Source organism: Bradyrhizobium huanghuaihaiense (assembly GCF_007830635.1).
Classification (GTDB): Bacteria; Pseudomonadota; Alphaproteobacteria; order Rhizobiales; family Xanthobacteraceae; genus Bradyrhizobium; species Bradyrhizobium huanghuaihaiense.
In genome coordinates, this window is record NZ_VLLA01000036.1 from 13,431 (window position 1) to 55,568 (window position 42,138).

Consider the following 42,138-nt stretch of genomic DNA (forward strand, 5'->3'; position numbering starts at 1 on the left):
TATAAAAACACCGGAACGGCGACCGGCTCGTTCACCGACGATGCAGGCCACAAGGCCACGCCGTCGGCGCAAGACGCTTCGAACTATTTCGGTGCTGATCCCGAGATATCAATCAATAAAATTACCATCGCCGGCAATCAATCGGGAGACGGGATCAACGTCATCGCCGGGACTTCCCTGACGTGGAAATACACGGTGACTAATACGGGGAATGTCGCCCTTTCAAATGTTACGGTGACCGATGACAAGGGTGTAACGCCGACATATGTGAGCGGTGACACTAATGGCGACCACAAGCTGGATCTCAACGAAACCTGGATCTACCAGGCTACCGGCAAGGCCATCGAAGGTGGATACTCGAACACGGGTACGGCAACCGGTTCGTTCACCGACACTGCGGGTCATACGGGTACGGATACGGCATCCGATCCGAGCAGCTACAACGGGTATGAGAACTCCGCAAGGACGCAGGGGTACTGGGGAAGCCATGCCTCCGCGTGGAATACCCATCGCACCGACAAGTACCTGTTGCTCGGTGATGCCAATGGCAACGGCATTCAGGACGATGGCGCCAACGCTCACTACCTCAAGATTGACGTAGCTACGGCACTCTCGATCGAGTCGTCCGCCAAGAACGGTGACGCCATCTCGATCATGCTTGCCCAGGTGATCGCAACGCAGCTCAACATCGATGCAGGGGTCGTGCAACCCAACAACCTCATCGACGAAGCTGTCATGTGGCTGACCGGAAAGGGCGCTTGGGCTGGCCTTGGCGTGAATGTCGATACAAACAATGATCTCATTATCGACAAGACCACAGGCGTCGCGACGAATTCGAATGCATGGAACAAGACCTACGTTGATGTTACGGACGCAAGCACCGGCATCACCGACTGGGGGACCCCGCTTGGGAAGGAAGCCGATGGCGAAGGACTGAAGAATGCTCTAATGGCGTTCAATCAGAATCAACTCGTCACCAGTTCCGGCTCGCCGGGTTGGGTTGGATGGACCAACGATGGCGTAAACGTCATCAATCAGCACGAGAACACGCTCGATCAGTTCTGGCTGACCCTGCATCAGACGGGGGGAATCCAGGGCATCGCCTGAGACCGTCTCAGCGTGCGTACGCTTAGATCGAGGCCTCGTGCTCGTCACGAGGCCTTCGTTTTTATGGGTCGATTGCAGGAGGCCTGCCCACCTTTCTCAGACGATCAGGCTCCACGTCGTCGTACTCTCGTGAAGCAGCGTGGGGGCAATGCCCACGATGTCTACCACGGATTGTGGCGCGGCGCCGTTATGCGCGTCGACCACTATGTTGGTCCCGCCCTTCGCGTCCGAGATGAAGCTCAACCATCCGTCGGTGATTGGATTGCTTCCGGAATACCCGAGAGAGCTGAGCAGTTGTCCCACATTGATGCTGTTGTTGCCTGATACCCAATTCCGGATGGTATCTGTCGTGCCCGAAAGCGCATTGAAGACGAAGGTGTCGATACTGCCCGCTTGCGCCGCATAAAGGACATCGGCGCCCTTGCCGGTGACAATCGTATTGTTGCCGCGGCCCGCCTGGATCGTGTCGCCGAAGTCGTTCGCGATGATGGTGTCGTTGCCGTCGCCGGCCCAGACGTTCTTGATGATGGTCGTCGCTGCGATCTGGAGAGTCTTTCCGGCGATGGTGTCGAGTGCGCCGGCGTGAAGATCGAGGTACGAGCCCGAGGTGACCGCCGCCGTGTTCAGCGTCGCATTGCCGCTGCTATCCGTGAGGATCAGATTGGCCGGATTGGTCACGGACGCAAACTCGTCGGTATAGACGTAGGTAATCGGGGTCGACGCGGAATCGCCGAGTGCCGTCAGAGTCCAGCTGTTCAGGGTGCCGGAATTTCCTGCAACGCTGTCCGTAACGGTGAGCGTCCAGGTTCCCTTCGCATCCTCGCCCCAGAAGCTGTTCGCCGTCGTCTGGAACACGATCCCCGTGCCGGTCCCGTTTGCCGGGTGCGACGCAAGTGTTGCTGTCGTTCCGCTGGGAGAGGTCAGCGTCACCAAGAGGTCGCTCGGGCTCGCGTGAGCGATATTGAGGTCGATCACCATTCTCTCCACGTCGAGTGAAGAGGCGAACGTCATCTGACTGGTCAGGCCGCCGACGCCATCCGGAATCGCCGCGTTGTCCGTATGCGATGCAGATTCGCTCGACATGTTGGCGTAGGTCGACTGATATTGCCAGCTCTCGGCAAGCCTCACCGCTGCCGTCGCATCGACCATGCCGAAGCCGTAGCTTTCGCTGAAGTGGAGGCCGCCGCCGTTCCAATCGTGGGCGCCGTTGGTGTGCCAGCTCGCATTGGTGGGATCCGTGTTCTTGGCCGAATAGGCCAGAATATCCTGGACGTCGCGGAAGCCGAGGTTCGGGTTTGCCTGCAGCATCAGAGCGACGACACCGGAAACGTAGGGCGCCGCATAGGATGTGCCGGAGATGTTGATGTAGTCGTTCGTCGAATATCCATCGGTTCCGACGCGATCGTCGGTCTTGGCAGTGCCTGGCGCCGAGATGAGAATTGCAGCTCCTGGCGAACTGTAGCTCGTAATGTGGCCAGACGTGTCGGTCGCCGCAACCGTGATGACGAACGGGTCGTTTTGGAAGTTGTGATAGTTTACGTTGTCGGTCGGGCCTCCATTGCCGGCCGCAAACACGATGTCGATTCCGAGGCCGCCGCGACCGCTGCTGACGTCGTTCTGGATCGCGACCTTTGTTGCGGAGAATGCCGACGAGAGGAAATTGTCGGAGTAGGCCGCGGTATAGCCCCAGCTCGCATTGACCACGTCCATGCCATTTGTGAGGACGTGATTGAAGGCGTCCGTCGCCTGACCCGTTGTGCCGGTTGCGCCATATCCGATGCGAAACCCGGCGATGCCGGCATTATACGCGACACCGACGACGCCCGTGCCGTTGGCTGCGGCGCCGATGACACCCATGACGGTCGTCCCATGCTTGTCGGTCGTCGAGCTGCCAAAGGCGTCGGCGCCGCCGGTCACGGTGTCGTAGTCGAGATTGAGCAGATAATGCGGGTTGATGTCGCCGTGATTGTAGTCGAAGCCATCATCAATGACGCCGATCTTGACACCAAGTCCCGTGTAGTTTTGCCAGGCCTTGGCGACGTCGATCCCGGCGGTGCTGTTGGTGAGTCCCCATTGCTGGCTGAAATAGCTGTCAGTGGGCAGCGTGGAGTTGCCCGTGGGAGCGTTCAATGTCTGCCAGTGAGTGGGAACGTCATGAAGGACGAGCGTAGTGCTTCCTTGACCGGTGGTGCCGCTCGAGGTGGTCGTACCTGTGCCCGATGTGCTCGTGCCAGAACCTGAGGTGCTTGTTCCCGTGCCGCCGGTCGATGTGTTGCCTCCACCTGTGCCGCTGCCGCCCTTCTTGGCGGCGAACCCCTCGGGGCCGCCGTCTGCGGCACTTCCATCATTCACCTCGGAGTCGCTCCGCGCCGTCGAGGCGGCGAAAGAGTCGGCATGCGCCGAGGCGATGTTCAGTCCGATGAATTCCCATTCGAGAGCATTTGCATTCGCTTCAGAGAAATTCCCGTACTGATCATTCACGCCCCGCTTGGCCATCGAATCTCCTTGCCTGTGCGACGGAAGAAAAAGCGCGCCATGTCGCGCGGTGTGCGGAGATCGGATGACGGGGCGAATTAAAGGCGGGTAAATTGAGCGGTTAAACTGGGATCAGCGGTTCCAGAGCGCTGACGATGGCGGTCCAAGTTTCGCAATCTCTTTAACGGCGCATAAATCGGGTTTTATGTTCGTTACGCCGGGATGTTACGAAACGGCAGTGTCCGAGACCGGACCGGATGATGACGACTTGCATCCGTGTTCGTGACGGAGCCTCGTTTCAGCGCGCGATGATGAGGCCCCATGGGGAGGCGTGCAGTTCGCAGATAAATTCGTATCTGGCCCTGCAGGCGCGAAGGAAACCGTTAGAACCATTCGCGCAGGGAAGTCCGGGGGGCCGGTTTCACCTGTGATCCACCCCTGCGCCCTTTCGCACACGGGGGACGGGTCCGGCCGGCGCCCGGTCTTCCCTGCGCCTTTTTCCTCCGGGAATGGCAATTTCCAGCCCCGGCTCGCGCATGTTGCGCCGCGGGAATGCCAACCCATGTCCGTTGTTTGGGTTCTGGTCGAAATTCCGCTGGTTTTCGCCTCCGCCCGTCGCATTTAGGCCTTGCGTTCAACCGGTATAAATATCGTAAACGCGCGGAAGCCCGTAGCTCTACGGGCGCCTTTACCTTTCCGGCGAGGATTATTTCGCGGGCCCGGCGGCTGTGCTAAACATTCCACTTGATTAGACAAGAATTGTAACGGCTGCCAATAAGTCTTTAATTCGGCCGGGCGTTGTCGTTCCGGCGGTCATTTTTGATTAGGGGGGCGGGGGCATCCGCCGGATTGTGTGAGTGCGCCTTTCAAGAGGCCGGACGAGCTCCGGCGCCTGCTGCAGACATGCCAGGGCTATTTCGCGACGGCGGGCATCTTCAGCCTTGCCATTAACCTGCTTTACCTCGCCGGCCCGCTCTACATGCTGCAGGTTTATGACCGGGTGATCTCGAGCGCGAGCGAGATCACGTTGCTGATGCTCACAATCGCGCTGCTGCTGGCGTTCATGGCGCTGGCGGGGCTGGACGCAGTTCGCGCAAGGGTGCTGACCCGCGCCAGCATCCGCCTTGACCGCGAGATCGCCTCGCGGGTGATGACGGCGATCATCGATCGGTCGGCCAACGCGGGCGGCGCTCGCAGCCAGGCGATCCGCGATTTCGATACGTTTCGCCAGTTCGTCACCGGGACCGGCATCCACGCCATTTTCGATCTGCCCTGGGCCCCCATCTACATCGTGGTGATCTTCGCCCTACATCCGTTCCTGGGGGCCTTTGCGCTGGGGTGTTCGGTCATCCTGGTGCTGATGGCGCTGCTGAGCGAGTGGCTGGTGAAGCTGCCGCTCACGGAATCGAACGAAGCCGCCGCGCGCAGCTACAGCTTCACCGAAATGAGCCTGCGCAACACCGAGGTCGTGCGTGCCATGGGCATGACCGGCGGTCTGCTGCGGCGCTGGAGTCGCGATCGCGACCGGATGCTCGAGCGCCAGGTCGCTGCAAGCGACCGGGCCGCCGCGATCCAGAGCCTGATCCGTTTCCTGCGCCTCGCCATGCAATCGCTGATCCTGGGTTTGGGGGCATATCTCGTGATCGAGCGGGTCACGACGGTCGGTTCGATGTTCGCGGCCAGCATCCTGCTCGGCCGCGCGCTGCAGCCTGTTGAGCAGATCGTGGGGTCGTGGCGTGGTCTGGTGTCGGCGCGTGCTGCGTTCCTGCGCATTCGCGAGCTGCTGACGGCGCATCCTGTTCTCGAGGCCGGCCTGACGCTGCCCAGGCCCAAGGGACACGTTTCGGTCGAGGCCCTCACCTTCGTTCCCCAGGGGGGCGCCAGGCCCATTCTGCGCGGCGTCACCTTCGCCGTAGAGGCAGGAGAGGTGCTCGGGGTCATCGGGCCGTCCGGGGCCGGGAAATCGACCCTGTCGCGCCAGCTTGTCGGCGTGCTGACGCCCTCGGCGGGCGCGGTGCGGTTGGACGGCGCCGATGTCGCGACCTGGGTCAAGCGGGCGATCGGCGACCATGTCGGCTACCTGCCTCAGGATATCGAGCTGTTCTCGGACACGATCGCCGCCAATATCGGTCGCTTCGATGAGGGAAGCGACAAGGACGTCATCCTGGCCGCCCAACTCGCCGGCGTGCACGAAATGATCCTGAGGCTTCCGCACGGTTACGACACCCAGGTCGGAGAAGGCGGCGCTATTCTGTCCGGCGGCTTCCGCCAGCGGATTGGTCTGGCCCGCGCCGTCTATGGCGGCCCAAGCCTCGTCGTGCTCGATGAGCCGAGCTCGAACCTCGATGCCGAAGGTGATGTCGCTCTGGCAGATTGTATCGTGCAGCTGAAAAAAGGCGGGACGACGGTTGTCATCGTCTCGCATCGGCCGGCGACCATCGGAGTCGTCGACAAGATTCTCGTTCTCAGAGAAGGCGTCGCCGAAATGTTCGGGGCTCGTGCCGAGATCATGGCACGGCTGACCCGTCCAGTCCCCGTGCACGCCGTGCAAGGCTCCAGCAGCTAGGCTCGCCCAATGGCCATTTTGGACGGAACACCCAAGAATCTCGCCGCCGTTGGCAGCCGGGCCGGTCTTTCCGCCGGGCCGCCCAGCGACTCGATCAGGCGCATCTCGCTCGCCGGCTGGGCCATTGTTGCCGTATTCTTCGGCGGGCTTGGTGCGTGGGCGCTGACCGCGCCGCTCAACGGCGCGGTCGTGGCAAACGCGGTCGTCAAGGTTGAGGGTAATCGCAAGAGCGTCCAGCACCTTGACGGCGGCATCGTGAAGGAGCTGCGGGTCAGGGAGGGCGACAAGGTTCGCTCCGGCGACCTCCTGATCGTGCTGGATGAGACCCAGGCGCGCGCCGAATACGAAGTTCTGACGCAGCAATGGGCCGTGCTTCGTGCCACGGAGGTTCGGCTCTTGACCGAGCTCGATCACGGCTCCGGGCTCGTGATGCCGTCGGATCTGAGGGCGCGTTCCGAAGATCCCTATCTCAAGAGCGTCTGGAACGGGCAGGTCAGCCAGTTCGAGAGCCGCCGGGCCGCGCTGGAGGGACAGCGCAGCGTCATCCGCGAGAAGATCAACCAGCTCGGCTCGCAGATCGTCGGCGCCCAGGCGCAAGTGAAGTCATTTACCGACCAGATCAATTCCGTTCACAGCGAGGCGAAGGATATCGCGCCTCTCGTCGAGCGGGGCCTGATCGCGCGCCCGCGCATTCTGCAACTGGAGCGTACCGCCTACGGCCTCGAGGGGCAGATCGCGGATTCCAACGCCAACATTGCCAAAGCCCGCCAGGCAATTGCCGAGCAAGAGCAGCAAATGGCGCAGCTCGATAATGATCGAATGACCGACGTGACCAAGGACCTTCGGGACACGCAAGCCAAGATTCTGGAGGTCATCCCGAAAGCCATGAACGCCAGGGCGGTCCTGGGGCGCATGGAGATCCGCGCGCCCTATAGCGGCCAGGTGGTCGGCCTCAACGTCTTTTCAGTCGGCGGCGTCATCCAGCGCGGCGACAAGATCCTGGACATCGTCCCCGAGCAGGATGGGCTGACAATCGAAGCGCAGGTGGCGGTCGAGGACATCAGCGACGTGCATCCCAACACGCGTGCGGAAGTTCACCTCACGGCCTACAAGCAGCGGATCGTGCCAATCATTCATGGTGACGTCATCCAGGTCTCGGCAGATCGTCTGACCGACCCCAAGAGCAACAACCCATACTACACGGCCTTCGTGCGAATTGATCAGGACGAGCTTGCGGCCATGCCGAACATCAAGCTCTATCCGGGCATGCCGGCAACCGTCATGATCCCGACCGTCCAGCGCACGGCGTTTGAATATCTGGTTGGGCCGCTGATCATGTCCTTCAATCACTCCTTCCGCCAGAAATAGGAAGCATGGGCCCGGTCGAGCGTGCGCGCGCGGCCGGCGGTCGGGCTGCCATCAACCCGCGGTGCCGACGCGTTAAAGCCCCTTTTAAGATGCGCCATGCGGTTGTTGTGTTGCTGTTTAGCCTGCTTGCTGGTTGTGGAGGCACGCGACTGGCGCTTCAGAACGAGGGCGAAGAATCTTCCGTAAATCTGGCCGAGGCCCTTGCAGATTGCCGCAACGCATTTCCCGATCAGATCGCGCAGGCCGTGCCGCGTGCCGATTGCATCGTGAAGGCAACAGAGCTCTCGGTGCGGCCCAGCTTGCAATTTCCGGATCTGCTCGACCGCGAAAATGCATTGCGCAAAGCGCTTGCCGTCCAGGTCTCGGCCGGCAAGGTCTCGCTGCTTGAACGTAATGACCAGATTGCCAAGGCGCACAGAGCCATCGTGGCGGAAGAGGCGGAAAGGCTACGAGGAGCGCCGTTGGAAGGGCAGGGACGCAGCCCGTTAGCCGTGATTCAGTGGCGGGCTTCCAATTCGGATGCGTGTGCCCGGCTCGGGGGCAATTCTCCGAATTGCTATTGAACGCGCCTGGCGTGGCGACGGCCAAATCTAGGGCGCGCAAGGGCCGCGCAGAAAACCTGCCTGCGTCGCTCCAGGACCATTTAGCTGCTATTTAAACGGGTCGTCGATCGACGCGGCTGACTGCCTCACGCGGCGAACGCCGATGGGAGAGCCGTCCGAAACGAACAGCAGTTCATAGCTCTGTCCCCGCGAGTCCGTTGCAGTGCAGGTGACGCTCGAGACCCGCCGCGCGGCAAAATTGCCGAACTGGCGGCAGATGCCGGTCGATGCCTCCTCCGCGGGCACCGGCAGCCCATGGACCTTCGGCCGGTGCTTGGAATTCAGGAGCATCCGATCGATAGGAAGCTCGTAGGAATTGTCGTCGAACCGCTTTCCCTTCTCGCCGGAGAAAGACACGACGTGGCCGTCGTCCGCCGGGTCCTCGATAGCCACCGCGAAGCTCACACGTCCGGCTTCGTTATGGGCATAGGCAACGGCCTTGCAGGCATAGCTGCGACCCGCGACCTTCAGCGTCGTGCACTTGCCGGACATGTGTGCGAGGATGTCGATCAGAGGCTGACGATGCTCGATGCGTTTGGGAGCCTCCGGAGCTTGCTCTGCTGCCGGACGGGGCCCGGCCGTCTGCGCGACGCCAGGGGCCGCAAGAGCAAAAAGCCCCCCGGTCGACAGCAACAGCCCGGGCCGCAGCCAACATAAAAGACGCCGCCAGATGGTCACGCGATCCCCTCTGCCGGGCTGTGACCGGGACGAAGAAAAGCCCGTCCGGCCAAACCCTTATCCCGCTAAATCCGGCGCATAGTGACATTGGAGCGATCACTGATCAATCGCGCGAAGGAGCGGCAGGGGCAGCCTTGGCTGTTTACTTAACGCCGCCGAGGCATTACAGGGCCGTAACCGGCTGCCCTTTCCCTTCGGCGGAGCGGCCGTTCGCAGCCGGAGTCGCGTGTCACGCCAGCGGCGAGCGATGGAGTTAGGAACGCGTAACGCTGAGTGAGATTGTCTTTCCAGTTGTGGCTCGGGCCTTGCATGCCTGGCCGGCCGAACGAGACCGAAGAGGGCAGTTGGGCTGACCGATTGCACAGGATTGCTGCGAACCGCACGGGTTTCCGAAGGCGAAAACCTACGGATCGACGATTGACTTGAAAACGAACGAGACCGTAATCTTACCTAATTGTGGTCGTTAACGCTGATTCTCACACATGCAAATGGAATTTACAGGTGCCTAAATTCAAGAACAAAACGATTGCCAACTTCGGTTCGCGCTTGAAACAGCTGCGGGAAGAGCGGTCGATGACCATCACCGAGCTGGCCAGGCGGATTGACGTAACTCCCCCCGCGATTTGGCATTGGGAGAAGCGGGGCAGGGTGCCCAAGCCTGCTACGATAAAAGCCGTGGCAAAGGTGCTTAACGTCAGCTCTGAGTTTCTCGAGGACGGTGTTCACCTTGTGAATACTCAGGATCAAGGCCCTTCGGACCAGCTCTCGCTGCGGCCGGACGAGATGAGCCTCGAACAGCTGATCCGCGCCATTGAGGCAAAAGGCTTCCACGTCCGAATCACTTCGGCTGGCGATCGGTAAATCCAGGAGGCGGGGCGCGCCGTATCTCCGCCTGGAATATTGGCGAACCGCGCCAAGCGCCCTTACCTGTGTTCGTGTCGAGCCCCCCGAAATCGGCCGGGCTGCAATTCACGCGGGTGACTCGCTTCCGCCAAGCGGCTCCGTGCAGTGGCATCCGCGGTGCCGCGCTAACCACCACGAGATCTCGAGTCTCCACGCTGAATGTAAGAAGCGCAGAGGGCAGCACGCGCTCGAAGCTAGGCTGTCGTAGCGCATGGCATTCGTTTCGTGGCATCGGCAGCTTTTGCGACGTCCGGCTACACAGCCGAGTCGCGTATGCGAGCGCCTTTCAGCCGGGTCTGCGCTTTCCTATTATTGAGGAGGCACGCACCTGGCGAGCGGAGCCAATCATCGTCGGCTCGGGCTTGCAACTGGAGTCGCGTTTCAACCTGAATCGACTTCACTAGTAGCCAATGAGCCATGATTGCCAACGGCGCTTGTGGCCAAGTTACGCCCGTGACATACTTTCGAAGTTAAGGCGAATTTAAGCCGCACGTAAATTTCGTTTCAGCCGCCAACTCGTCATTCGAGGCGATGCAATGAACAGAAATTTCAGAACTCTAAGCATTTGGAATTTAGCTCGCCCTCTGTCGCGTGCTGTCGACGATACCGGCGCTCGAGTTCTCTCCGGCATGTGCGCGGGTAGCTGAACAGGATGTCGAGGAAGCGACGGTCAATCTTGCCCTCGCGGGGCTGGAAGTGGCTCGCGCCAACGAAGTCCTGAAGCTACGCACCATCCTCGCCAATGCCCATGGCGCGTCCGTCCTGACGCTTGTCGGATCACCACGTCTGCCGCGCCAGCCGTTTTTTGCCAGGACATCCGGGTCCTCATGCGCTCCATCATATTGCGAGGGACATCATGCTCGGTCGGCTTCGTAAGCTTGTCTTCCACATTCGGCACCGTACGCCCGCAGCCCGCTTTTCCGACAGCGTTCGCCGCGTGAGCCGCCTGGCGCGCCTCATGTCCTTGATGCAACGACGAGCCTCTCGCAAGGCCGGGCAAGAGTGACGATGCACGCCGATTCTGACAGAAGCAGCATTGTCGAGCGGGAAACGATTGTTCGTCGACTGTTGCGGCGCGCAGCCGGACGAGCGGGGCGCCCGCAACGGCCGGCACCGGAGGTCCCGTTCGGCCGCGAGAACGACCCCAACCTTGAATTCGATGAGCGCCAGATGGGCACCGAATTGGGGTGGCTGCTGGGGGCGTTGTCCGTTTTCCTCGTTGTCCATGCGGTCTGGACGAGGCTCGGCGCCTCATAGGCGGGCCGCGAGGAGAACAGTACCGCTACGGGGTTTCACGACGCAGGAGAATCGGCTTAGCTCCGTTCCAAGCGTGTATCCGGAGAGAATCGACGGAGCAGCGTTTGGACGAGCTGGAGCGCAAGATTGAGCTGCTCAAGAAGTCGCTCGCGGCGACGTGGAGCAGCCTCGCCAAATCCTCCAGCTCCGCCGATGACAAGTGCCAGATGCGCGCCCAGGCAAAGCGCTGCAGCGAGGAGCTGAGGCGCTGCCTCCTGATCGCCGAGGCCAAGCACACACGCGAGCACGTCAAGGCTGTGTCCGATCAAGACGGCCGTACATTGCCAAAACCAAACTTCCGTTTTCTCTCGACCGGGGCCGCAACAGAGGCGGCCGACCCGGCATAAATAACCCTTAAAGGGACGGAAGCTTTCCGAGCCCGTTAAAATGGCATAAATCCTGACCCAATTGACGGGCTGTGAAACCGTCCGGAAACTCGTTTTCGTGATTGCCGACATCGCGTTGAAACGTTGCTGGACCAGTTTATCCCGGGTTTCGAGCGATGGGGACTTATCATGTGGGCAATTCTCAACGACCTGTACCGCGAATACTGCCTGGCACGCATGAACGAAATGCGGAAGCTCGAGCTGACGCACTGAGGGCGACAGCTTGTAACGATTCCCCTACAACCGCTGCTTTGCTAGCCGGCCAATGCGGACGATGCTGATCGATCCTCTTAGTCAACCTTTTCAGTTTGCCCCCAAATTGGGGGTGAGCGTGGCGCCATCCGTCGATCGCCCTCAGGAATTCCATCGAGAGGCGCATTTGGAAGGGATTACTGGTTCTTTCCCGGTGGTCGCCCCACAAATGTATTGACCTTTGCTGGCGATGCGCGTCGAGGACGGCGCGGTGTGTGCGTCGGCCTGTTGCTGGTATCGGTACTTACGCCCTCGCAGCGAGATCGGCCGGCTTTCCTTGGAGCGATCTGACCGCGTCGCGTGCGGGTCTTTCGATGGCAAAATAGCTGAGGACTGAGATACCAAAGGTCGCGATAATCAGTGCTGCGTATACCCAAATCGACCACGTACTAGACACACCGAAAGCAAGTCGGAACAAGAGGAAGACGATGAAGTGCATCAAATAGATTGAATAGGAAATGACGCCGAGAAAATGCAGTGCCTTTAATCCCAGTAAGCGCGATGTCGCTGAGGTCTGATCCGTCGCGGCGAGCACCACGAACGGAAACAGAAAGACAAGCGCGTGCGAATTTGCCAGGCCGAAATACAACAAGACCAGAATGGCCCAGAAGCAGAGCCAAATGACGGCTGAGAACTTGGTGCAGAGCGTGTGGATCTCGTCCTGCTGCTCAAAGCTCGAGAACGCGATCCATCCCGTGGTGAAGCCGGCAATTCCTCGCACGAGATTCACCCAGTAGCTCCAAGGGCTCTCGGCGGCATAGAGCTCGGGGTTCGTCAACCGTTCATCGAAAAACCTGACGAAAAGAGCATAGGAAACGGCAGTGAGCGCGATGACGCAGAGCAGTTTGACGTTTTCCGAACGCGGCGCCTTCAGACGCAGCAGCAGGGGAAACAGCAGGATGTAGCAAAACCATTCGATCCATATCGACCAGGACTGCATGTTCCAATGCACTCCGGTACCGATGATCGGCCAGGCGTTCAGCATCAACACCTGCAGCACAAAGTCGGTTAGGGACGTACTGGCAGGATAGGTCGTTGGGTTGACGAGAACGGGCCAGGTATAGGTCGCCCCGACAATGATTAGCGTAACAAGGTAAAGGGGATAAATGCGAGCAATGCGCGCGATCAGGTAGGGCGAGAACTGAAAGTTCGTCCCGGTGTAGACGTAAGAAAGCGTGAAGCCGCTCAGGCAAAAAAACAGATCGACGGCGGCATCATGCCAGAGGAAGAATTCCTGGAGGTCATAGGGCAGTGTGGGATGGAAGTGCGCCAGGGCGACGACCGTGGCCGCAACTCCGCGGAGCCCTGTCAGTGCCCTCAGCTCTTGGCGCAGATGGTGCGCAGGACCGTCTTGCACGATGTGACGAGACTCCAAGCTTGCGCTCTCCCTTCGCGCCGCACGGACTCGTAGCATCAAGACGGTCGCCGAACAATGTGAGCGGGTGTGGAAGTCGTGTTGATGGTTAGCCGCCGCGCGGAACCGTCCTGCCCGAATTCCGGCGCCGTCCCCCGTGTGACCACTTTTTGGAGTTGGATCGCCCCCTCCAAATGCCAGAACTTGTCAGGCTCCTCTACTGACTTCGCTTCCGTTCACTCATGGCGGAGACGGGTCGAGTGCCGTCTCGCGTCATCTTTTCAATAACTTAGCCCACATTTCCGATTTCGCGACGATGACATTATTGGATGTTCTTCGTTAGCCTTTTTCTTTGCCTCGATGACGTGACAATCGCGTCATCGAAGCGCCGGACGCCTGCCACGCTGATTGGGCTGTTAGCCATGCGCGCAGCTGCTTGTTGCGGCCGACCCGCGTTTGCCGTTTTGTTGGATCGATTCTTGATCGAGGCGTTGCCGGCGCTGACCTAGACCGTGCTTGTTCTGCAACTGCCGAACTTCGCTCTTGCCCCCGGATGGTGCAGCGCCAAGCAGGGCCGCGCTTGCGGTCACGCAGTGGCGGAAATCCAAGCCGGAGAGGTAGGACGCCTCTGCGGCTGCTGTGGAGACGGGCAATTTGGCAGCCATCGGGTTGCGCCTATTTATCGAAGTTGACTTTGATTGACGTCCAGGACGGAAAGCATGGTTTCAAATAGTCATTCAGTTCAGATGGATTCAGAAGCGAAGATGAGCGCGGTCACTGCGCGCAACGATCACCTTCGGCCTTGGTTACCGCTCATATTCGCGGCCACAACGTACCTGACGCTCATCACCAAGAGGTTCGGCCTATTAATGGATGCCGACATCTATTGGCACATTGTGGTCGGGGAGTGGATCATGGATCATCGTGCTGTACCTCACGTTGATCTGTTCTCTTTCACGATGCCCGGCGCGCCCTGGATAACCAGCGCGTGGTTGGCAGAAGTCATTTATTTCGTTGCGTTCAAATTGGCCGGATGGTCCGGACCTGCAATTCTTGCGGCGCTATCTGCGTCTGTAGCGATTTTCCTGCTTACCCGCTTGCTACTGAAAAGATTGCCGAACGTGCCGGCCACGATCATCGTGGCGGCTGCGATCGCCATGGCGGCGATGCACACAATGGCCAGGCCGCATGTCCTGACCTTCCCGTTGATGGTGCTGTGGGCGAACGCCCTGGTCGAGGCGAGTGAACAACGACGAGCGCCTTCGCTCTGGTACGTCCCGCTCATTACGCTCTGGGCGAACCTTCACGGCAGTTTTACGATGGGGCTGGCGTTGATCGTGCCGTTCGCCCTGGAGGCGGTTTGGACCGCAGACAAATCCGTGCGCGCGAAGATCGCGTTGCAATGGCTTCGATTTGGGGGGCTTGCGCTCGGGGCCGCCTGCGTCACCCCGTATGGGCCGGAATTGATCCTGGTTACTCTACGCCTTTTTCAACTGGGACCGATTCTTTCAAAGATCAACGAGTGGCAACCGCTGGACTTCAGCGAAACAAATTCCGTGACGGTATGCTTGATTGCTGGCGCTGGCTACGTCCTGTACAGCGGGCTCAAGCTGCCTCCGATCAGGATTGCCGCGCTGCTCGCGGTCATTTGGCAGACCCTTGCACATGTACGCTATGTCGACGTTTTCGCGCTGGTTGCGCCGCTCTTCATTGCCGGTCCGCTAGGCCAACAACTTTCGTGGCCCCGGTCGCAACACAGCAGGAAAGTCGTACAACCAGCAAGGACAGCGTTTGTCGCAGCTATCGCCGCCCTAGTTGTCGCGACTGGCGTGATCGTAGCGACGGTGCACCACACGCCACCTAATGTTCCGCGCGCTGCGGTGGAGAAGCTCAAGGAGTTGAAGGCAAATCGCGTTTTGAATGAGTATTATTTCTGCGGATATCTGATTTTTCAGGGCTTTCCGACGTTCATCGATTCACGTGCCGAATTTTATGGAGCGGCCTTTCTTACCCGCTATTACCGAGATCTTTCGCTTGAGGATATGGCGGACTTCGTCAGATTGCTTGACGAATACAAGATCGGCGCAACGCTGCTGTTCCCGTCGACTCGAGCTGTAGGTCTGCTCGATCGACTGCCAGAATGGGAGCGAGCCTATGCGGATGAGGTGGCCGTCATCCACGTTCGGCGCGCGCGTCCGGAAAATGCGGATGCCCGAAGGTAGGGCCTGCCTTGCATTCCCTGAAATGCCGTCCGGCTGATTGCCCAGAAATCAGGATGCGACAATGTTGCTGTCTTTAAATCAGGAGTAACCCTAAATTCCCAGCGAGCCGCCGGGCGCGTCCTCCGGTGTAAATACGGAAACGGCTGCCACAGTAAGGTTAAAGAAAAATTTACGGTGACAACTTTAGGCAAGATATTATAAATCTTAACGGTGGCGCGGGATTGCGCGCCATCGGTTTGTAAATTCGTCTGAGTAAAAAGGATTTCCCTATGTCGAAGTTTTACATCAAGACCACGGAAGCTTTGAAGCAGCTGCGCGTGGACAAGGACGGCGTGGTGTCCTTCGAGTACATCATCGTTGCGGCTTGCATCGTCGCCGTGGTGATTGCTGTGTTCAAGACTGACAACAGCGTCTCGACTGCTCTGGCCGCGGGAATCACCAAGATCTCGACCGCTATGAATGGCCTGTGAACTGACTACTCGATGAGGGCAGGCCAGGTCCTGATCCTTTCGGGCGATGCTTTCAAATATCAGGGAGTAGAGGCCGCTGGACTTAGGCACGCCAGATTCCCGTTAAAGCTGTATTCTGGCTGGCGTTGCCTACGTCCTGCGGCGCGCGCAAGCTGCCTCCGCTCAGGGTTGCAGCGCTGCTGGTGGTCATTTGGCAGACGCTTGCTCCATGCGCGCTATGTCGACGCTTTCGCACTGGCTGCGCTGTTCTCATTGCCGGTCCGGTAGTCAGCCCTTTCATCGCATCGGTTGCAGCATGGCCGGAAATTGTTTCCGCAGCACGGACAGTATGCGTCGTGGTATCGTCGCGCTCGTTGGTCGCGACCGCGATGATCGTGGCTGCTGTGGACCACGCGCCACCACGCATTCCGCGCGTTGCAGTGGACAGGCTCGAGGAGCTGAAGGCAAAGCCGCATCTTGAATTACAAACAGCTATTCTAGGATATCTGATCTTCCAGCGCATCCCGACGTTCATCGATTCACTGCCGGGCTTTGGGCCGGCCGTTCTCACCCGCTATTCGCGACTTTTGCTTCACGATCTGGCGGACTCGCCCACGTTCGGTACGCGCATCCAGAAGATGCGAATATTTTGTAGTAGGTCTACCCGCTCGATGTTTCTCTGAACGCTGGCCGGGCATGCGCGTGGTCGACGGGATGTCGGCAACGGCACGGCTGCCAAATCGGTTTCGACGTTGCTTCCCCGGTGCCGTCCGAGCCAGGTGTATCCTGCGCATGAGCTGACAGGAATTTGCGCGGAAAGCCCTTGCTACATTGCGCATGCGCTGTGAGGCCACGGTAACCCTTCGGGCGTTTTGTCGCGGTATTTCCTTTACGTTTGCACCCCAAGAGAACCCTGCACCGTATTCACACGGAACGGCTCCAGTGAGGTTGCCGGGCGTTGGAAATTCCCAGTCATCTCAAGGGATTCCTGTCATTATCTGCGACAACCCATACGGGTGAGGGGCTCGCGAGCTACCTCGGTAGGGTTAACGAACGATTAACGGATGACAGTCAACTGTCGAGACATTATAAATAAATTCCAGTTGGCACCGGATTTACTGGCCAACGGAATGCGTAAATTCATCGTAAAAGGGATTTTTTCCTATGCTTAAATACTACATCAAGACCACGGAAGCTCTGAAGAATCTGGCCGCCGACAAGAAGGGCGTGGTGTCGTTCGAGTACATTATCGTCGCGGCCTGCATCGTCGCCGTCGTGATCGCGGTGTTCAAGACCGACACCAGCGTCTCGACCGCCCTGCACAGCGGAATCACCAAGATCTCCACCGCTATGAACGGCCTCTGATTTTTTTGACTGCTGGCAGGGGGGAGGCCGGAGCCTTCCCCCGTACCCGCCACCACTACTCCTCGGGATTTGAGTTTTCAGGTCGGATTGAACGCACGTTTCCTTCTTAAAAATACTTTCTCAAGCCAACGAAGGATTTTTCCGGTGTTGGGGTATCGCGAAAAGATCATTGATGCTTTGAGGCCTCTCCGTACGGACAGGTGCGGTGTGGCGTCCTTCGAATACGTGATCCTCGCTGCTTGCGTTGTCGTCGTAGGGATCGCCGTGTTCGGTCCCGGCAACGATGTCTCGGCAGCGCTGACGGGCACGTTGACCGCGATCAGCGCTGCCATCGCCACCGCAGCTGGAGTTTAATATTGCCGTCGGAAGGAGACATTTGAATCGATCGCTACTCTTTTTGAAGCCGCGCATTTTTTTCTGTTGTGAGGCGTGTTTTTGATGAGTTGGATTGTTGCCATAGTCTCGGTTCTGCAAATCCTGTTGTTGCTGTATGTGGCAACGATTGATGTCGCGACGCGGCTCATCCGAAACGAGATCTGTCTGGCTCTGGCGCTGCTCGGAATAGCCAGCCAATTGGGCAGCTCGATGCAAATCGCGGAGTCGTTGATCGCCGCTGCGATCCTGTTTCTGCTGATGTTGGTTGTCTACATACGGGGAGCGATTGGCGGCGGTGACGTCAAGTTGCTGGTTGCCTTGGCGGTTGGCCTCCCGCTGACGGGTGTGATCAAGTTGTTGACTATCACCGCGCTGGCTGGCGGCGTTCTTGCCCTCGCCCATCTGGTGATGCGCAACCTGCCATATCCGAAATTGGCTCCCGCCGGATCATCGCTCGCGCGGCGGGTCTACGCGGTAGAGCGCTGGCGCCATTTGCGGCACGCACCGCTGCCGTACGGCGTTGCGATAGCCTGCGGTGGCATCTGGACCATTTTGAGCAAAGGATTTTGAGATGTCATCTGCATTGCGTCTTTCGATCATCGTAGTGCTGTTGCTCGCAACCACCGCGTTCGGGCTCATTGCCTACAACATGAACCAGCCGAAGCAAGTCCCCGTGGCGGTCGCGGAGGGCGCGGCGCCGGCGCCGGCTGCTGGGCCCGCGACTGTCGGCTATTTCGTTGCGGCGCGTGCGCTGCCGAAGGGCACACTGGCCCGTGACGAAGACTTCGCGGTCCGAACGGCAGCGCCGGAACATGTTCCAGCCGGGGCGATCCTTGAGACGCCCGACTCCAAGGCCGGACTTCCTGGCTCTCTGGTTCGCAAATTCGTCGACGCCGGCAGTCCCGTGACGCTGCAAGACATTTTGCGTCCGAAGGATCGCGGCTTTCTCGCCAGCGTGCTGGCTCCGGACAGCCGTGCCATCAGCATCAAGGTTGACGAGGAGTCTGGCGTCTCGGGCCTGATCAGGCCGGGTGATTACGTGGATGTCTTGTTGACCCAGGTGTTCGAGAAGGCAACTCCGGCGCGCCGTGCACTGAGCGAAACCGTACTGCGGAATGTTCGAGTCATCGCTATTGACCAGGAGATCGTGCAGGGCGGGCGAGGCATCAGCGCCGTGACAGGCAAACAAGCGCAAACTGTGTCGCTGGAGCTTGGTCCGGACCAGGTCAAGAAGATCACAGTCGCAAAGCAACTCGGGACGCTCTCGCTGTCCGTGCGCGCGGCTGTCGATCAATGGGATAAGGCAGACGGCGGCGCCATGTCGAGCTGCGATGTATCGCCTGAGCTTGCCCGCCAGAATGCAATTGCCGGCCAGACGACCGCGGTGGTGGTTCATTCCGGCGGCGAGCGTAAGGAGTTCTCGGTCAGGAAGGAAGACACAGGCAACAGCATCACCAGCGTGAGCTGCGATGGGTCGCCCGAGGTTGCCCGCCAGACTACAGCGGCGGCGGCGGCAGGTTACGCCGCCAAGTTGCAGGAGAAAAGATAATGAACATGGCAATGGTAAGCCCGCGTGAAGCCGTATCCGTCGTCGAGCGCGACCGGGTCGTCTGCTTCGTCGATGACGAGCTTAGTGCCGCAGCTCTGCGCAAAGGCCTCGAAGGCAGCAACCTGGCGATCAGACGAGGCACGATCCGCAATGCCATACGGATGCTCGAAACCGACACTGAGCTGTTCGCGTTGGTGGTCGACATCAGTGGTATCGATGATTCGTTTACCGAACTCGAAAGGTTGGCAAGCGTCTGCCCGCCCGATGTCCGGGTGGCTCTGATCGGTGAGAGCAGGGAGATCACTTTCTACCGGGAGCTCATGGAAGTCGGTGTGACCGAGTACCTTCCGAAGCCGCTCACGCGGGACATGGTGATGGACCTGCTGCGCCCGAAGCTGCTCGGCGACGTGCCGACGGGGCAGGCCGATCGCGGCGGGCATGTGATCTCGATCTGCGGGGCACAGGGTGGCGCCGGAGCAACCAGCATCGCCATCAATCTCGCACTGCAGCTTGCCGAGACCACCAAGGCCAAGGTCGCATTGCTCGACCTTCATCTGCAGAATGGTGAAACGGCAGTCATGTTGGGCGTTCAGCCCGGGCCGGGGCTCCGGATCGCCCTGGAAAACCCGATGCGGGCGGACACTTTGTTTCTCGAGCGCGCGGCTATTGATGTCAACGAGCGGGTTTGCCTGATTTCTGCCGATGAGGATCTGGATGCACAGCTCGACATCACCGAAGCGGGCGTGCGACACGTGCTGGGTCTGCTCCGTCAACGCTTCAACTACATTGTCGTCGACGTGCCGGTCCCGTTTGGGCCGTCGATCCATCCGGTCATCACGCTTTCGCGTCACGTGCTTGTGCTGCTGGAAGCCGAAGTGACCGGACTTCGCAATGCCCACGCCCTCCGTACCGCCGTCACCAACATCGCCGGCAAGGATCGGGTCTTTACCTTGCTCAATCGTGCCAATCGGGCCGGGGGCCTTCCCAGGGCAACGATCGTCAAGGCCCTGGGCGCGGAACCGGACATGGTGATCCCCGATCTCGGAAAGGGGATGACCCAGGCCGTCAATCTCGGAATTCCGGCACTCAAGCACGTCAGGGGATTGCGACGTTACCTTGCCCCGATCGTGCGGGAGATCGCCGGTGTCGGCGGGCAGCGGAAGGGACGCTTGCGGAGGCTGCTTGGGCTATGAAAAAATTCGGAAGGCGCGAAGACGACCTGGCGGCTCGCTTGCCTTCATTGGCGCCGGACCTGCCTGAATCGCCGCCAAGCTTCACTCCATCGACGGCAAGCGCGCCGCCGTCGGCCCCAAGCTTGCCTGCATCGGCACCAAGCTCGACACCAAAGCGCGACGAACCGGCTATTCACCATCCAGTGATGTCGGCATCGCTGCGCGAACGCGTCATCGAGCAGATTGAGCCATCAGCCGCTGCGACGGTTCCGCGCGACGTTCTGCGGCGTCAGATCGAGGAAATCATCCACGGCATCGCCAATCAGGAGCGGCTCGAACTGTCGGGTCGCGAACAGCTCCTGCTGGCGAACGAGATTGCCGACGACATGACCGGCTACGGACCGCTCCGTCCGCTCCTGCTGGATGAGTCGATCAACGATGTGATGGTCAACGGACCGAGCAGCATCTATGTCGAGCGAAGCGGCAAGCTGGAGCGGGTCGCGGTCCGCTTCCGCGACAATGACCACATCGCGTCGGTGGCGCAGAAGATCGCTGCGCAGGTCGGCCGCCGCGTCGACGAATCCAGTCCGATGGTCGACTGCCGCCTGCCGGACGGCAGCCGCGTCAACATCATTCTTCCGCCGCTGGCAATTCACAGCCCCTGCATCTCGATCCGCAAATTCCCGGCCCGGCGGCTGAACATCGCTGGATTGATCGAGAATGGCTCGATGAGCCCGGGCATCGGCCAGCTGCTCGAGGTCGCTTCCCGCTGCCGACTCAATGTCTTGGTCTCCGGCGGCACCGGCTCCGGCAAGACGACGCTGCTCAACGCCATGAGCCAGTTCATCGATCACGGCGAGCGCGTTGTCACCATCGAGGATGCGGCGGAGTTGCAGCTGCAACAGCCGCACGTAATCAGCCTGGAGACGCGGCCTCCCAGCCTCGAAGGCACCGGGCAGGTGACGCAGCGAGATCTGCTCTGGAACGCGCTGCGCATGCGTCCGGACCGGATCGTCGTGGGCGAGGTGCGCGGCGCGGAGGCATTCGACATGCTGCAGGCGATGAACACCGGCCATGACGGTTCGATTTCCACCGTGCATGCCAATAGCACCCGCGACGCCCTGACACGCGTCGAAAACATGGTGCAGATGGGGCAGGTCAATCTGCCATCGCGGGCGATCAGGACCCAGATCGTCGCTGCATTGGACATCATCGTTCAAGTCGAGCGCATGCGGGATGGACAGCGCCGGATTGTCCAGATCAGCGAAGTGGTCGGCCTGGAAGGTGAGGTGATCACCACCAACGACATCGCTCTGTTCGAATACCGGGAGGAAGACGTTCACGGCAGGATCCAGGGCACCTACAAGTCGACCAACGCGGTCCCGAAATTCAAGAGCCGTCTTGTCTATTATGGGCTCGAGCGAGCCTGGGCCGACGCGATGGGGCGAATATGATACCGATTTATGTGATCGTCATTGTCCTTGGGCTGCTGGTGTGCGCGTCGTGCACGACGTTGGTGCTCGATGCCCAACAGCGACGCATCGATCGTCAGCTCGCGATAGCTCTGCCCGCCTCGCATACGGCCGGCCTGCCGTCAATTCGTCGTGCGCAGACCGGATCCCGCTCGCAGTTTCTGCACCGCCTGGTCAATTACCGGCCCGAGGTCCCTTACGCCTTGCGCCCGGCCTATGTGCTGCTTGCCGGTTTCATCGCAGCTGCAGCATTCTGGTTTGCCGTTAGCCCGTTGCAATTTTCCACGCTCAAGGTGTCCATCGTGGCTGCATTTATCGCCATCATGGTGGTGCGCGGTCTGTTCGGATGGCAGCAGCGTAGTTTTACCGACGGACTGTTCCGGCAACTGCCTGACACGGTCCAGCTCGTCACGAGTACCGTTCGGTCGGGGTTGCCCGTCCACGAAGCATTCCGAACCATCGCCCGCGATATGCCGCAACCGACCGCCGGGCAGTTTGCGATCGCATGCAGCGAATTGAATATGGGCAGGCCACCGGAGGACGTCATTGAAGGCATCTATCGGCGAACGCAAGTGGCGGAATACGGCATCTTCGCAGTGACGCTTGCGGTTCAGTTGAAGTCGGGCGGCAGTTTGGCCGAGACCCTGCAGATCCTCGGAGATACCGTGCGGCAGCGTGTTGCGCTGGCTGCTCGCGCGAAGGCTCTCGCCGCAGAGGTGATCTTTTCGTCACGCGCACTTTCACTCGCGCCGTTCATCGTCGGTGGCGTGATTTACTCGCTCAATCCGGAGACCATCGATATCCTGTTCCGTGATCCGGCCGGAAACGTGATGCTGGCCTACGCGGTCACCTCGGTGGTTATCGGGCACTTCGTGATCCGTTGGATGATCAGAAGGGATACAGCGCTATGACCGCAAGTCTCGGCCTGGTCGCTCTCGCCATCGCAGCTGCGACTGCGACCTTCCTGTTGCTCATCCGCGAAATGCACTTTCGTGCATTGGACACACGTGTGTCGAACGCGGTGCTGGGTATCCCTGACCAGACGGCGCGCTCCAAGGACATTGTCGGTTGGTTTTCATCGCTGGGCGCGCGGTATCGGCGCTTCTATGCCGAGGAAAATATCGAGGAACTGCGAACGATCCTTCAGTCGGCTGGTTTCAATCATCATCGAACCCTCTCGATCTGGATCGGCGTCAAGATCTTCTGCATGTTCGCGGTCCCGATTGCTGCCTTCCTCTTTGCGCAGCTATCGGGGGCGAACTTGCTGGTCTTCACGCTTGTTGGCGTTGTGATCGGAATCATGGGGCCGCGACTGATCATGTTGACGCTGAAGCGGCGTTTTGACGCTGCCATTCGGCTCGGCATGCCGGATGCCATCGATTTGCTGGTTGTGTGCAGCGAAGCGGGAATGGGCCTCGAAAGCGCGCTGCAGCGTGTGGCGGCTGAGATCCACCAGACCAATCCGCCCATGGCCGCCGTCCTGACCGATCTGCTCGATGATCTCAGGATCCTGCCAAATCGCTTCGACGCGTTCGAGAAGCTGGGAGCGAGGTCGGAGGGACTTCGCCGCTTCGGCACCATGATCAGCCAGAGCCTGCAATACGGAACGCCGTTGAGCCAGGCCCTGCGCGCCATTGCTGCCGACCTGCGCCGGGAACGCATCACCAAGCTGGAAGAACGAGCCCACAAGCTGGGCGCCAAGCTGACTCTTCCGATGGTGCTGTTCCTGCTTCCGGCCATGTTCGTCATCCTGGGCGGCGGGCCGATGCTGAACCTCATTCATGCTTTGAGGTGAATTCGCATGCGGGCGGGAGCCAAGAGCGTGGTTGCGTTTGGAGCACCGGTCTTGAGGAGCCTTTCGGCCGCGTCGAGGTCTGTCATGCGCCGGAAAGCCTCTTTCCTGGCGGATCAACGCGGCGCCGTCGCACTTGAGGTCCCGGCCGTCTGGCTCTTTCTGATGTTGATCGTGCTTCTGCCGCTTGCCGACATTACGGTCGCCGGGTTCAAGTTTATATCCGCGCGGCAGGCATTGCGTAACTTCGGGCAATCCATTCTGTATTCCCCGCCACCGGACGTTACGAATGCGTCCAGTTGGTCGTCGGCCGCGCTGGCCAAGGCCGACACTCGTTATCCGATTCCCAGCATTCAGCTCATCTGTGGGGAGAGCAATTCCGTCTGCAGTTCAGCTAACTCTGACCCCACCCAGCCGAAGTATTTTGTGTACACGACAACGGTCACGTTGTCGCCGATCGTGTTGAAGTCGCTGTTGTGCACGGGCGGCACGACCAGTGGCTGTAAGTTCACACTGTCTTACACAGAGCGGTTTCAATAGGTGTCCCATGCGCAAGCTGCTCCGTAGCCGTCGAGGTTCAGTCGCATTCGCAACCTCCATCGCCCTGGTGCCCGCGGTCGGATTTATGGCACTTGGTGGCGAGGCCGCGTCCTGGTACGTCACCAAGCAACGCGTCCAAGGGGCGGCTGATGCGGCCGCCTATGCGGGCGCCTTGCGGCTAGCGTGCGAAGCTTCTGGACAGGCGGGCACAAGCTGCAATAACTCACAGCCATTCGACTACCGCGGCAAGCAGGGTGCAGCCCAGAACGCGTTCTGCAATTCGGGCGACACGTCCTATCCTGGTTCCAAATGTTCGACGAGCCTTCCGAGCGGAATCTCACAGAGCGTGCAGGTCGCTTCGCTGGCGTCGTGGAACGGGACCCCGGGCACATTCGTCCAGGCCACCGTTAGTCAGCAGCAGCCGGCATACCTCGCCAAGGTGCTTGGTTTCTCGACGATCAACGTGGCCGCGACGGCGGTCGCCAGTGTCGCTAATGGATTAGAGAAACCTCCATGTGTGTTGGCTCTGAAAGACCCCGTCACGTTCCAGGGTAGCGCTACAGTATCGTCGCCAACCTGCGGCATTTCGTCGAACAGCACAGCGGCAAATGCGATCGGCTTCATCGGGAATTCGGGGATTTCGGTGAATGCACCGAGCTACACGGTCGGCGGCTGCTCCCAGACGGGAGGAAGCCAATGCACCGGCGTGCAAACCTATCAGCAACCGATCCCTGATCCATTGAGTGCAGTGAACACGGCGCTGTCCGCGTTGAAGACGTCAGATTTTCCGAACAAGAACAGCGGCTCAACACCTCTGCCATATGAGACATGCACCTGTTACAATTCCACCAATAATCCGACGTTCAGCGCCCCATTGAACGGCACGTACTATTTTTCGGGGAACGTCAAAATCAATAACAATCCAACGATAACAGGTACGGCGACCCTGATATTTCTCGCAGGAGCATCACTCACCATCACCGGCACCCCGACGATCCAGCTTACGGCGATGAGCGCGCCTACCGGACCGTCCAAATTGTCAGCATCGGTGTTGGCTAAGATGGCCAAGCTCCTCATCTATGATGGTGAGGCCTATACGAAGCAAGGCGTCAACATCAGTGGCACTTCGAATAGCTATTTCAATGGCACGGTTTATATACCGAATACTCCCGTCACGTACGGAGGCAACAGCACGTCAAGTGCCCCCGGTACCGGTTGCTACCAGGTCATAGCTTACGCTGTGTCATTCACCGGTAATACGACGCTGGACAACTCTAAATGTCCTAACTCTTCAGGTAGTCCCGGTTCGGGAGCAGAGCCTGGCGTCCAAACCGTGCTTTTGGTGCAGTGATGAGAAAGCTCGATCAGCGCGGCGTCGCGGCGTTTGAGTTTTGCATCGTCGCCGTCGCGATTTTCACGTTGATCTACGCCATTTTCGATCTCGGGCGGTACGCAATCGCGATGCAGTCATTGCGCTCGCTGGCGGGCGCTGGTGCGCGGGCCGCCATGATCAACGCCTGCTACACAGACGCCGCAGTCAAGAAAACAACAACCGTCACCTGCAGCGGTGACTACACGACCGACGCGCAGAAGCGGGCTCTTGTCCCATTCCTGTATGCTGGCGGTCTCACGCCTACAGTGACTACGGTGACGGGAGCCTCTGCAGTTACAGTTACGGCATCGCTGCAAGGTTTCAGCATGATGTTTCCAACGATATGGGGCTCATCATTCAATAACCCGAGTGCCTCCACCCTGATTCCGTTACCAAACTGAGCGTGCTTCTGCTGGGGTTCTGCGGGGGTGCCGTGAAGCAAGAATCACGGGAGCCAGTTCCCGCTCAGACTTGATCTGATTGCCAGCTTGGGCTGCTAAACGTCTGCAATCCGTGCCCAGTGACGGTCGGCGGGCGGCCAAAGTGGTGCGCACTGGCAACATCGGAGAGTTTTCTTTGGCGTTGCCACAGCCCGGTGACTGTCTTTCCTTGCAAACGGCGCGTGCGGCGGGGGATTATCTCCACGTCGCGTTTCGCGGCTGGCGGGTGGCCGGGCCGGGTCCCGGGCAGGCGGTGGCTCCACGCGCCAGGAATGAGAGTTTGCAAGTAACTATTTGTAATCGGACCCATTGTAAGCTCCGCGGCGTGATGTGCGAAGGAGAGTGGCCAGAACGCCGGGGGTCGTAAATTTACGGGATGTAGCCGCGATCTCCGCGGCGGAGGGATTCGGAATGAGTGGCGGTCGCGTGTGGGGTAACGCGGAACGTGGTCTTTTCGCCGTAAGCCTGGTGGCTCTTGGCGCTGCGCTCGCCTTTCTCCCGTCGGCGGATAGCGCGCGGGCGGCTGAGCGTCGGGACTCTTCCAGCGGCGTCTTTGTCAGCGAGATGAACGACGTCCAGCGGGTCAGGGTGACGGTCAACAAGTCGCGCACCTTCAGGGTCGATACGGCATTTGCGTCGATCGTCGCGGGCTCGCCTGACATCGTGGACGTGAAGTCGCTGACCGACCACCTCATCTATGTCCAGGGCAAGAAGACCGGCACCACCAACGTCATCCTGTTCGACAGCTCGATGAAGCAGATCGGCATTCTCGACGTCGAGGTGACCGTCGACATCGGTAACCTGCAGCAGAACATCCAGAACGGCACGGGCACGCGCGGCATTCGCGTTTCGGCATCCCAGGGCCAGGTGGTGCTGAGCGGAATGGCCGCCGATGCGGTCGCCGCGGAGCGGGCGCTGACGATTGCCAAGGGCATCGTTCCCGAGGGCGGCATCGTCGTCAACGCCATGAGCGTTGCGGCACCGCAGCAGGTGATGCTCGAGGTGCGCTTCCTCGAGGTCAACCGGCAGGCCGGCCGTGATCTCGGTGTCAACCTTTATGCGGCGAACGCCAACGGCACCAACGTTGCGAATACGGGACGGGGATCGTTGAACACGGCAGCGGGGCGGGATCCTATTGGTGGTATCAATACCGCAAATGGCCCCCTAGGCACGGGAGGGGGGGCCGTGGGCGCTCCTCCCACAGGCAGCCTTCCCCTGCTTGCTACGGCAGGCACGCTCATAGGTTCCGCCGGCGGCATAGCCCCAGCCCCGTTCGGAAGCCTGCTGACCAGCATCTTGAGGACCAGCAACGGCGGATCGGTGGACCTGCTGATTACGGCCCTGGAAACCAAGGGATTGGCTCGCCGGCTGGCAGAGCCGAATTTGACCACGCTTTCCGGAGATGCCGCGCGCTTCCTGGCCGGCGGCGAGTTTCCGGTCCCGATTCCGAGCAACACGACGAGCGGCTTCCCCACTGTCACGATCGAGTACAAGAAGTTCGGTGTCGAGCTGGCCTTCGTGCCCACCGTGCTCTCGCGCGGCGTGATCAACCTCCGTGTCGAGCCCTCGGTCAGCGAGCTTGATTTCGCCAATGCGATCTCGATCCAGGGCACCACTGTTCCGTCACTGACCCGCCGCGACGCGCGCACCACCGTCGAACTGCGCGACGGCCAGAGCTTTGCGATCGCCGGCCTCTTGCAGACCCGCAACCGGCAGGACGTCTCGCAACTACCCTGGATCGGCTCGGTGCCCGTGATTGGAACCCTGTTCAGCAGCAAGTCGTACCAGCAGGAAGAAACCGATCTCGTCATCATCGTGACGCCGCGGTTGGTCGCGCCTGCGGCGCCCGGCCAGCAACTGGCATCGCCGCTCGACTCGCGCCTGCCGGCCAACGACGTCGACTTCTTCCTCAATGGCCAGATGGAAGTCCGCAAGCGTTACGACGACTACGTCAATTCCGGCGGCGAAGTGAAAGGGCCTTACGGCCACATCATCGCGCCCAATGCGATCGTGCCTGTTCCGCCACCGGCCGTTGGTGCAAACCAGCCGGTCGTGAAGACCCTGAACTAGAGGAGGCGAGGGATGACCATCAGGTATCTGGCACTGCTCGCGCCCTTGCTGCTCGGCGGCTGCTACGGCGTGTATGGGCATGACGAGATGGACCGTTACTTCCAGCGGTCCGACACCATCACGATGAGCGCCGGCAACGCCAAGGAAGTCAATGCTGCCACCCACACGATCCATCCATGGCCCCGATACGTCGGCGATCGCAGGATCGCGTACGACGCCCGGCGCACGGGCGGAGCCATAACCCGCTACGGCAATCAGCAGCGTCCGCTTGATCAGCTTCCGGACATGGGTGAACCGACAAGGGCGATGGGCCAGCCGCCGCCCGTCACCACGATTCAGAATGTCAACGCAACCGGATTGGGAGCGGGGACCGGAGGATCGGTGGCCGTCGGGGTCGGAGGGGGCAGGTAAGGAGCCGAAGATCTCGATCCCTCGAGCGCAACCGATCCCATTGGATCGGGCTGATCGAGGCAGGGGCGGGACTTCGGAGCCGGGGATGTGAAGGTCTGTTCGTGGCGTAGCCGTTTCGGTCGCGCCGCCTGTTACTCGTAGGTTGTTTCGCGATGATCTTTGGAACGATGCAGGGAGTTCGCCGGGGCTGGAGCACGGGACGCGCATTGCGTCGTCTCGTTCCGGCGCTCGCCTGTTGCTGGCTGGCGGTGGGCCTTGCCGCCTGCGACTACACGACGCGGGAGGCCGCGATCGTCGCCCCCGTGGATCCGCCGGGCGGCGACCCCGTACAAGAGCCGACCGACGTCAAATACTATCCCTCCGACGAGCCCGTGCGGGTCGGGCTGGAGCATTTCAACCGCGGCAACTACGGAATGGCCCAGCGCTACTTCAGGGACGCGGTCGAGAAGTCGCCGAAGGACGTGACCGCTTGGGTTGGGCTCGCGGCAAGCTATGACAGGATACGCAGGTTCGATCTTGCCGATCAGGCCTATGCGCAGGCGATCCGGCTTGGCGGCGAGACCGTGCAGATCCTGAATGACCAGGGATATTCCCTCATGCTGCGCGGCAATCTGAATGGCGCGCGGCGCAAGTTCGAGAAGGCGTATTCGCTCGATCCGGGCAACCCGGTCATCGCCAACAACCTTGAGCTTCTCAACGGTAGCCGGAAGTTCATCGAACGGCCGCCGAACAATCAGCCATGAGCTGAGAATCTTGCCGCAGTAGCCTGTTTTTAATGATGTTTTTGTACTTGGTGGCTCCGGTGCAGGGACGCGTTAAGACAAGTTAAATGCTTTGGAACTAAGAAAAGCCAAACGTTTTCATACGTATGGCTTGTTTCATGAATCGCCTTTTCAAGCTGCAATTCATCGGTCCGTGCGTGCTGTTCGCGGCCACCCTTGGCGCCGAGCTGGCGGTGCAGGCCCTGCAATATGCGCCGAGCTCCGAACTGCTCTGGTTCGTCAATCTCCGGATCTTCGGCATCTTCCAACGCAGCCACGCATTGCTCAGCGGGATTGTTGGGATCGACGGTTTCCAGCTCTTCGGCGTCGCGCTGCCGCTGTTCCTGCTGGCCTGCCTCGGGCTCGCAGCCAACGCCAGGCCCGCGTTCACCATCGCAACGCACCTGAGCGCAGGTTATGCGGGATTTCTGCTCTTCGCCTGGCAGTCGGGCGTGCCGACCACGGCGCAAGCATCGCTTGGACCGTTCGCGGTCCCGACCGGTGCCGGCCTGTACGTCATGGCGACGATTCTTGGGGCTTGCCTTCTGTCCTTTGCGATCACGCACCTGCTGTATTTCCAGGCCGTTGGAAAGGAAATTGGAGCCTTGGGCAGGTGGCTGCGGCCCCGCCGGACGGCTGCGGCAACCGAGGTCTGATCAGCGCCTGAACTTCCGGTCGATTACGGCGCCGAGGACGTTGGCATAGTCGTCGGTCCAGGCCGTGCGCGAGTTGGGATCGAGGCGCTTCCATCCTGGCTGCGCCGGCAGATCACCGAGATCCTGCACGTCCCGAGCAAGCACGACCACCTGTGTGCGCGTCCGCGTATCGTCGTCGCCGTGGTTCGTTGGAATTTCATCCTTGCCGAAAGCGACGAGGCCTTCCGCAGCGCCGACCGCGGCTGTCGGTCCCCACAGCGACATATGCTGATTCGAGATGTGCACCACGATGACGCCGTGCGCGGTCAGGTGCGACAGATATCCGGCGAACGCCTCGCGCGTGAGCAGGTGCACGGGAATTGCGTCGGAGGAGAACGCGTCGAGCACGATGAGATCATAGTGCTCCGGTGACGCCGAGAGCGTCAGCCGCGCGTCCCCGAGCACGATGCGCGTGTGCTGGCCGCATTCCGACAGGAAACGGAACAGCGCCGGGTCGCTTGCGATGCGGGCCACATGTGGGTCGAGCTCGAAGAAGGTCCATGCCTCGCCGTCCCGCCGATGACAGGCGAGACTGCCGGTGCCGAGCCCAACGGCCGCGACGCGCGCCAGCCGTCCTTGCGCGGCGCGGGCCGCTGCGATGGCGTCGCCGATCGGTCCGCCGAAATAGTAATACATCGTTGGTTCGGGACGGCCGCGCACCCGTGTCCCGTCGTTGTTGCGAACGCGTTCGGCACCATGTGCGGTCGTTCCGTGCATCAGGAGACGGACTCTCCCCGCGGGGTCCTCGACCACGCGATGCACGCCGAAGAAGCTGCGGTCTTGCTCGATCGGCGAGAGGAGTGGATCGAGCTTGGCAATCGCGAAGGCGAGCGCCGCCAGGCCGAAGAACAACGCCGGTTGCCGTCGCAGCAGCAGCATGCCGCCGGCGAGGACAATGAGCGCGATTTCGGTTGGCACCACGGCGCCGGCCGGCATGCGAAAGCGGAACCACGTCATGGCGACGATCGCCGCTGCCAATACGAGACCGGGGCTGCTATGCCGTAGAAACCGGCCTGGCCCGCCGGCAAACGCACCGGGCATTGCCAGTAGCACTGCAAGGACAAGGATTGGGTATTCGGCGACGCCGTTGAACGTATGCGGCGCGATCAGCCCGGCGTAGATTCCACCGATCATCCCGCCGAACGAGGTCCACAGATAGAATTCCGTAAGTCGCGCCGGCGCCGGTCGGCGGCGATAAAGCTCGCCATGGCACGCCAGCGCAAGCACGAAGAAGGCCGCCAGATGCATCATCAGCAGCGCACTCAAATACGGCCGAGCCAGCGCCGACGCAGTGACGATCACAGCCACAGTGGCGAACGGCACCATGCGCAATACCCGCTCATGTTCCACCCAGGCACGGTCGCGGAAGATCGCCACGAAGGTCAGGAGGTAGAGCGATAGCGGCAGAACCCATAGAAATGGCGCTGCCGCAAGATCGACCGAGATCGCCGCCGTGACCGCGACCACGAGGCCCGCAGGGATCGCGGCCAGCAAGGTCCACATCGCGCGTTCGGCTATTTTGGAAACGGCGGTCGTGTCCGCGGTTGTCTCACGGATCGCAGGCTTGTCCGCGGTGGCGACCATCACCGCCGCCGTCGCAATCAGCAGGACCAGGAGGAAATAGCCGACCGACCATGCGTGAACCTGCGAGTGTAGCGTGACCAGCGGCTCGACGATGAAGGGATAAGTCATGAGGGCCGCGAACGACCCCAGATTGGACGCAGCATAGAGCAAATAGGGGTTTGCCACGTGGGGATGACCGCTCGCTGCGAACCAGTTCTGCAGCAGTGGGGCGGTCGCGGCGAGCGCGACGAACGGCAGGCCGATCGATGCGGCGAACAAGCTCAGCAGCCAGAGTTCGAGCCCTTCCTGCGGCGGAGCCTCGAAGCCGTAAGCAATGCGGATCGGCAATGTGGTGGCGGCAATCGCTAGCAGGCCAAGATGGACGAGGGCCGAGAGACCCGGCGAGAGCATGCGGCAGAGCAGGTGCGCATAGGCGTAGCCCACCAACAGTGCCGACTGGAAGAAGACCATTGCGACTGACCAGATCGCGGCCGCGCCGCCGAGCCGCGGCAGCACCATCTTTGCGAACATCGGCTGGATCGCGAACAGCAACAACGCCGAGAGGAAAAGCGCCACGGGATATACCAGTGGCGCAAAGCGCACGGTCCGCAGGGATATCGCTCGAAGATTGACCTGGTCATCGAAAGACATGGAGTTTTTAACTCGTGTGGGGCACGCGGTGCCAAATCGACGCGTTAAAATTGCGAACGACAGAAACCGAAGAGGCTTCGAAATCACCGCGATACTTGCTGCGGCACCCAATGAAAAACGCGTTCAAGGTAGCATGATCAGATGGATTCAGGAAATCTGCTCGCCTTCTTTCGTCGATCGTCGGTATCTGGGGTGACCAGCGCTGATTGGCTGGATCTTGCTCAAATTGGAACGTGACGGAATTGAATGCCACGAAGTGCGTTGCGGGCTGGCATTTCAATCGCAAAGTAAGTGCCAACGGGCACGACAGCTGTCGCCGCAGCCAGCATCACGTAAACGGCGAGTGGCCAGGCGGCAGGCTCGCCGAACAAGGCCACCGCGCCGAGGAAAATGACAAAGTGGGTCATGTAGATCGAGTACGAAATCACGCCGAGGAAATGCAATGGCTTCGAGCCGAGCAACCGCGACGTGATCGAAGTCGGGTCCGTTGCTGCAAGTACGACGAAGGGATAGACGACTATCAGCGCGTGTGAATTGGCCAGTCCGCAATAAGCCAGCACCACAACGAATGCGATTCCACACCAGATCAATGTAGCAAATTTTGTGGAGGCCACATAAAGCCCGTCGCGCTTCTGGAAGCTTGCAAACGCAGCCCACCCGGCTGTGAATCCCAACGCCCCACGAGCCAGCGCAATCCAGTCACTCCACGGGCTCTTTGCAACGTGGAGCTGCGGAGTGACCAATCGATCATCATAGAAAAACGCGAATAAGAAGAAGGAGGCGGATGTCGCGACAACAATGCAGAGCAGCCTGGTCGATGTTGACGGTAGCGCTTTCTGGAAGAGCAGAATAGGGAACAACAGCAAGTAGCAGAACCATTCGATAGATAGGGACCACGCCGGGGTGTCCCAATGGACGCCTGAGCCGATCACCGGCCACGCATTCAACATCGCCAGCTGCAATGTGAAATCTGAGACCGCAGTTCGGATAGGGTAGCTGATCGGATTGATGACAACGGGCCAGACGTAAAGAGCGCCGGCTGCGATCAAGCAGACTAGATATAACGGGTAGATTCGAGCGACGCGAGCTGTCAGGTAAGTCGAAAACCTAAACATCTCCGGATTGTAGACGTAGGATAAGGTGAAGCCGCTAAGGCAAAAGAACAGATCGACGGCGTTGTGCCACATGAATGGGGTGCCGGAGTAGCCGGGAATGGTGTTCTGAAAATGTGCAAGAGCAACAGCAATCGCGGCTAACCCGCGAAGTCCCGTTAGCGCCCGCAGCTCCGGCCGCGAATCTTGCATTGGTTTGCCCCCCGTCGTTAAGGCCACCAACGTCGAGAGGGCGACGCAATCCAGAAAGATATCTCTGTGATGACCGGTCGCTCGCCGTTAATCCATGCCACTCCAGCTCGGGTGTGCTTCGACCTCACAATCTCGACAAGTACGATAACGGTGAGCATACCGGCAATAAAACTCAGGACAGCAATTGCCCAGACTGAACGGTTCATTTAATGCCTCATAAAGGAGCTAGCGTACCGCAGGCTTGGCGAGCGGGGAAGTGGGTGCCGACCCCGCAGAGGGCCTTTGCTCTTCAAGTCACGCCGGGGACTTTGGAGGCATGACGGAGATGCTAGTTGTCCGCAACTCCGCGAGGGTGGTTGCGCCTAAATGGGTGACTAAGTCGGCCTAGCATCCTTCACCGCATCTAATGATTATTGGCTGCCGCCGCGGTCGGCATACGATCCAAAGCCACGTTGCCGACTGCGATCAGTTCGCCTCGGTTGTCATCTCGTTCTGGGTTGATAAGCTTGCCTGTCCCGGCCGCAAACTGGCGGGCGACTTCCGGGAAACATCGGTTTTCTTGGGATCGGCATAAGCCAAACATAAACCGTCTTGGACTTGCGAATCGGCCAATGGTTTCAGCTTGTAGGGGTACAGTTAATCCGTAAGATCACGGGGACGGGAAAAAGTAGCGTTTTTCGACTGGCAGACCATCTCACCGACGGACCAAAATGGCGGGCGTCTGGCGGCTAGGCATGAAAGCCGAAAACCAACGGGGGCGAACGGTGGATAACGACAAACTCGACGAGCGCCTCAGCTATCTGGAAGGACAAGTTTCTCGGTTACTAACGGCCCTTTGCTGCGCGCTCAGCGTCATACTCGTGTTCATCTTCTATGACCGACGTCCATTTTTCTTAGATCAGGATTACGGCACCCTATTCATAAGAATGGCTGGAGTAGTTGCATCAGCTTTCTTGGTGGGATGGCCAATCGTGAGGTGGATCGTCGGCAAGAAGTCAGAACAGCCATAGGTTGATGCAGTACAGGCGGCGGCCCATCGCGTTGTTTGGAATAGCCCGTTCGCGGGGAAGCCTCCGACGCCAATTCGCCGCGTGAGGGCAATTGCGTCTTACGATGGGGATCGATCCGAGGTGCGGATCGTGAATCTCGACTGCTTCCCGGAATAGAAGGTTCAGGATCGAGGTGCTGCCGCGCCGCCGACAGCATGGCGGGTGCCCCACGCAATCTTGACAGCCGGTACCGCAGAAACGACGATCCCGCCCCGTCGCGTTTTGAGACGGACCGCGCTTGGTTCGGGTTTGGCCGAAGGTGGCGAATGAGTACAGATAAATTGCAAGCGTTGAGCGATACCATTGCCGGCATACTCAACGAGCCGCCATCACGTGCCACTTATTTTGACCCTGAGCCCCACGACGGGGCGACTGCCGGCGAACGCGCCGCAAAGTCTTTCGACGGTCCTGCGCATGGCGCTGACGCTCCGAAAGGGAGCTTCGGAAAGCTGAGTGCTCGCGAAGCCGGCATTTCACGAAATCCGGCGCCCGAAGCGCACATCGTCCGCTCCGACGAGTACGAACGCGCCAGCAGAGCTTCCGAGCAGCCACAATCGAAGCTGGAGGCCGCAAGCCTCCGGCCCGACCTGCAGACGCTGGGCCCAAACGCGCAACGTGCCGCCGTTTCGAGCAACCGGATTTCGCTGCGAGGATGGGGCCTGTTCGGGCTTGCAGGCGTCGTGCTGGCCGCGGGAGCAGGCGCCGCCGCTGTGGTCTGGCCGGGCTCGTCCGGCGATGTCGCGAAGGTGACCTCGCAAACATCGTCTGCGACCATGGTCGCGCCGGGATCTCTACCACCGGAGTTGACCCCGCTGCTCCAATCGATGTCGCGCGATCTCGCAAGCCTGAAAAAGGAGATCGAGCAGCTCAAGCTTGGTCGCGATCAATTGGTCCGCGATAGCGCCAGTCTTGGCGAACAGCTCAAGACCAGCCAGGATCAATTGGCCCGCGCCGTTGCCAGGCTTTCCGATCAAGTGAAGGCCGGTCAGGAATTGGCGGAGCGCGACAATGCGAATGCAGCCGAGCAGATCAAGGCTGTCAGGGATCAACTGATCCGCCTGGAGCAGAATGCGGCTCCCAAGAAGCTCACGCCGCCGCCGCCGCGGACGACGGCTCCCGCCGCGCCGAAACCCGCGCCAGCGGCCTCGTCGCCGCAGGCCGCAGCTCAGCCGGCCGCCGTAAAACCGAAACCGGCGCCGACCGCGCCAGCCTCTGCGCCGGCGTCCACGCCTGCACGCTGAGACCTTGTTTTTTCGCGACGGAGGGCAAATTGGCTCTCAGGCGCGGGGAACCGCGCTGAAATTACGGCAGTATGGTTCACCGTAATAGAACGGAATCCACTTGGCATCGAAGTACCGCTAGGGTGTTGATGCCGGGGCTGGATTTCATCACGGACCATCATTTCAACCGGCAAGGGGCCGCTCTTTGAGCGGCCCCTTTCAGTTTGGCCAGGTAAATGGAAAGGAAGCCCGCCTCCGGCAAAAAAGGGCGGTGGAGGCGGGCCAAGGTCGTTTTGCGGCGCCGCTCTCCCCGGGGCTGGTAAGGGTTCCGTCGCTCGCAATGGAACCGTAGCACCGTGGAACCCTGCCTTGAAATCCGCAGGAATACCGGAACATAAAATCCAGTTAGGTCGAGTTTACGGTCGCTGATGCCGGATTTATGATCATGAATCCGGTTGAAGGCGAGGCCCCGCGAGCGGTCAGTCGGGCCACGATGAGGCCGAAGAATCCGGTTGCGATTTGCCGAAATTCGACAGGCTCATTAGCCTTTCCTGAATTTTTGTCCTGCACTATCGGGACGACGCGGCAATTTCAGTGCCGTGTGCTTCGGCCGGCGGCCGAGGGGCGTGATTTCGTAAGGGCGTCTCGCGCCGGCGGGTGGTTTGTCCGGCAGGCGGCGAGCTGCGACTCGATTGAATTTTTCAAATCCGGGTTTCGTCCTATGTCTGACTCGCTACCACCCGAAAAACGTGGAACGGCACGCATCGAGTTCTCGCGCGGCGTCGACGTGCATATGGTGGCTATCGACGGAACGTGGAGCCGGCAGTGTAAGATGACCGACGTGGCGGAAGCAGGAGCGAAGCTCAGGATTGAAGGCTCGATCGAAGGTCTTGCGCTGAAGGAGTTCTTTCTGCTGCTTTCGACAACCGGTGCGGCTTTCCGCCGCTGCGAGCTGGCCTGGATCAACGGCGACAACATTGGAGTTCACTTCCTGCGCGGCAAGAACCCGGGCAAGAGGTGAGTTGTCGTGGAGGAGCGTCGCAGACAGCAACGTGCGACAGTCGACGAGGTCGCATACATCGCCGGCGACGGATCCAGCATGCGATGCCGCGTCGTCAGTCTCTCCAATCTTGGCGCCGCCATCGAGATGGCGGACAAGGTCTACGTCAGACCCCGCATCAAGCTGATGCTGGAGAAGGATCGAATCGTCCGGGATTGCCGGGTCGTCTGGTCCAGCGGAAATCGTATCGGTGTTGAATTCCTGGATTAGGGATCGCGCGGTCGCGATACCAGCGGTGAGCATCTCGTTCCAGGCAAGAAACGGCCGTTCAGGCCGAAAACGGCGGCCATTGCCGGTGCCGGGTAGGCTCGGGCCCGCGCACCGATCACGTTTTATGGCAGATTTAATCTTTAACGACCAAGATTTAGGCTTGCATGAGGGGAGGGCCTGGACAACTGTGACTGATCCGTGGGCACATTTTAGCCTACGGCTAACGCTAGAATTTGGCTGTATCGGGTTTTTGGATTTTTCGAATGAGAACGCTGTTCATCATTCTCGGCATTTGGTTGCTGATTAACGTTCTTTTCGTCGTCTTGATGATCCCGCCGCGTAAGCCGCGGACGGCGAATGTCGTCGGCAGGTCGAGCGACGCCACGCCTGTCGCGGCCGGGATGAACTATGGCGCGACCGAAACTCAGGACGAGAGCATTTCGCTGCGCCATGTCGTCATCGCTATTGCGCTTGGCGCGTTCTTCTCGTTAACGCCGCCGCTGCTCGAAGCTTACGATGCGATCAAGGGATTGGTCAGCAAGCGTCTGCCCGGATCGAAGACCGACCGGGCTGATCCTGGTGGTGACGCGCAAGCGGGAGAGGGATGACGCGCCTTCTTCGCCTGCGCGGCATTGCGGCCGCGCAGGGAGCTCCGTCGATCAGCTCACCAATATTGGTTCATGCGATACGGCCGGGGGTACTGGCCCCGGTAGTAGATAATTCCAGGTCCGGCGACCGGCCGGTGTCGAAAGCGCGAATTGGAGAGGTCGACCGCGATCGCTCGCACGTCGTGGCCTGCAGAAGCAGGATATTCGTAACTGAAGACGTAGCCGTCGTCCGCAACGGGCGCATACTGTCCATAGAAGGACGGGCCCTGGCCGTATCCAAACCCCCACGCATTTTCGACGGTGGGAAGGCCGCCCGTTCCCATCCGCGTTCCGGCAGCAGCTGCCGATCCTGATGTCACGAGGGCGCCGATTCCAAGAAGCGCTGCCGCCGCCAGGATGTATGAAGTGCCTCGCATCGCGTTTCTCCTCTCAAATTGGGTGTCAGAAACAGGAGTAGACGCAGCTGAGGCTATCCGCTCTCGCGTGATAACGGTAGCGATTAGCGGCGCGCGCCTGGCGGTGAGTTAGCAGCTGCAAAAACGATAAGGCTTGCCTCGGTTAATCGGATCGATAGTCTTTGTCACTTTCGAGATGTTCATTTCAGCAGGGGATTCGGGTGACAAACGATACCGCTGTGTTTGATGCGTTGCGCTTCGATCCACAAGAAGGCGAGATACCGACGGGGCGGATAGGCACGCGCGAGGCAATTCTTCGAGACGGTCTGCTTGTCGATCCATCCACGCTCGCTTATTGCCCACATCAATGGATTGATGGCAGCGGTTACCTCGATCTCGATCTGACGAGACAATTTCCTTACTTGCTCGCGCTCTGAAGAACCGGACGCTCAGTTCGGCCCAAGGACGGCGTCGATCTGACGGCTGTCCCTTCTGACGATGATGATGGCTCCGTTGCGGATCGCAAATCTCGCGCCGACCAATTTGGGTATCTTTTCCGTGACCGGTGAAGGGAAGGGGATCGTCGCTCCGCCAAGCGGATCGCCAACCGCCGGCGCTGCGGTGGAGCCGACGGCTGGTGCGGGTTTGATATAGTCGCGAATGAGTTGAATCTCCTCCCGCGACAGAGTGAGAGGCGCTTGCTGCGGCGGATTGTCTGCCGTTCGTTTGCTGCGCTCTTCCCGCGCCTTCTCCTCGGCCTGCCGTGCTTTTTCCGCCTCAAACCGCGAAAGCCGCTCCTTCAGCGGCGACAGCTCTCGCTGCAGGGAGGAGATCTCCGTCTGCAGCGATTTGATCTGTCGCAGGGCAATCACGGCGCCGGCGCAGATGATGACGACCAGCAGGCTGATGAGCGCAATGACGATTCCATTGACGCTGGTTCCCCGGCTGACCGTCCGCGCCGGCGGCAGATCCTCCTCGATGTGCCGGCGCCATAGTGCAGCCAGGCGATGCAGCGGCCTGGCAATTGCTTCGAGCGTGCGAGCTCGCCAGTCGCCGCTGTCCGGCGCAGGATCTGGTTCGCGTGAGGTGAGGCGGCGGGCCATTGTTGGTGGCGGCGCAGCTCCAACTGGCGGGATTGCCGGTTCGGGAACGGCAGCCTTCGCATCCAGGTCGGCGGCGCCTGGCTTGGCCACATGATCGGGGAGGGCCCCGATGACCGAGCGGCCCGCCTCGGTGATCTCCAGGCTGTCGCCATTCACGACGGCAAGGCCGGCCTCAATCAGCTCGATTCCGGCGGAGACCTGCTGTTCGATCCGGTCTTCGATGTCACCATTCTCGTCGTGCGCCTGCAGTTGCTGCTCGAGTTCGGCAAACGCAATCCGTCCGTTCGGACGACTCGCAAGTGCGGCAAGGATGGCGAGATTGGCTTGCACGGCGACCACGATGATCAGGCAGGAGGCCAAAACCGGCGAAACCAGCGAGCAACCGGTCGGCGCTCAACTATTCGCCCGTTAGGGCCTTGATTGGAAACTCCCGCTTTGGCACTGTCGCGCATTAGCGCATGAAGATCGAGGGCAACATGCCGAAATTGCTGGCCGCAACCGCCATTTCCCTGACAGTTATGTTCGTTTCAAGCGCCGCTCACAGCGGTCCTTATCCCTTCGGCGACGAGCCGTATCGCCTGGATTTCGGTCCCGCACCGCAAATTGACGCTGGCTGCTGGAAGTGGAATTGGCAGCAGTATCAATGGAATAATTACTGCCCGGTCTATGTTCAGCCCAAGGCCTTTATGCACCCGAGGTCGCAGGGAGCCGTGTTGCGCACCAAGGGCTGATCGACTCGCCTTTAGGCTCCTCGCCCTAGTGGGCGAGGGTGCAGGCGATCTGGCTGTGTTTGCCGAAGTTCAGCAGGGCATTTTCGCGGAAGCCGTCGAGCCAGATGCCGCGTCCGGCGTAGCGATAACCGACGCCCATTGGAACCAGCCGGACATGCGCACCGCCCCGCCCGGTGTGCAGGGATGCTGTCACAACCTCACCGGCAACCGAGACCGCGATCGGGCAAAGCGGGTATTGCTTGCCATTCTCGCAGACGAACACCAGTTCGCTGCAGTTTCCGACCGCTGCGGGTGAGGCCATCAGGCCCAGATCGGCCGCGCTGGCCTGGGTCGTCCCGATGGCCAGACTCAAAAAGGCCGCTCCCCAAAGAAATCCGCTGAATCTGCTCTGCATCGCAGCCCCCAAAAGCGAGAAATATCGAACTAAAAGAGCAAAAATGCCATCAAAGGTCAATCAGCGCGGGCTTGTTTTGAAGCGCGCAGAACCCGCCGCCGCACGTCATCCCGGCGCTTCGCGCGGGGGTAGAGGATCGGCATTTTCAGGCTTTTCAGAAACCTCTCTGCGGTCACCGCTGCCGTTCGCGAGGCACATGTTCTGGCGCGGCGGATTTTTTGCGTGAGCCGCAGGATAAACTCGATTTAACCCCGCGCGTTGCGTCTCCATCTGCATGCAGACTCACGCCTCCGTCTTCGTGTATTTGCGATCGCGCCGAGCTCGTTCAGGGCTCGCCCGACTCCATTTTAATACCGGCGTGGCTTGCGAGTGGTCTGTTTGGTCGTCCGGCTCACTGTTACCGAAATGCCGCGGTCTCCGGAATTAATGCGCGTGAACTGCTCTTTAGGCCCTGGCACTGATCTTCCGTAATGGTGCGTGGTTGACCGGTTGTCGGACGCCGTGACAAGAAGTCGCGTGGGGAGCGGGAGTAGTCGCGCGCGATTCGAAACAGCAGGTCGGGCCAGCGGGTTTTCCGTAATTTAACGGATCTCTCGCGATGTTAATGTTTGCTTTACGACGGTGCCCGAACCTGAGGCCGTGCTTTCGGCCATGCGGCTATTCCTTGGGGAGCAAGCGAGCAGGTATGGAGACGATGACCACAGGCCGGCATTCAATCCTTGCGACCTCCTTCGTTCGTTGCGCCGCTCTGGCGCTACTGATCACCTCGACCACCACGATGGCCAAGGCGGATGAATTCCAGGGGCCGACCTTCCGCAAAGGTCTTTGGCACTTCGTTCGTACGCTCGATATGGTCGCTCATCGCAAGCCAAAGCACCGTTTGCTCGAGCGGGAGCTGACGGCCTGTGTCGATCCGACCGTCTCGATGAAGGCGACGTTCGCGTCTCCCTCGGTCGGCAGCTGCGTCTCTGCGAGACCCGAAAAGAAGAACAATCAATACACGTTCGCGAACCGTTGCGATTTCATGGGTCCCGTCAGCACGGTGATCACGGTTCACAGCGAGGAGTCCTACACTGAGCAGAACGAGCTGAGTGAGGGACAGATGCCGCGGGTCGAGCTGGTCGTGGCACATCGGATCGGCGATTGCGGTGCAGGCGCGGAGCAGAGCTCGGGCGCGAAGACGCTGTCTCACTGACGCTGCATCTCCGTAAGCCAACTGCCGTTTCCGCGCCGCAATAGCGGCAGGCCCTTGCGCCGCCCCCGCAGACGCGGAAATATCGCCGCGTTCGGGGATGAGGCGCGTCATGAGGCCATTGACTGGAATCGTCTGCTCCGTGGCGCTGTGCGCCGTGATTGACGCGGCGGCGGCGCAAGACACGCGACCGCCCGCCGAACAATCCGGCCTGAGCGAGCTGGTCAAGATCGACTCGTTCCAGACGACGCGGCGGGCCGACAATTACGGAATCGCAAGCTTTGTGCTGTCCAACGGCACCGACAAGAAGATCGACAGTGTCGAGCTGACCTGCTGGATGGATGACGATCGAGAGCGCGCCACGAAAGTTCTGGTGTGGGCCAACCAGCCTGTTCCCGCGCGTGCGAGCTACCAGTTCAAGAACGTCAATATCGGCGTGGTCGGACCGAACTCGCGCAGCCAATGCGAGGTCACGCGGGTGGACTGAATCCAAGCCCGGTCGAAGACGCAATGCTGGCGCCGAACCCGCAATGATGTTTTGCCCTAGATCTTCTGGCCGCCGGGTCCGGCGACGTTGACCGTAATCTTTTGAATCTCGGTCCGGCCGCCGGGATATTTGACCTCGATGGTCAGCGTATCGTCGCCGACAAAGTCCGGCGGCGATTTGTAGAAGGCCACGTAGTCGTCCGTGAAGAAGGACTAAGCCACTGATCGGGAATCTCGATTTGGGCTAAGGGGCATTTCCAGATTGCAAGGTTTTGATGCTTTGGGCGTCAGAACCTTGCGATTTGGTTTTCGTGGATTCCCTCGAAGCGGGAAGCATGATTCCTTGTCTGCATCGGAGGGAACGATGCGGCCGAAGAAGCACAAGACGACGGGATCGAACGATCTGTTCCGGGCTCGGCTCGACCAGATCATCAATATGAAGCACGAGCTGGTTCTGCTCGCCGGCAAGGTCGATTGGGACTGGATCGACGGCGAGATCG

General features: G+C 60.2%; 43 protein-coding genes and 1 pseudogene. 34 read left to right on the forward strand and 10 right to left on the reverse strand.

Annotated features, from left to right (window positions below):
* Nucleotides 1–1,107, forward strand: a 1,107-nt coding sequence (locus IQ16_RS45375; protein ID WP_208751664.1) for a DUF7507 domain-containing protein, incomplete at its 5' end; no start/stop codon positions are given.
* 96 nt (nucleotides 1,108–1,203) lie between these two features.
* On the opposite strand, the gene IQ16_RS39375 is transcribed toward IQ16_RS45375, so the two are convergent.
* Nucleotides 1,204–3,603 carry a S8 family serine peptidase gene (locus IQ16_RS39375; protein ID WP_018646321.1) on the reverse strand — a complete coding sequence of 800 codons (2,400 nt, stop codon included), beginning with the start codon at nucleotides 3,601–3,603 and terminating at the stop codon, nucleotides 1,204–1,206.
* Nucleotides 3,604–4,435: 832 nt separating this feature from the next.
* On the opposite strand from IQ16_RS39375, the gene IQ16_RS39380 reads away from it, so the two are divergent.
* The 3 genes from IQ16_RS39380 to IQ16_RS39390 are packed head-to-tail and all read left to right on the forward strand — an operon-like array spanning nucleotide 4,436 to nucleotide 8,079.
* Entirely contained in the window at nucleotides 4,436–6,148 is a 1,713-nt protein-coding gene (locus IQ16_RS39380; protein ID WP_018646320.1) for a type I secretion system permease/ATPase, read from the forward strand.
* 9 nt (nucleotides 6,149–6,157) lie between these two features.
* Nucleotides 6,158–7,516 carry an HlyD family type I secretion periplasmic adaptor subunit gene (locus tag IQ16_RS39385; RefSeq protein WP_018646319.1) on the forward strand — a complete coding sequence of 453 codons (1,359 nt, stop codon included), beginning with the start codon at nucleotides 6,158–6,160 and terminating at the stop codon, nucleotides 7,514–7,516.
* 5 nt (nucleotides 7,517–7,521) lie between these two features.
* Entirely contained in the window at nucleotides 7,522–8,079 is a 558-nt protein-coding gene (locus IQ16_RS39390) for a hypothetical protein (protein WP_145832133.1), read from the forward strand.
* 87 nt (nucleotides 8,080–8,166) lie between these two features.
* On the opposite strand, the gene IQ16_RS39395 is transcribed toward IQ16_RS39390, so the two are convergent.
* Nucleotides 8,167–8,790, reverse strand: a complete 624-nt coding sequence (locus IQ16_RS39395; RefSeq protein ID WP_035667501.1) for a hypothetical protein — start codon at nucleotides 8,788–8,790, stop codon at nucleotides 8,167–8,169.
* Between the two features lie 507 nt (nucleotides 8,791–9,297).
* Between IQ16_RS39395 and IQ16_RS39400 the strand changes: the two genes are divergently transcribed.
* A complete protein-coding gene (locus tag IQ16_RS39400; RefSeq protein ID WP_020608048.1) occupies nucleotides 9,298–9,657 on the forward strand; it encodes a helix-turn-helix domain-containing protein in 360 nt (119 codons plus the stop codon).
* A 1,403-nt stretch (nucleotides 9,658–11,060) separates the two neighbouring features.
* Nucleotides 11,061–11,342: a hypothetical protein gene (locus tag IQ16_RS39405; RefSeq protein ID WP_018646314.1), complete on the forward strand. Its 282-nt coding sequence runs from the start codon at nucleotides 11,061–11,063 to the stop codon at nucleotides 11,340–11,342.
* Nucleotides 11,343–11,877: 535 nt separating this feature from the next.
* On the opposite strand, the gene IQ16_RS39410 is transcribed toward IQ16_RS39405, so the two are convergent.
* Together IQ16_RS39410 and IQ16_RS39415 are read right to left on the reverse strand one after the other, a co-directional pair.
* Nucleotides 11,878–13,008 carry an acyltransferase family protein gene (locus IQ16_RS39410; protein ID WP_244636044.1) on the reverse strand — a complete coding sequence of 377 codons (1,131 nt, stop codon included), beginning with the start codon at nucleotides 13,006–13,008 and terminating at the stop codon, nucleotides 11,878–11,880.
* A gap of 395 nt (nucleotides 13,009–13,403) precedes the next feature.
* The gene (locus IQ16_RS39415; protein ID WP_145832134.1) at nucleotides 13,404–13,652 is read right to left on the reverse strand and encodes a hypothetical protein; all 249 of its coding nucleotides are present in this window, start codon (nucleotides 13,650–13,652) and stop codon (nucleotides 13,404–13,406) included.
* 54 nt (nucleotides 13,653–13,706) lie between these two features.
* On the opposite strand from IQ16_RS39415, the gene IQ16_RS39420 reads away from it, so the two are divergent.
* The 18 genes from IQ16_RS39420 (at nucleotide 13,707) to IQ16_RS39505 (ending at nucleotide 29,633) form a co-directional block, all read left to right on the forward strand.
* Entirely contained in the window at nucleotides 13,707–15,209 is a 1,503-nt protein-coding gene (locus IQ16_RS39420) for a hypothetical protein (RefSeq protein WP_244636045.1), read from the forward strand.
* A gap of 269 nt (nucleotides 15,210–15,478) precedes the next feature.
* Nucleotides 15,479–15,679 carry a Flp family type IVb pilin gene (locus IQ16_RS39425; RefSeq protein ID WP_018646309.1) on the forward strand — a complete coding sequence of 67 codons (201 nt, stop codon included), beginning with the start codon at nucleotides 15,479–15,481 and terminating at the stop codon, nucleotides 15,677–15,679.
* Nucleotides 15,680–16,047: 368 nt separating this feature from the next.
* A complete protein-coding gene (locus tag IQ16_RS46375) occupies nucleotides 16,048–16,341 on the forward strand; it encodes a hypothetical protein (protein WP_145832135.1) in 294 nt (97 codons plus the stop codon).
* 481 nt (nucleotides 16,342–16,822) lie between these two features.
* Nucleotides 16,823–17,023, forward strand: a complete 201-nt coding sequence (locus IQ16_RS39435) for a hypothetical protein (RefSeq protein ID WP_018646307.1) — start codon at nucleotides 16,823–16,825, stop codon at nucleotides 17,021–17,023.
* Nucleotides 17,024–17,110: 87 nt separating this feature from the next.
* Nucleotides 17,111–17,377 carry a hypothetical protein gene (locus tag IQ16_RS39440; RefSeq protein ID WP_244636046.1) on the forward strand — a complete coding sequence of 89 codons (267 nt, stop codon included), beginning with the start codon at nucleotides 17,111–17,113 and terminating at the stop codon, nucleotides 17,375–17,377.
* Between the two features lie 84 nt (nucleotides 17,378–17,461).
* Nucleotides 17,462–17,968 (forward strand): A24 family peptidase, encoded by a 507-nt coding sequence (locus IQ16_RS39445; protein WP_035667491.1) that lies wholly within the window; start codon nucleotides 17,462–17,464, stop codon nucleotides 17,966–17,968.
* Nucleotide 17,969: 1 nt separating this feature from the next.
* Complete coding sequence (cpaB, locus tag IQ16_RS39450; RefSeq protein WP_026312509.1) at nucleotides 17,970–18,947, forward strand: Flp pilus assembly protein CpaB; 978 nt, start codon at nucleotides 17,970–17,972, stop codon at nucleotides 18,945–18,947.
* Complete coding sequence (locus IQ16_RS39455; RefSeq protein ID WP_026312508.1) at nucleotides 18,947–20,140, forward strand: CpaE/TadZ family protein; 1,194 nt, start codon at nucleotides 18,947–18,949, stop codon at nucleotides 20,138–20,140. Before cpaB ends, IQ16_RS39455 begins: the two co-directional genes overlap by 1 nt.
* Nucleotides 20,137–21,573, forward strand: a complete 1,437-nt coding sequence (locus IQ16_RS39460) for a TadA family conjugal transfer-associated ATPase (RefSeq protein WP_018646303.1) — start codon at nucleotides 20,137–20,139, stop codon at nucleotides 21,571–21,573. Before IQ16_RS39455 ends, IQ16_RS39460 begins: the two co-directional genes overlap by 4 nt.
* Complete coding sequence (locus tag IQ16_RS39465; protein WP_018646302.1) at nucleotides 21,570–22,502, forward strand: type II secretion system F family protein; 933 nt, start codon at nucleotides 21,570–21,572, stop codon at nucleotides 22,500–22,502. Before IQ16_RS39460 ends, IQ16_RS39465 begins: the two co-directional genes overlap by 4 nt.
* On the forward strand, nucleotides 22,499–23,386 hold the full coding sequence (locus IQ16_RS39470) for a type II secretion system F family protein (RefSeq protein ID WP_018646301.1): 888 nt from the start codon (nucleotides 22,499–22,501) through the stop codon (nucleotides 23,384–23,386). The genes IQ16_RS39465 and IQ16_RS39470 overlap by 4 nt, the downstream gene beginning before the upstream one ends.
* Nucleotides 23,387–23,470: 84 nt before the next feature.
* On the forward strand, nucleotides 23,471–23,923 hold the full coding sequence (locus IQ16_RS39475) for a hypothetical protein (protein WP_035667497.1): 453 nt from the start codon (nucleotides 23,471–23,473) through the stop codon (nucleotides 23,921–23,923).
* A 7-nt stretch (nucleotides 23,924–23,930) separates the two neighbouring features.
* Nucleotides 23,931–25,274, forward strand: coding sequence for a pilus assembly protein TadG-related protein (locus IQ16_RS39480; RefSeq protein ID WP_080648149.1), 1,344 nt, complete (start codon nucleotides 23,931–23,933; stop codon nucleotides 25,272–25,274).
* Entirely contained in the window at nucleotides 25,274–25,696 is a 423-nt protein-coding gene (locus IQ16_RS39485; protein WP_244636047.1) for a TadE/TadG family type IV pilus assembly protein, read from the forward strand. Before IQ16_RS39480 ends, IQ16_RS39485 begins: the two co-directional genes overlap by 1 nt.
* Nucleotides 25,697–26,146: 450 nt before the next feature.
* Entirely contained in the window at nucleotides 26,147–27,805 is a 1,659-nt protein-coding gene (locus IQ16_RS39490; protein WP_018646296.1) for a type II and III secretion system protein family protein, read from the forward strand.
* A gap of 12 nt (nucleotides 27,806–27,817) precedes the next feature.
* The gene (locus tag IQ16_RS39495) at nucleotides 27,818–28,216 is read left to right on the forward strand and encodes a hypothetical protein (RefSeq protein WP_018646295.1); all 399 of its coding nucleotides are present in this window, start codon (nucleotides 27,818–27,820) and stop codon (nucleotides 28,214–28,216) included.
* A 206-nt stretch (nucleotides 28,217–28,422) separates the two neighbouring features.
* A complete protein-coding gene (locus IQ16_RS39500; protein WP_018646294.1) occupies nucleotides 28,423–28,959 on the forward strand; it encodes a tetratricopeptide repeat protein in 537 nt (178 codons plus the stop codon).
* A gap of 176 nt (nucleotides 28,960–29,135) precedes the next feature.
* Nucleotides 29,136–29,633, forward strand: a complete 498-nt coding sequence (locus tag IQ16_RS39505; RefSeq protein WP_244636048.1) for a hypothetical protein — start codon at nucleotides 29,136–29,138, stop codon at nucleotides 29,631–29,633.
* Here the strand turns inward: IQ16_RS39505 and IQ16_RS39510 are convergent, their stop codons facing one another.
* Both IQ16_RS39510 and IQ16_RS39515 read right to left on the reverse strand, forming a co-directional pair.
* Complete coding sequence (locus tag IQ16_RS39510) at nucleotides 29,634–31,886, reverse strand: spermidine synthase (protein ID WP_018646292.1); 2,253 nt, start codon at nucleotides 31,884–31,886, stop codon at nucleotides 29,634–29,636.
* Between the two features lie 221 nt (nucleotides 31,887–32,107).
* Nucleotides 32,108–33,190 (reverse strand): acyltransferase family protein, encoded by a 1,083-nt coding sequence (locus IQ16_RS39515; RefSeq protein ID WP_035667489.1) that lies wholly within the window; start codon nucleotides 33,188–33,190, stop codon nucleotides 32,108–32,110.
* Between the two features lie 734 nt (nucleotides 33,191–33,924).
* On the opposite strand from IQ16_RS39515, the gene IQ16_RS39520 reads away from it, so the two are divergent.
* The 5 genes from IQ16_RS39520 (at nucleotide 33,925) to IQ16_RS39540 (ending at nucleotide 37,337) form a co-directional block, all read left to right on the forward strand.
* A complete protein-coding gene (locus tag IQ16_RS39520) occupies nucleotides 33,925–34,200 on the forward strand; it encodes a hypothetical protein (RefSeq protein ID WP_145832137.1) in 276 nt (91 codons plus the stop codon).
* 194 nt (nucleotides 34,201–34,394) lie between these two features.
* A complete protein-coding gene (locus tag IQ16_RS39525; RefSeq protein ID WP_145832138.1) occupies nucleotides 34,395–35,480 on the forward strand; it encodes a hypothetical protein in 1,086 nt (361 codons plus the stop codon).
* A 700-nt stretch (nucleotides 35,481–36,180) separates the two neighbouring features.
* The gene (locus tag IQ16_RS39530; RefSeq protein ID WP_018646288.1) at nucleotides 36,181–36,480 is read left to right on the forward strand and encodes a pilus assembly protein PilZ; all 300 of its coding nucleotides are present in this window, start codon (nucleotides 36,181–36,183) and stop codon (nucleotides 36,478–36,480) included.
* A gap of 6 nt (nucleotides 36,481–36,486) precedes the next feature.
* Entirely contained in the window at nucleotides 36,487–36,729 is a 243-nt protein-coding gene (locus IQ16_RS39535) for a PilZ domain-containing protein (RefSeq protein ID WP_018646287.1), read from the forward strand.
* A gap of 263 nt (nucleotides 36,730–36,992) precedes the next feature.
* Nucleotides 36,993–37,337 (forward strand): hypothetical protein, encoded by a 345-nt coding sequence (locus IQ16_RS39540; protein ID WP_018646286.1) that lies wholly within the window; start codon nucleotides 36,993–36,995, stop codon nucleotides 37,335–37,337.
* A gap of 56 nt (nucleotides 37,338–37,393) precedes the next feature.
* Here IQ16_RS39540 and IQ16_RS39545 read toward each other — a convergent pair whose 3' ends face one another.
* Nucleotides 37,394–37,753, reverse strand: coding sequence for a hypothetical protein (locus IQ16_RS39545; RefSeq protein ID WP_145832139.1), 360 nt, complete (start codon nucleotides 37,751–37,753; stop codon nucleotides 37,394–37,396).
* A gap of 200 nt (nucleotides 37,754–37,953) precedes the next feature.
* Between IQ16_RS39545 and IQ16_RS39550 the strand changes: the two genes are divergently transcribed.
* Entirely contained in the window at nucleotides 37,954–38,169 is a 216-nt protein-coding gene (locus tag IQ16_RS39550; protein WP_080648148.1) for a hypothetical protein, read from the forward strand.
* Nucleotides 38,170–38,181: 12 nt separating this feature from the next.
* On the opposite strand, the gene IQ16_RS39555 is transcribed toward IQ16_RS39550, so the two are convergent.
* Nucleotides 38,182–39,195 (reverse strand): hypothetical protein, encoded by a 1,014-nt coding sequence (locus IQ16_RS39555; protein ID WP_018646285.1) that lies wholly within the window; start codon nucleotides 39,193–39,195, stop codon nucleotides 38,182–38,184.
* A gap of 98 nt (nucleotides 39,196–39,293) precedes the next feature.
* Between IQ16_RS39555 and IQ16_RS39560 the strand changes: the two genes are divergently transcribed.
* Nucleotides 39,294–39,566 carry a hypothetical protein gene (locus tag IQ16_RS39560; RefSeq protein ID WP_018646284.1) on the forward strand — a complete coding sequence of 91 codons (273 nt, stop codon included), beginning with the start codon at nucleotides 39,294–39,296 and terminating at the stop codon, nucleotides 39,564–39,566.
* Between the two features lie 25 nt (nucleotides 39,567–39,591).
* Here the strand turns inward: IQ16_RS39560 and IQ16_RS39565 are convergent, their stop codons facing one another.
* Entirely contained in the window at nucleotides 39,592–39,960 is a 369-nt protein-coding gene (locus IQ16_RS39565; protein WP_026312504.1) for a hypothetical protein, read from the reverse strand.
* Between the two features lie 694 nt (nucleotides 39,961–40,654).
* On the opposite strand from IQ16_RS39565, the gene IQ16_RS39570 reads away from it, so the two are divergent.
* Both IQ16_RS39570 and IQ16_RS39575 read left to right on the forward strand, forming a co-directional pair.
* Nucleotides 40,655–41,155: a hypothetical protein gene (locus tag IQ16_RS39570; RefSeq protein ID WP_145832140.1), complete on the forward strand. Its 501-nt coding sequence runs from the start codon at nucleotides 40,655–40,657 to the stop codon at nucleotides 41,153–41,155.
* A gap of 109 nt (nucleotides 41,156–41,264) precedes the next feature.
* The gene (locus IQ16_RS39575) at nucleotides 41,265–41,639 is read left to right on the forward strand and encodes a hypothetical protein (RefSeq protein WP_145832141.1); all 375 of its coding nucleotides are present in this window, start codon (nucleotides 41,265–41,267) and stop codon (nucleotides 41,637–41,639) included.
* 56 nt (nucleotides 41,640–41,695) lie between these two features.
* Here IQ16_RS39575 and IQ16_RS47415 read toward each other — a convergent pair whose 3' ends face one another.
* Nucleotides 41,696–41,830, reverse strand: a complete 135-nt coding sequence (locus IQ16_RS47415; protein WP_283812206.1) for a hypothetical protein — start codon at nucleotides 41,828–41,830, stop codon at nucleotides 41,696–41,698.
* A 172-nt stretch (nucleotides 41,831–42,002) separates the two neighbouring features.
* Here IQ16_RS47415 and IQ16_RS39580 point away from each other — a divergent pair.
* Nucleotides 42,003–42,138: pseudogene (locus IQ16_RS39580) on the forward strand (IS5/IS1182 family transposase); the annotation flags it as partial.

What these genes read in the sequence shown, in the direction of transcription:
- IQ16_RS39375 (WP_018646321.1), bottom strand. Translation starts at nt 3,603, where the DNA reads ATGGCCAAGCGGGGCGTGAATGATCAGTACGGGAATTTCTCTGAAGCG.
- IQ16_RS39515 (WP_035667489.1), bottom strand. Translation starts at nt 33,190, where the DNA reads ATGCAAGATTCGCGGCCGGAGCTGCGGGCGCTAACGGGACTTCGCGGG.
- IQ16_RS39510 (WP_018646292.1), bottom strand. Translation starts at nt 31,886, where the DNA reads ATGTCTTTCGATGACCAGGTCAATCTTCGAGCGATATCCCTGCGGACC.
- IQ16_RS39530 (WP_018646288.1), top strand. Translation starts at nt 36,181, where the DNA reads ATGTCTGACTCGCTACCACCCGAAAAACGTGGAACGGCACGCATCGAG.
- IQ16_RS39470 (WP_018646301.1), top strand. Translation starts at nt 22,499, where the DNA reads ATGACCGCAAGTCTCGGCCTGGTCGCTCTCGCCATCGCAGCTGCGACT.
- IQ16_RS39415 (WP_145832134.1), bottom strand. Translation starts at nt 13,652, where the DNA reads ATGGCTGCCAAATTGCCCGTCTCCACAGCAGCCGCAGAGGCGTCCTAC.
- IQ16_RS39390 (WP_145832133.1), top strand. Translation starts at nt 7,522, where the DNA reads ATGGGCCCGGTCGAGCGTGCGCGCGCGGCCGGCGGTCGGGCTGCCATC.
- IQ16_RS39575 (WP_145832141.1), top strand. Translation starts at nt 41,265, where the DNA reads ATGAGGCCATTGACTGGAATCGTCTGCTCCGTGGCGCTGTGCGCCGTG.
- IQ16_RS39425 (WP_018646309.1), top strand. Translation starts at nt 15,479, where the DNA reads ATGTCGAAGTTTTACATCAAGACCACGGAAGCTTTGAAGCAGCTGCGC.
- cpaB (WP_026312509.1), top strand. Translation starts at nt 17,970, where the DNA reads ATGTCATCTGCATTGCGTCTTTCGATCATCGTAGTGCTGTTGCTCGCA.
- IQ16_RS39480 (WP_080648149.1), top strand. Translation starts at nt 23,931, where the DNA reads ATGCGCAAGCTGCTCCGTAGCCGTCGAGGTTCAGTCGCATTCGCAACC.
- IQ16_RS39540 (WP_018646286.1), top strand. Translation starts at nt 36,993, where the DNA reads ATGAGAACGCTGTTCATCATTCTCGGCATTTGGTTGCTGATTAACGTT.
- IQ16_RS39545 (WP_145832139.1), bottom strand. Translation starts at nt 37,753, where the DNA reads ATGCGAGGCACTTCATACATCCTGGCGGCGGCAGCGCTTCTTGGAATC.
- IQ16_RS39525 (WP_145832138.1), top strand. Translation starts at nt 34,395, where the DNA reads ATGGCGGGTGCCCCACGCAATCTTGACAGCCGGTACCGCAGAAACGAC.
- IQ16_RS39520 (WP_145832137.1), top strand. Translation starts at nt 33,925, where the DNA reads ATGAAAGCCGAAAACCAACGGGGGCGAACGGTGGATAACGACAAACTC.
- IQ16_RS39485 (WP_244636047.1), top strand. Translation starts at nt 25,274, where the DNA reads ATGAGAAAGCTCGATCAGCGCGGCGTCGCGGCGTTTGAGTTTTGCATC.
- IQ16_RS39420 (WP_244636045.1), top strand. Translation starts at nt 13,707, where the DNA reads ATGGTTTCAAATAGTCATTCAGTTCAGATGGATTCAGAAGCGAAGATG.
- IQ16_RS39475 (WP_035667497.1), top strand. Translation starts at nt 23,471, where the DNA reads ATGCGCCGGAAAGCCTCTTTCCTGGCGGATCAACGCGGCGCCGTCGCA.
- IQ16_RS39490 (WP_018646296.1), top strand. Translation starts at nt 26,147, where the DNA reads ATGAGTGGCGGTCGCGTGTGGGGTAACGCGGAACGTGGTCTTTTCGCC.
- IQ16_RS39385 (WP_018646319.1), top strand. Translation starts at nt 6,158, where the DNA reads ATGGCCATTTTGGACGGAACACCCAAGAATCTCGCCGCCGTTGGCAGC.
- IQ16_RS39495 (WP_018646295.1), top strand. Translation starts at nt 27,818, where the DNA reads ATGACCATCAGGTATCTGGCACTGCTCGCGCCCTTGCTGCTCGGCGGC.
- IQ16_RS39460 (WP_018646303.1), top strand. Translation starts at nt 20,137, where the DNA reads ATGAAAAAATTCGGAAGGCGCGAAGACGACCTGGCGGCTCGCTTGCCT.
- IQ16_RS39465 (WP_018646302.1), top strand. Translation starts at nt 21,570, where the DNA reads ATGATACCGATTTATGTGATCGTCATTGTCCTTGGGCTGCTGGTGTGC.
- IQ16_RS39445 (WP_035667491.1), top strand. Translation starts at nt 17,462, where the DNA reads ATGAGTTGGATTGTTGCCATAGTCTCGGTTCTGCAAATCCTGTTGTTG.
- IQ16_RS46375 (WP_145832135.1), top strand. Translation starts at nt 16,048, where the DNA reads ATGATCGTGGCTGCTGTGGACCACGCGCCACCACGCATTCCGCGCGTT.
- IQ16_RS39435 (WP_018646307.1), top strand. Translation starts at nt 16,823, where the DNA reads ATGCTTAAATACTACATCAAGACCACGGAAGCTCTGAAGAATCTGGCC.
- IQ16_RS39565 (WP_026312504.1), bottom strand. Translation starts at nt 39,960, where the DNA reads ATGCAGAGCAGATTCAGCGGATTTCTTTGGGGAGCGGCCTTTTTGAGT.
- IQ16_RS39570 (WP_145832140.1), top strand. Translation starts at nt 40,655, where the DNA reads ATGACCACAGGCCGGCATTCAATCCTTGCGACCTCCTTCGTTCGTTGC.
- IQ16_RS39455 (WP_026312508.1), top strand. Translation starts at nt 18,947, where the DNA reads ATGAACATGGCAATGGTAAGCCCGCGTGAAGCCGTATCCGTCGTCGAG.
- IQ16_RS39560 (WP_018646284.1), top strand. Translation starts at nt 39,294, where the DNA reads ATGAAGATCGAGGGCAACATGCCGAAATTGCTGGCCGCAACCGCCATT.